Annotated in this window: 46 protein-coding genes and 1 pseudogene; 26 read left to right on the top strand and 21 right to left on the bottom strand. The window is 73.1% G+C overall.

Annotated features, from left to right (window positions below):
- On the bottom strand, positions 1 to 196 hold a 196-nt coding region (locus AB0G01_RS34425; RefSeq protein ID WP_360954824.1), incomplete at its 3' end, for a hypothetical protein.
- A gap of 114 nt (positions 197 to 310) precedes the next feature.
- On the opposite strand from AB0G01_RS34425, the gene AB0G01_RS34420 reads away from it, so the two are divergent.
- On the top strand, positions 311 to 1,060 hold the full coding sequence (locus AB0G01_RS34420; RefSeq protein ID WP_360954821.1) for a methyltransferase: 750 nt from the start codon (positions 311 to 313) through the stop codon (positions 1,058 to 1,060).
- Positions 1,061 to 1,111: 51 nt separating this feature from the next.
- Entirely contained in the window at positions 1,112 to 1,519 is a 408-nt protein-coding gene (locus AB0G01_RS34415; protein WP_360954818.1) for a RidA family protein, read from the top strand.
- Positions 1,520 to 1,624: 105 nt separating this feature from the next.
- On the opposite strand, the gene AB0G01_RS34410 is transcribed toward AB0G01_RS34415, so the two are convergent.
- Entirely contained in the window at positions 1,625 to 3,076 is a 1,452-nt protein-coding gene (locus tag AB0G01_RS34410) for an FAD-dependent oxidoreductase (protein WP_360954815.1), read from the bottom strand.
- A 353-nt stretch (positions 3,077 to 3,429) separates the two neighbouring features.
- Entirely contained in the window at positions 3,430 to 4,032 is a 603-nt protein-coding gene (locus AB0G01_RS34405; protein WP_360954812.1) for an XRE family transcriptional regulator, read from the bottom strand.
- Between the two features lie 92 nt (positions 4,033 to 4,124).
- On the opposite strand from AB0G01_RS34405, the gene AB0G01_RS34400 reads away from it, so the two are divergent.
- Positions 4,125 to 5,069 (top strand): NAD(P)/FAD-dependent oxidoreductase, encoded by a 945-nt coding sequence (locus AB0G01_RS34400; protein ID WP_360954809.1) that lies wholly within the window; start codon positions 4,125 to 4,127, stop codon positions 5,067 to 5,069.
- 107 nt (positions 5,070 to 5,176) lie between these two features.
- On the opposite strand, the gene AB0G01_RS34395 is transcribed toward AB0G01_RS34400, so the two are convergent.
- Positions 5,177 to 5,452 carry a hypothetical protein gene (locus tag AB0G01_RS34395; RefSeq protein WP_360954806.1) on the bottom strand — a complete coding sequence of 92 codons (276 nt, stop codon included), beginning with the start codon at positions 5,450 to 5,452 and terminating at the stop codon, positions 5,177 to 5,179.
- A gap of 357 nt (positions 5,453 to 5,809) precedes the next feature.
- On the opposite strand from AB0G01_RS34395, the gene AB0G01_RS34390 reads away from it, so the two are divergent.
- Entirely contained in the window at positions 5,810 to 6,196 is a 387-nt protein-coding gene (locus AB0G01_RS34390; protein ID WP_360954804.1) for a methyltransferase, read from the top strand.
- A 17-nt stretch (positions 6,197 to 6,213) separates the two neighbouring features.
- Here the strand turns inward: AB0G01_RS34390 and AB0G01_RS34385 are convergent, their stop codons facing one another.
- Positions 6,214 to 8,760 (bottom strand): ABC transporter substrate-binding protein, encoded by a 2,547-nt coding sequence (locus tag AB0G01_RS34385; RefSeq protein ID WP_360954802.1) that lies wholly within the window; start codon positions 8,758 to 8,760, stop codon positions 6,214 to 6,216.
- Between the two features lie 338 nt (positions 8,761 to 9,098).
- On the opposite strand from AB0G01_RS34385, the gene AB0G01_RS34380 reads away from it, so the two are divergent.
- Entirely contained in the window at positions 9,099 to 9,848 is a 750-nt protein-coding gene (locus AB0G01_RS34380; RefSeq protein ID WP_360954799.1) for a class I SAM-dependent methyltransferase, read from the top strand.
- Between the two features lie 277 nt (positions 9,849 to 10,125).
- Positions 10,126 to 10,521, top strand: coding sequence for a hypothetical protein (locus tag AB0G01_RS34375; protein WP_360954796.1), 396 nt, complete (start codon positions 10,126 to 10,128; stop codon positions 10,519 to 10,521).
- A gap of 141 nt (positions 10,522 to 10,662) precedes the next feature.
- Here AB0G01_RS34375 and AB0G01_RS34370 read toward each other — a convergent pair whose 3' ends face one another.
- From AB0G01_RS34370 to AB0G01_RS34350, 5 genes are read right to left on the bottom strand one after another with little or no spacing between them, the layout of a single operon-like run.
- Positions 10,663 to 11,877 (bottom strand): multidrug effflux MFS transporter, encoded by a 1,215-nt coding sequence (locus AB0G01_RS34370; protein WP_360954793.1) that lies wholly within the window; start codon positions 11,875 to 11,877, stop codon positions 10,663 to 10,665.
- Positions 11,874 to 12,857 carry an alpha/beta hydrolase gene (locus AB0G01_RS34365; protein ID WP_360954790.1) on the bottom strand — a complete coding sequence of 328 codons (984 nt, stop codon included), beginning with the start codon at positions 12,855 to 12,857 and terminating at the stop codon, positions 11,874 to 11,876. The genes AB0G01_RS34370 and AB0G01_RS34365 overlap by 4 nt, the downstream gene beginning before the upstream one ends.
- Entirely contained in the window at positions 12,854 to 13,831 is a 978-nt protein-coding gene (locus tag AB0G01_RS34360; RefSeq protein ID WP_360954787.1) for an alpha/beta hydrolase, read from the bottom strand. The genes AB0G01_RS34365 and AB0G01_RS34360 overlap by 4 nt, the downstream gene beginning before the upstream one ends.
- Positions 13,832 to 13,860: 29 nt before the next feature.
- Positions 13,861 to 14,817: an aldo/keto reductase gene (locus AB0G01_RS34355; protein WP_360954784.1), complete on the bottom strand. Its 957-nt coding sequence runs from the start codon at positions 14,815 to 14,817 to the stop codon at positions 13,861 to 13,863.
- A 16-nt stretch (positions 14,818 to 14,833) separates the two neighbouring features.
- Positions 14,834 to 15,943: a zinc-binding dehydrogenase gene (locus AB0G01_RS34350; protein ID WP_360954781.1), complete on the bottom strand. Its 1,110-nt coding sequence runs from the start codon at positions 15,941 to 15,943 to the stop codon at positions 14,834 to 14,836.
- A 101-nt stretch (positions 15,944 to 16,044) separates the two neighbouring features.
- On the opposite strand from AB0G01_RS34350, the gene AB0G01_RS34345 reads away from it, so the two are divergent.
- Positions 16,045 to 17,394: an amidohydrolase family protein gene (locus AB0G01_RS34345; protein ID WP_360954778.1), complete on the top strand. Its 1,350-nt coding sequence runs from the start codon at positions 16,045 to 16,047 to the stop codon at positions 17,392 to 17,394.
- A gap of 62 nt (positions 17,395 to 17,456) precedes the next feature.
- Here the strand turns inward: AB0G01_RS34345 and AB0G01_RS34340 are convergent, their stop codons facing one another.
- Positions 17,457 to 18,179: an SDR family oxidoreductase gene (locus AB0G01_RS34340; RefSeq protein WP_360954775.1), complete on the bottom strand. Its 723-nt coding sequence runs from the start codon at positions 18,177 to 18,179 to the stop codon at positions 17,457 to 17,459.
- A 270-nt stretch (positions 18,180 to 18,449) separates the two neighbouring features.
- On the opposite strand from AB0G01_RS34340, the gene AB0G01_RS34335 reads away from it, so the two are divergent.
- From AB0G01_RS34335 to AB0G01_RS34290, 10 genes are all read left to right on the top strand, one after another.
- Positions 18,450 to 19,427 (top strand): methyltransferase dimerization domain-containing protein, encoded by a 978-nt coding sequence (locus tag AB0G01_RS34335; RefSeq protein ID WP_360954772.1) that lies wholly within the window; start codon positions 18,450 to 18,452, stop codon positions 19,425 to 19,427.
- A 256-nt stretch (positions 19,428 to 19,683) separates the two neighbouring features.
- Positions 19,684 to 21,219 carry an ABC transporter substrate-binding protein gene (locus AB0G01_RS34330; RefSeq protein ID WP_360954769.1) on the top strand — a complete coding sequence of 512 codons (1,536 nt, stop codon included), beginning with the start codon at positions 19,684 to 19,686 and terminating at the stop codon, positions 21,217 to 21,219.
- 64 nt (positions 21,220 to 21,283) lie between these two features.
- Entirely contained in the window at positions 21,284 to 22,225 is a 942-nt protein-coding gene (locus AB0G01_RS34325) for an ABC transporter permease (RefSeq protein ID WP_360954766.1), read from the top strand.
- Positions 22,222 to 24,075 (top strand): dipeptide/oligopeptide/nickel ABC transporter permease/ATP-binding protein, encoded by a 1,854-nt coding sequence (locus tag AB0G01_RS34320; RefSeq protein WP_360954763.1) that lies wholly within the window; start codon positions 22,222 to 22,224, stop codon positions 24,073 to 24,075. The genes AB0G01_RS34325 and AB0G01_RS34320 overlap by 4 nt, the downstream gene beginning before the upstream one ends.
- Positions 24,072 to 24,911, top strand: a complete 840-nt coding sequence (locus AB0G01_RS34315) for an ATP-binding cassette domain-containing protein (RefSeq protein WP_360954760.1) — start codon at positions 24,072 to 24,074, stop codon at positions 24,909 to 24,911. The genes AB0G01_RS34320 and AB0G01_RS34315 overlap by 4 nt, the downstream gene beginning before the upstream one ends.
- Positions 24,912 to 24,935: 24 nt before the next feature.
- Entirely contained in the window at positions 24,936 to 25,526 is a 591-nt protein-coding gene (locus AB0G01_RS34310; protein WP_360954757.1) for a TetR/AcrR family transcriptional regulator, read from the top strand.
- Between the two features lie 41 nt (positions 25,527 to 25,567).
- On the top strand, positions 25,568 to 26,299 hold the full coding sequence (locus AB0G01_RS34305) for an alpha/beta fold hydrolase (protein ID WP_360954754.1): 732 nt from the start codon (positions 25,568 to 25,570) through the stop codon (positions 26,297 to 26,299).
- A gap of 361 nt (positions 26,300 to 26,660) precedes the next feature.
- Positions 26,661 to 27,533 carry an alpha/beta hydrolase gene (locus AB0G01_RS34300; RefSeq protein WP_360954751.1) on the top strand — a complete coding sequence of 291 codons (873 nt, stop codon included), beginning with the start codon at positions 26,661 to 26,663 and terminating at the stop codon, positions 27,531 to 27,533.
- Positions 27,534 to 27,725: 192 nt separating this feature from the next.
- Positions 27,726 to 28,994, top strand: a complete 1,269-nt coding sequence (locus tag AB0G01_RS34295) for a cation:proton antiporter (protein WP_360954748.1) — start codon at positions 27,726 to 27,728, stop codon at positions 28,992 to 28,994.
- 127 nt (positions 28,995 to 29,121) lie between these two features.
- Entirely contained in the window at positions 29,122 to 29,673 is a 552-nt protein-coding gene (locus AB0G01_RS34290; RefSeq protein WP_360954745.1) for a hypothetical protein, read from the top strand.
- A gap of 45 nt (positions 29,674 to 29,718) precedes the next feature.
- Here the strand turns inward: AB0G01_RS34290 and AB0G01_RS34285 are convergent, their stop codons facing one another.
- The 6 genes from AB0G01_RS34285 to AB0G01_RS34260 form a co-directional block, all read right to left on the bottom strand.
- A complete protein-coding gene (locus AB0G01_RS34285) occupies positions 29,719 to 30,750 on the bottom strand; it encodes an alpha/beta fold hydrolase (RefSeq protein ID WP_360954742.1) in 1,032 nt (343 codons plus the stop codon).
- Between the two features lie 120 nt (positions 30,751 to 30,870).
- Complete coding sequence (locus AB0G01_RS34280; RefSeq protein WP_360954740.1) at positions 30,871 to 32,157, bottom strand: ABC transporter permease; 1,287 nt, start codon at positions 32,155 to 32,157, stop codon at positions 30,871 to 30,873.
- Positions 32,154 to 32,828, bottom strand: coding sequence for an ABC transporter ATP-binding protein (locus AB0G01_RS34275; protein ID WP_360954737.1), 675 nt, complete (start codon positions 32,826 to 32,828; stop codon positions 32,154 to 32,156). The genes AB0G01_RS34280 and AB0G01_RS34275 overlap by 4 nt, the downstream gene beginning before the upstream one ends.
- Positions 32,825 to 33,760, bottom strand: a complete 936-nt coding sequence (locus AB0G01_RS34270) for an efflux RND transporter periplasmic adaptor subunit (RefSeq protein WP_360954734.1) — start codon at positions 33,758 to 33,760, stop codon at positions 32,825 to 32,827. The genes AB0G01_RS34275 and AB0G01_RS34270 overlap by 4 nt, the downstream gene beginning before the upstream one ends.
- A 35-nt stretch (positions 33,761 to 33,795) precedes the next feature.
- Positions 33,796 to 35,958: an FtsX-like permease family protein gene (locus AB0G01_RS34265; protein WP_360954731.1), complete on the bottom strand. Its 2,163-nt coding sequence runs from the start codon at positions 35,956 to 35,958 to the stop codon at positions 33,796 to 33,798.
- On the bottom strand, positions 35,955 to 36,629 hold the full coding sequence (locus tag AB0G01_RS34260; protein WP_360954728.1) for an ABC transporter ATP-binding protein: 675 nt from the start codon (positions 36,627 to 36,629) through the stop codon (positions 35,955 to 35,957). The genes AB0G01_RS34265 and AB0G01_RS34260 overlap by 4 nt, the downstream gene beginning before the upstream one ends.
- Positions 36,630 to 36,739: 110 nt before the next feature.
- Here AB0G01_RS34260 and AB0G01_RS34255 point away from each other — a divergent pair, with 110 nt between their 5' ends.
- From AB0G01_RS34255 to AB0G01_RS34240, 4 genes are all read left to right on the top strand, one after another.
- Positions 36,740 to 37,864 carry a sensor histidine kinase gene (locus AB0G01_RS34255; RefSeq protein WP_360954725.1) on the top strand — a complete coding sequence of 375 codons (1,125 nt, stop codon included), beginning with the start codon at positions 36,740 to 36,742 and terminating at the stop codon, positions 37,862 to 37,864.
- Complete coding sequence (locus AB0G01_RS34250; RefSeq protein WP_360954830.1) at positions 37,861 to 38,493, top strand: response regulator transcription factor; 633 nt, start codon at positions 37,861 to 37,863, stop codon at positions 38,491 to 38,493. The genes AB0G01_RS34255 and AB0G01_RS34250 overlap by 4 nt, the downstream gene beginning before the upstream one ends.
- Before the next feature lie 118 nt (positions 38,494 to 38,611).
- Entirely contained in the window at positions 38,612 to 39,139 is a 528-nt protein-coding gene (locus AB0G01_RS34245) for a hypothetical protein (RefSeq protein ID WP_360954722.1), read from the top strand.
- A gap of 87 nt (positions 39,140 to 39,226) precedes the next feature.
- A complete protein-coding gene (locus AB0G01_RS34240; protein WP_360954827.1) occupies positions 39,227 to 40,078 on the top strand; it encodes a hypothetical protein in 852 nt (283 codons plus the stop codon).
- A gap of 34 nt (positions 40,079 to 40,112) precedes the next feature.
- Here AB0G01_RS34240 and AB0G01_RS34235 read toward each other — a convergent pair whose 3' ends face one another.
- The 3 genes from AB0G01_RS34235 to AB0G01_RS34225 are packed head-to-tail and all read right to left on the bottom strand — an operon-like array spanning position 40,113 to position 43,137.
- Positions 40,113 to 40,748 carry a response regulator transcription factor gene (locus tag AB0G01_RS34235; RefSeq protein ID WP_360954719.1) on the bottom strand — a complete coding sequence of 212 codons (636 nt, stop codon included), beginning with the start codon at positions 40,746 to 40,748 and terminating at the stop codon, positions 40,113 to 40,115.
- Entirely contained in the window at positions 40,745 to 41,947 is a 1,203-nt protein-coding gene (locus AB0G01_RS34230; RefSeq protein WP_360954716.1) for a sensor histidine kinase, read from the bottom strand. The genes AB0G01_RS34235 and AB0G01_RS34230 overlap by 4 nt, the downstream gene beginning before the upstream one ends.
- Positions 41,944 to 43,137: a DUF418 domain-containing protein gene (locus AB0G01_RS34225; protein WP_360954713.1), complete on the bottom strand. Its 1,194-nt coding sequence runs from the start codon at positions 43,135 to 43,137 to the stop codon at positions 41,944 to 41,946. The genes AB0G01_RS34230 and AB0G01_RS34225 overlap by 4 nt, the downstream gene beginning before the upstream one ends.
- 157 nt (positions 43,138 to 43,294) lie before the next feature.
- Between AB0G01_RS34225 and AB0G01_RS34220 the strand changes: the two genes are divergently transcribed.
- From AB0G01_RS34220 to AB0G01_RS34210, 3 genes are all read left to right on the top strand, one after another.
- Positions 43,295 to 43,657: a PLD nuclease N-terminal domain-containing protein gene (locus AB0G01_RS34220; protein WP_360954710.1), complete on the top strand. Its 363-nt coding sequence runs from the start codon at positions 43,295 to 43,297 to the stop codon at positions 43,655 to 43,657.
- Positions 43,658 to 43,782: 125 nt separating this feature from the next.
- On the top strand, positions 43,783 to 43,992 hold the full coding sequence (locus AB0G01_RS34215) for a hypothetical protein (protein WP_360954707.1): 210 nt from the start codon (positions 43,783 to 43,785) through the stop codon (positions 43,990 to 43,992).
- A gap of 194 nt (positions 43,993 to 44,186) precedes the next feature.
- Complete coding sequence (locus tag AB0G01_RS34210) at positions 44,187 to 44,720, top strand: hypothetical protein (RefSeq protein WP_360954704.1); 534 nt, start codon at positions 44,187 to 44,189, stop codon at positions 44,718 to 44,720.
- A 46-nt stretch (positions 44,721 to 44,766) separates the two neighbouring features.
- Here the strand turns inward: AB0G01_RS34210 and AB0G01_RS34205 are convergent, their stop codons facing one another.
- Positions 44,767 to 45,663 (bottom strand): XRE family transcriptional regulator, encoded by an 897-nt coding sequence (locus AB0G01_RS34205; RefSeq protein WP_360954701.1) that lies wholly within the window; start codon positions 45,661 to 45,663, stop codon positions 44,767 to 44,769.
- Positions 45,664 to 45,949: 286 nt separating this feature from the next.
- Here AB0G01_RS34205 and AB0G01_RS34200 point away from each other — a divergent pair, with 286 nt between their 5' ends.
- Both AB0G01_RS34200 and AB0G01_RS34195 read left to right on the top strand, forming a co-directional pair.
- A complete protein-coding gene (locus AB0G01_RS34200; RefSeq protein WP_360954697.1) occupies positions 45,950 to 48,892 on the top strand; it encodes a M36 family metallopeptidase in 2,943 nt (980 codons plus the stop codon).
- A 340-nt stretch (positions 48,893 to 49,232) separates the two neighbouring features.
- Positions 49,233 to 49,843, top strand: a pseudogene (locus AB0G01_RS34195) (MFS transporter); the annotation flags it as partial.
- Positions 49,844 to 49,937: the final 94 nt, after the last annotated feature.

Raw genomic sequence — 49,937 nt, 5'->3', positions numbered from 1 at the left:
CCGCGCACAGCGTCGCGAGACCCGCCACCGCCGGCGTCGCGCCGACCACCCGGTTGCCCCCTGGGGCGGTGGTGCGGCGGGCCGCGCTGTCGACCGGCCGATTCCCGTTGCCGTTCCCGGGACGCTCGTTGACGCGGCCCGTGCCCGGTGTGACGATCCGTTGCGGGGTCAAGGGAACGGCCGCCGACGGCAGCACCTTCCGCACCGCCCGTGCGGCTTGGCCCGAAAGTCTGCGTTCCGGTACCGCCGCGGCATGTCGCGGCGCACAAGGACTTGCTCCTCAGGTCCCCACGAGGGAGGAACGGGCCACATGTACAACGAGCTCGGATACGAGCTGGGTAGCTGGACCCTGGCGCGGATCGAAGACCCGGACAGTCCACTCCAGACTTCCTTCTCCCTGTTGGGGATGGACTGGGACCTGCTCCCCGAGGTGTTCCCGCCGTACACGGACCCGGGGCCCGGCCTGTTCGCCTCCTGGGTGCCCTACCGGGCCGGCGAGCGGTTCCTGGAGATGGGGTGCGGCGCGGGCGTCGCCTCCGTGCTCGCCGCGCAGCGCGGCTGCTCGCCGGTGGTGGCGGTGGACATCAACCCGGCCGCCGCCGAGAACGCGGCGCGCAACGCCGCCCGGCACGGGGTGGCGGACCGGGTGCGCGCGTTGACCAGCGACCTGTTCGAAGCCTTGGACGACAACGACTTGTTCGACGTCGTCTTCTGGAACAGCCCGTTCATCGAAGCGCCGGAGGACCGCGCGTACGCCAAGCAGATCGAGCGCGCGGTGATGGACCCGGGCTACGGCCTGCAACGCCGGTTCTTCCAGGACGCGGGCGCGCACCTGGCCGAGGGCGGGCGGATCCACCTCGGCACCAGCGAGGCGATGGGCAACCCCGAGAAAATGCTGAAGGCGGCGGCCGACGCGGGTTTCCAGGGACGCAAGTTCCGCTCGGAAGCAGTCGCCCTGCCCGCCGCGGACTTCGACCAGACCCCCGTCGTCAAGGCGAACACCGACGAGCACGGGATGATGGCCATGGACTTCACGATGTACGAGTTCCTGCGGTCCTGATCCCGGTTCGCCCGGCAGCGGAGCACGGATCTCTTCGAGAGAGGGAAAGCATTGTCTGTCCAGCTTTTCGACCCGGCCGACCTCCCCGAGCCCTACGGCTGGCGGCAGCTCGCGGTCGGCACCGGGACCCGGATGGTGTTCCTCAGCGGCCAGACCGCGCGCACCCCGAGCGGCGACCTGGTGGGCGCGGGGGACCTGGCGGCGCAGACCGAACAGGCGTACCTCAACGTCGGCCGCGCCCTGGCGGCGGTCGGCGGCACGTTCGACGACGTCGTGCGGCTCAACATCTACGCCGTGGACTGGCAGCTCGCCAAGTGGGACGACGTGACCGCGGGCGTCAAGCGCGCGGCCGAGCGGCTGGGCGCGGACCTCGTCCGGCCCGCGACGCTGATCGGCGTGGCCACGCTCGCCGAGCCCGAGTTCCTGATCGAGGTCGAGGCGACCGCCGTCCTGCCCTGACCTGTCCTGCGCTGACCGGTCCTGGCAGGGGTCGGAACGCGGTCCGCCCCCGCTCCGCCGCACGACCGGCGGAGCGGGGGCGGACCTGTTCCGCGGGGAGTCCGGTCACCAGAGCTCGCGGGTCCGCGCGTAGTACTCGCGGAGCAGCTTCAGCAGGTCGGGGTCGAACCGCGAGGTGAACACCAGCTCGGCCGGCGGCGTGATCTCCGGGTCGATCTCGGCGACCCAGCGCTCGATCGCCGGGCGCAGGTCCATGCCGATCCAGTGGTGCCAGTCGACGGGCAGCGTCCAGTCCTGCTCCGGGCCGATCGCGAACTGCTCGATGAACGTGTTGTCGATGATCTGCTCGCGGGTCATCGTCTGGATCGGCTTGCGGATCGGGTTGAACAGCTCGAAGTCCTCCGCGCCGGGCTCCCCGAGGATGCGCGCGGCCATCTCCTGGGCCACCAGGGGCGACAGGTGCAGGCCGTCGCGGTAGGTGCCGGTCATGATCCACAGCCCGTCGACGCCGCCCGCGCCGAGCATCGGGAAGCCGTCGACCGACACCGGCCGGTTGCCGACCTGGATCTTCTGGATCGGGCTGCCCCACAGGCCCATCCGGATCTGGCGGTGCGCGCACTGGAGCAGGAAGACGAGGTCGCGCATGTCGGCGGCGTCCCTCGGCTGGACCGAGATGACGTTGGTCGCGCCGACGTAGACCTGGCCCTCGCCGCGCGGGACGAGGTGCAGGCCGCAGGCGAACGACCGGTTCGGGGTGCGGATCACGCTGCGCGGCGCGGTGCCGTCGAAGGTCTTCATCAGCACCGACACGCCGTACCCGCTGACCAGCGGGGGCATCCGGTCGCCGCCGGGCAGCTCGTTGAGCAGCCCCTGGGTGCGGGAGCCGGCGGCGAGCGCCACCTGGCCCGCGGTCAGCCGGTCGCCGCTGGTCAGCGTCACGCCGGTGACCTGGTCCCCGGTGTGGTCGACGCGGATCGCCTCGCCGGGCACGGCCGTGCCGCCGGCGGCGACGAACGCGTCGTGCAGCCGGACCAGCAGGGCCGCGGAGTTCACCGCGTGCTCGCCGGGGATGTGGAACGCCCGCAGCGGCCGGGAGATCGGCTCCGCGTCGACCCACTCCAGGTCCAGCGGGTCCACGTCCTCGAACGGCTGGTCGTACCGGGTGAGCTCCTCGCGGATGGCGCGGAAGTTGGTGTCGTCGATCTCGGCCATGCCGATGGTGTTCAGGATGACGGTGGTCCCGTCGGCGGTGAGCAGCTCGTCGGCCGCGCCGTCGCCGAGGCCCGCGAGCCACTCCGGCCACATCCCGGTTGCCTTGATGCCGAGTTCCAGCTTGGTCCGGCCGGCGTCGCTGGCCACCAGCGTGGTCGTGATCTCGCCGAAGCAGCCGAGCATCGCGCCGGACGCGGTCGAGCCGGCGTAGGGGCGGTGCGGCTCGCCGACCACGGCCACGGCCTGCCCTCGGCGGGCCAGCACCAGCCCGAGCGAAAGGCCGAGCACACCGTTGCCGACGATGATCACGTCGAAACTTCCGTTGGGCGCGTCAGTGGCACTCATGCAGGTTTCCGTCCTGTTCGAAGGAAACCGCACGGAGAAATTCGGAATGTCCCACAACAGGGTGCGCTTGCTTTCCGTGCGGCCCTTCGGATACTGGCACCGAACGGCTTTCCGGACAATAATCGTCCCGGAAACGGCAACGCTCCACCGCTGTTCCCGGCACAATGGCCAGGTGGTTCGCCGACCTCTGCGGCCAGGGGGTTGACGGCACTCGGCCGGTGCTGCGCACCAGCACTTCGGCGTTGTTCGCGGTGTCGCCCGCGATCCGTACCGCCGCGCTTCGGAATCACGCAGATCCCGTTTGCCGCCGACCGCCGGCGGTCTCCCCGCCGGGTATCTTCCGGCGGCCGTCGTCACTCGATCGCGTCGGTATTGCCCGCGTCCGGTTTCACCCGCATGTGGATGCGCTCGCCCTGCGGTCCGAGGATGTTGAGCACCTCCACCGGACCCGTTCCGGTGCTGCCGAACCAGTGCGGGAACCGGGTGTCGAACTCGGCCGCCTCGCCCGCTTCCAGCACCAGGTCCTGATCGGCCAGCACGAGTCTTAACCGCCCGGACACGACGTAGAGCCACTCGTAGCCCTCGTGCGTGCAGAGCGTCGGCGTGCTCCGGTCCGGCGGGATGATCGTCTTGAAGGTGTGCAGCGGCCCCGGTTGCCGGCTCAGCGCGAGCACCACGCTGCCGTCCACCCGGCGCGGTGTCGGGCGGATGCGGGGGTCGGACACCTCGGGCCCGCCGATCAGCTCGTCCAGCGGTATCCGGTAGGCCCGGACGATCGGCAACAACAGCTCCAGGCTCGGGCGGCGCTGGCCGACCTCCAGCCGCGACAGCGTGCTCTTGGAGATCCCGGTCTGCTCGGAGAGGGTGGCCAGGCTCAGTCCGCGCTGCGTGCGGAGCCGTTTGAGGCGGGGGCCGACGCCGGCCAGGGCCGACGCGATGTCGTCGAACGGTGCCATGCGGTCATGACACCAGTACGTCCCGAAAACGGCAACTAAGGTTGCTCACCCTGCATCACGCGGGCCAGCATGACGACGGAGGTGATCCCTGAATGACTACGAACGGTGCCAGGGGAATCGAGTACGACGCCGTGGTGATCGGTGCCGGGGCGGCCGGACTCAACGCGGCCCTGCTGCTGGCACGGGCGCGGCGGCGGGTCGCCGTGGTCGACAACGGGCAGCCGCGCAACGCGCCGGCCGCGCACATGCACGGCTTCCTCTCCCGGGACGGGATGCCGCCGGCGGCCTTCCTGGAGGCGGGGCGCGCGGAGGCGGTCGGGTACGGGGCCGTGATGGTCGACGCGGCGGTGGAGACCTCGTTGCCCGCCGACGGCGGCGGGTTCACCGCGCTGCTGGACAACGGCGGGACCCTGCACGCCAGGAGCCTCGTCGTGGCAACGGGTCTGCGCGACGAGCTGCCGGAGATCCCCGGGGTGCACGACCGCTGGGGCCGCGACGTCGTGCACTGCCCCTACTGCCACGGCTACGAGTTCCGCGACCAGGCGATCGGCGTGCTGGGCACCAGTCCCGGCGCGGTGTTCCACGCCCAGATGCTGCGCCAGTGGTCCCCGGACGTCGTGCTGTTCGCGCACACCCTGGACCTGTCGGCCGAGGATCGCGAGCGCTTGGACGCCCGGGGGATCGTGGTCGTCGAGGGGTCGGTCGCGGCCGTGGCGGTGCAGGACGACGCCGTGCGCGGGGTCGAACTGGCCGACGGCAGCAGCGTGCCGCGCTCGGGCGTGTTCGTGGTGCCGCGCATGGTGCCGCGGGACGCCCTGCTGCGCGGACTCGGTTGTGCGGTGGGGGAAGACGGCTGGGTGAGCGTCGACCGCCACGGCCAGACCAGCGTTCCCGGCGTCTGGGCGGCGGGTAACGTGATCGACCCCCGGGCGCAGGTCGTCACCTCGGCCGGGATGGGGTCGGCGGCGGGTTTCGCGCTCAACATCGACTTGGTGCAGCGGGACATCGCCGCCGCGCTGCCCGTGCGCGCCGGGTAGTGGCGGTTCTCCCGGGCCGGGGTGCTCGCACCCCGGCCCGGGAGAACCGCAGGACGGACGTGCTTCTGCCGAGGGCCGGCTGTCCGGGCTGGACTCCCGGCTCGGGGCTAAGCGGCGAAGATCCCCCAGCGGTAGTACCACCCCGCCTGCGGGCTGTTCGTTTCCGGGTTCCGGTCGTGGTGGGTGCACCGGGTCACGGTGAACATCTGGCCCATGCCGGTTTCCTGGTCGATGAACCCCTGACGGGCGACCTGGCACTCCGCGTCCGAGCTGTACGCGCCGTCCCAGTGGTAGATCCAATACGCTTGGGCGGGAGCGTTCGACAAGGTCAGCAGGGTTCCGGTGAATGCCACGGTGATCAGGGCGGCGGGTATTCTCCGCATCGGGTGCCTCCACGTGGGCGGACCATTCCGGAATCAGCGTAGCGGCGCGCACCGGGCAGTCGATCGCCTTTCCGGTCGCTCTCCGATCGCACATCCGCCAATCCTGCGGGCAGTGGGACCCGCCGGGTTGGTGCGGTCGGGTGCGTGCTCTGGTGATCACCGTAGGAGATGGATAACTGCCTGGCGTGACTGTCGACGGTCCGTCCGGGCAGCCGGCAGACGTCCTCCGGTTCCTGCTGCTGAACCACGCCCCGCACTTCCTCTTCCCGGCCGCGCTGCGGGCCGTCGCGGTGCTGGGCGTGGCGGACCACCCGACCCGGGAACCCCGACCGGTCGGGGAGCCGGCCGAGGCGGTGGGTGCCGGGTCGGGTGGTTCGCACCGGGTGTTGCGGCTGGTGGCCACGCGCGGGGTCGTCACCGAGGTCGACACCGGGAGGTTCGCCTCGACCCCGCTGGGCGACCTGCTGCGCACCGACGCCCCGCCCGGCGACCTCTGCCTGGTCAAGCGAATCCTGCCCGACTGGGACGACGAGCGTCCTGGTGGTCGAGGCGGTGATCCCGCCCGGCGACGACCCCCACTACGGCAAGCTCACCGACCTGCTGATGATGAGCTCCCTGCCGGGCCGCGAGCGCACCCGCGCCGAGTTCGAGGACCTGCTCGCACGGGCGGGTTTCCGCCTCACCCGCGTCCTCCCGACCGCTTCCCGGCTGTCGATCGTCGAAGGCGTCCCCGCCGACCGGTGAGGCGCGCCCCGCCGGGCTCAGGCGAACGCGACGAGGTAGCCCAGGACGACCACCAGCAGGTAGGCGGGGTAGGAGATGCGCGCGAACGACGCCAGTCTCTCCTCCGCCCGATCGCGCCCCCGGGTCGCGAAGCGCTTGCGCAGCATGGCGACCAGCACGCACATCGCGGCCAGCAGGATGAACGCGTAGTAGCCCCACTCCAGGGCCACGGTGTAGCTGACCGACGGGAGCTGCGACGTCACGTTGTTCAGCAGCACGGCGGTGCTCAGGATCGCGGTGACGCCCATGGACACCGGTGCCGAACCCTCGCTCGCCCGGAAGAACAGCGACAGGTAGGTGACGCAGATCAGCAGCACCAGCGGCAGGAGGTTCTTCACCAGGAACGGCAGCACGTCGCGGGCGATCTCGATGTCCGCCGTGTACTGGCTGTAGTAGATGCCCGACACCGGGCCCGAGGCGTCCCTCCCGCCCAGCGCGTCGCTGCTGCCCACCGTGCGCTGCGCGAACGTCACGGAGGACGCGATCCAGTTGGGCAGGCTGTCGATGCCCGCGTCGGCGTCGGTGCCGCTGCTCAGGTACGCCTCCGCCGGCTGGTTGAGGATCTCCTTGTCGGTCACGTAGGTCACCTCGTCCGCCGTGCGCGTGCGGTTCTGCAACCGCACGTCCAACACCTGCCGGTCGAACGGGTAGCTGCGGAACTCCAAACCGTGCTTGAACCGGTCGGCCACCCGGTAGAGCCGGTAGGTGCGGCCGTTCTCGGTGACGTCGCGCAGCGGCTGGCCCAGCTTCAAATCCGGTTTGACCGCGTTCACGAAGAGCACGTCCGACGCGGCGTGGTCGCCGTCGTACTTGAGCCACAGGAAGAAGTCCACGAAGTACGTGCCGTCGCGGGTGTCCAGGTCGCGGACCTCGTTGAGGTTTACGCCGGTCGCCACGACCTGCCGCCGGGTCAGGTGCCGGTCGCCGATCGCGATGACCTCGCCGGACGCCAGGCCCTCGCGCAGCGCCCGGTCCGACAGCGGCTCGTGGTCGGTGAGCTGCACCGGGGCGGACACCAGCCGGGTGCCGTCGCTGACCACGAAGGACACCGGCATCCGCGCGGAGCCCGTCGCCGTGAAGTACAGCGGTCCGAGCAGGGCCGGGAACGCGTTCTTGCGGTCCTTCAACGAGGCCAGCGCGTCGCGCAGGCGGCGGCGGTCGTCGGCCCGCCGCGACCCGGTCAGGTCGAGCCCGCCGGTCCGCACCGCGTGCAGCCCGACGTCGAGCGCCTGGCGGGCGGTCGCGGCCGGCCACAGCGGACGTTCGCCGAACCGCTCCTCGTAGTCCTGCGACCAGGACAGCGCGGGGCCGGACAGCGAGTCCGGTGCCAGCGCGGTGGCCAGCAGGAGGTTCGAGGTGAACAGGCCGGGCCGGCCCCGGTCCTGCTCGTCGCGCACGAGGGACCGGTGCAACGACTGCGTGCCCATCGACGCGGTGCCCAGGACCTGCCCGGTGAAACCGGCTTCCCGCAGGCGTTCCACGGCCCGCAGGCCGCGCTTCTCGGACATCGCCAGCACGACCGGCACGTCCGGTGGCGACTCGCCGAGCCGCCGCACGGCGTCGTCCACCCCCTGGCCCGACACCGGGACCCCTCGGACGTCCGCGCCGAGCACGCCGAGCGCGCTCGCGATGTTCTCGTGCAGCGACTGCCCGTACTCGTCGTCGTCGAACACGACCGTCGCCGCACGAGCGCCGAGCACCTTGACCAGGTAGGCGGCGAGGAAGTTGCCCTGCGTGTGGTTGCCGAACGTGCTGCGGAAGTACCAGTCGCTGTCGTCGGTCAGGCGCGGGGAACCGGCGGTCGGGGTGATCGCCGCGATCCCGGCCCGCTGGTAGACCGGTGCGGCGGCCAGCGCGGTGCCGCTGGTCGCGTGGCCCACCACGAACAGCGCCCGGCCGTCCCGCACGACCTCCTCGGCGATGGCCCGCGCCCGGTCCGGCTGCCCGCCGTCGTCGTGCACGTCCAGCTCGACCCGGTGCCCGGCGACGCCGCCGTCCGCGTTCACCTCGTCCACGCCCATCCGCAGGCTGTGCTCGACGTGCGCCGACTGCTCGGCCGTCTCCCCGGTGAGGTCGGTGACCAGGGCGATGTGCAGGGTCTCGCGCTGGTCACCGCCGGCGGTCGCCCACACCGCGCTCGCCGCCAGCAGCGCCGCGACGGCGCTGACGACCACCCACCTCCGCGAACCGGCTACCCACGACCGCCGGGCCGGCGGCGGGCCCACCGGACGCGGTGGCGAGACCAGGTCGGCGACCTCGGCCGGGGCCCGGCCCGGTCCCCGGCCCAGGGCGGCCCGCGCCCGCAGCGTGTCCGGCTCGGCGAGCAGCTTCGCGGCCTTGTCGAGGCAGAACCGGCGCTCGGCGGGGTCGTCGACGAGTTCGGCGAGCCACCGCCACGCCGGTTCGTAGTCGAGGTCCTCGGCCAGCGCCCGGCCCAGCAGCTCCCGCGCCCGCGCCGGGTCGGAGTCACGGGCGCGCAGCGCCTCGTGGGTGAGCGCGGACGGGGTGGCGGGCAGGTCGGACACGGGCACAGCCTCCGGGGACCGCTCGCGCGGCGCAGGTGTCGATCGGCGGGTGCGGTGGGGCGCAGCGGGTCCGCCCGAGGTTACGCAGCACCGCGTGCGCCGATCGACGACGGCGGTGATCGACCCGGAGTGAGGAAACCCGGTGCCGGGCACGCACTCCGCATCTCGATCGGGTGAGCGGATGAGCGCCCGCGGTCGACCGGTCGGAACCGGCCGAACAGCCAGTGACCAGGCTGCCGCCGGTCGGGGGCGACGTCCGGACGCCCGGCCGGACCACGGCACCCGCGCCGGCGGAAAACCGGGAGCGCGCCGGGAGCGGTGCGCGCTACGGTCCGGCGGTGACCGATGAGGACGGGTACTTCGGCGAGCGGGTCGCGGCCGGTTACGACGAGTCGTCGGCGGAGATGTTCGAACCGGGCGTGGTGGGCCCGGCGGTCGACTTCCTGGCGGGGTTGGCCGGCCCCGGCCGGGCGCTGGAGCTGGGCATCGGCACGGGCCGGATCGCGCTGCCGCTGGCCGCGCGCGGCGTGCCCGTGCACGGCGTCGACCTGTCCCGGGCGATGGTCGCCAGGCTGCGCGCCAAGCCGGGCGGCGAGGAGATCCCGGTGACCATCGGCGATTTCGCGACCGCGTCGGTGGGCTCGACGTTCTCCGTCGCGTACCTGGTGTTCAACACGATCATGAACCTGACCACCCAGGACGCGCAGGTCGAGTGCTTCCGCACGGTCGCGGCGCACCTGGAGCCCGGCGGCTTCTTCGTGGTCGAGGTCGCGGTGCCCGACCTGCGCGCGCTGCCGGCCGGTCAGCGGGCCGTGCCGTTCCACGTCGGCCCGACGCGCTGGGCGTTCGACCTCTACGACCCGGCCACCCAGGAGATGAGCTCGAACTACGTCGAAGTCGTCGACGGCCGGGGTGCGTACCGGTCGATCCCGTTCCGGTACGCGTGGCCGGCCGAGCTCGACCTGATGGCGCGGATCGCCGGGCTCCGGCCGCACGAGCGGTGGGAGGGGTGGGGGCGGGAGCCGTTCACCGGGGAGAGCCGCCGGCACGTGTCGGTCTGGCGGAAGCCCCCCGAGGTCGTGGCCTGAGCGCCCGTGGCCTGCCGCGACCCGGTGTCCGCGCGGGAACCGGGTCGGCGAGCCCGTCCACCGGCCCGCCCGGGGTGCGGTCCAACGCCCTGATCACCGCGTTCCCGCCCGGGTCGGGCCGATCCCGGAGTCCCGCCGGCGAGGCCGCGCACGGCGGCGACCGGTCTCTGTGGACGACCGGGATCGACTCCACGCGGTGGATGACGACCGTGCTGACGGATTTCGGACCCGGTACGTACTACGGTGGGGCAGCGGCCGGACGCGGGAGGCGACGACGGTGACCACCTGGGTCAATGTGATCAACTATGTGCGCAGTCGGTACGAGGTGCTGGAGGAGACCGACACGTGGCTGCGGTTCCGGCTCGACACGGAGGGCGGGCGCACCCAGCAGGTCGCGGTGCACCACGTCAGTGACGCGGACGGCACGGCGTGGCTGGAGATCTCCTCGGCCGTCGGCCGGGCGGACGCGATCGACCACGCGCGGCTGCTGGAGCTGGCCGGCACGGCGCTGGTCGGCGGCGCGGCCGTGGTGGACGGTGTCGCGCTGCTCAAGCACACCGTGCTGCTGGAGGAGCTGGGCGGCGTCCGCGAGGAGTTCGAACGCCCGCTGACGTTGCTGGTGGCCAGTGCGGACGCGTTCGAGCACGAGCTGACGGCGGCCGACCACTTCTGACACCGGTCCACGCGCGACCCCCCGACGCCGAGCGCGGCGGGGGTGTCGCGGGCCACCCGGCGCACCCCGCCGGGGCGGGCCGTCCTCGGCGCGGGCGGGTGTTCGCCCGGCCGACGCCCCACGAGTCGGCCGGACGAACGGTCACAGCGGGCCCGGCGGGACCACGTCGACCTGGTCGGGGCGGACTTGTAGACGACGCAGGCGGGGGAGCACCGCCACCCACACGAGCACCGCCGCGCCGACGTACGCCACGGTCATGGTGAGGCTCATCGAGAGCGGGCTGGTGCCGCTCAGGGACACCAGCGGCGCGACCAGCGGCCCCAGGGCGAACGACGACGTGCCCAGCAGCGCCGCGGCCGTCCCCGCCCGCTCCCGGTGGCCGGCCAGGGCCAGCGCCGACCCGTTGGACTGCGAGCCGCCGCTGGCCAGCATCATCAGCGCCAACGACACCAGCAGCGGGATCAACCCGAGTCCGAACAGCACCGAGACCAGCGCCGACGCGGCGGCCACCGCGCCGAGGGTCGTGCCGATCGCGTACATCCGCGCCGTGCCGGCACGGCGCACCACGACCCGGTTGATCTGCGCGCCCACCACGGCCATGACCGCGTTGCCCGCGAAGCACAGGCTGAACACCTGCGGGCTCAGGGCGTAGCTGTCCTGGAGCACGAAGCTGATCGACGCCAGGTAGGTGAAGAACGCGACGCCGCCGAGCGCGGCCACCACCAGGAACCGGAGGAACATCCGGTCTTGGAGCACCGCGCCGAACTGCCGCCCGCCGCCCTTCGTGAACCGGGCTCCGGGTGGCAGGCTCTCCGGTAGCGACGTCAGCGCCAGCAGGAACAGCGCGACACCGATCCCGGCCAGCACGCCGAAGATGCCGCGCCACCCCATGTACGGCGCGAGCTGCCCGCCGACGACCGGGGCCACGATGGGGGCCAGCGCTCCCACCGTGGTCAGCATCGCCAACAGCCGCACCAGTTCCACGCCGTCGGTCAGGTCGCGGGCGACCGCCAGGGCGATCACGATCCCCGCGGAACCGCACAGCCCCTGGAAGAACCGGGCGGCCAGCAGCAGCTCGATGGACGGTGTCAGGGCGCACGCCAGGGACAGCAGCGCGAACAGCCCGACACCGAACAGCAACGGCCGCCGCCGGCCGAACCGGTCGCTGAGCGGGCCCACGACCAGTTGGCCGAGGGCCAGCCCCAGCATGCACGCCGACATCGTCGCCTGCGCGAGGCTCTCGCTCGTGCCGAGGTCGGCGGCGAGCTCGGGCAGCGCGGGCATGTAGAGGTCCATCGAGATGGGGCCGAAGGTCTCCAGCAAGCCCAGTACGACGGCGACGCGGCGCAGGCTCACGGGACCCGCAGGGTCCGGCGCAGCCAGGACAGCCGGACGGCCTCCGCCGCGCGGGACACCACGGCGTCGGGGGAGAACCCCGCGAACGCGTGGTACCCGCCCGACCAGACGTGCAGCTCGGCCTGCCCTCCGGTGGCCCAGATGCGCGTCGCGTACTCCGTCGCCTCGTCGCGGAAGATCTCCGCGGCACCGACGTCGACGTACGCCGGCGGCAGCCCGGACAGGTCCGCCATCCGCGCCGGCACCTGGTACGGCGACGCCTCGTCGGTGCCGCGCAGCGGACCGAGGATGGCGTTCCAGGCGGTGTCGTTGTTGTTGCGGTCCCACGCGCCCCGGCCGTCGTACTGCCGGCTGGACACGGATTCGTTGCGGTCGTCCAGCATCGGGCACATCAGCATCTGCCCGGCGAGCGCCGGACCGCCGCGATCCCTGGCCAGCAGCGAGACCCCGGCGGACAGGCCGCCGCCCGCGCTGGCCCCGGTGACCACGATCCGGTCGCGGTCGACGCCGAGCTCCTCGGCGTGCTCGGACAGCCACACCAGGCCCGCGTAGCAGTCCTCGACCGCGGCGGGCGCGGGGTGCTCCGGGGCCAGCCGGTACTCGACCGACACCGCCACCGCGTTGAACCGCAGCACGTCGGCGATCAGGCCGTCGATGCCGAAGTACCGGTTGCCCAGGACCATCCCGCCGCCGTGGATGCCGTAGAGCGCGGGTGCGTCCACGACACCGCCGCGCGGCCGGATGATCGTCAGCTCGACGTCCGGCGCGCCCGGCGGACCGGGCACCGTGCGCTCCTCCACCTCGACCGGCCGGTCGCCGACGATCTGCCCGACCGGCGGGACGATGGTGTCGAAGTGCGCCCGGTTGGCCAGGATCGTGTCGGCCCGCAGCGGAATCCGCTCGACCATGTCGAGGAACGCCGCCAGCCCCGCTTCCAGCTCGGGGTCGTACGGGACGGGCGGGTACCGGTCGGCGCTCATCCGGCGGCCAGCCCGAGGACCCGGCGCAGCCACGACGTCCGCGTCTCGATCGCGATCTTGCTGACGTGCCACTCGGGCACGTACATGTCGAACCCGTGGAACGCGCCGCTCCACACGTGCAGCTCGGCCTGGCCGCCGGTCTCCCAGATCCGCAGCGCGTACTGGGTGTCCTCGTCGCGGAACGTCTCCGCGCTGCCGACCTCGATGAACGCGGGCGGCAGGCCGGACAGGTCGGTGGCGCGGGTGGGCGCGGCGTACGGCGACACCGCGTCGGTGCCGTAGTCGTCGCCGAGCAGCGACTGCCACCCCGCGAGGTTCGTCTCGCGGGTCCACGTGCCCAGGTTGCTGTACTGGTGGCTGGCGACGGTGGTGTTGGTGTCGTCGATCATCGGGCACAGCAGGAGCTGCCCGGCGAGCGCGGGGCCGCCCCGGTCGCGGGCCAGCAGCGCGACGCCGGCGGACAGGCCGCCGCCCGCGCTGCCGCCCATGACCACGACCCGCGCCGGGTCGATGCCGAGCTCGGCCGCGTGCTCGACCGTCCACACCAGACCGGCGTAGCAGTCCTCCACCGGCGCGGGGTGCGGGTGCTCGGGCGCGAGCCGGTACTCCACGTTGACCGCGACGACGCCCAGCTCCACCACGAGGGCGAGCAGCCGGCCGACGTCCATGTTGCGGTGGCCGACCATCATGCCGCCGCCGTGGATGTTGTACAGGCAGGGCACGGGACCCTCGACGTCGCGCGGCGCGAGGACCGTGATCTCCAGGTCCGGTGCCCCTTCGGGGCCGGGGACCTTCCACTCGGTGACGAGCACCGGTGCGTCGCCGACCTGCTCGGCGGCGGGCGGGAACATCGCGGCCATCGCGGCGCGCATGCCGGGGATCGTCTCCGGCGTGAACGGCGGCGCGTCCGGCGACACGATCTCCGCCAGCGCGGCCTCGATCTCGGGGTCGAAGGGGACCGGGGGGTGGGTCACGACAGGCTCCTGGGAAGTGGGTTGGGAAGTCACGGGCCCTCCGGGTCGACCACGCCGCGGTCCGCCCAGAACGGCTCGACCAGGGAGCGCAGCTCGTCCGCGCCGACCTGGTCGACGAGGTCGACGGCCGCGAGGTTGTCCTCCAGCTGGGCCAGCTTGCTCGCGCCGAACAGCGTGGTGACGTTGGCCGGGTGGGTGAGGGTGAAGGCGACCGCGAGCCGCGCGGCGCTCGTGCCGAGCTTGTCCGCGACCTCCGCGATGCCCGCGGCGTGCTGCTTGAGCGCTTCCCGGATGCCACCGGGGTCGCGGCCGATCTCGCGGGTCTGGCCGTCGCTGCCGGCCAGAATGCCGCCTTCGAGCACGTCCGAGGCCTGCATGGTGAAGCCGCCGGCGAACAGCTCGCCGAAGGGCTCACCGTCCGGGATGGACCGTCGGCCGATGCTGTACTTCAACTGCGCGATCTGCGGTCCGTCGACCCCGCGCGCGGCGGCGATCTCCTGGAGGCGGCGGATGTTGCCCGCCGACCAGTTGTTCACGCCCCACGCCCGGATCAGGCCGTCGCGGGCCAGCCCGGACAGGTCGTCGACCAGGTCCTCCAGGGCGACGTCGTCACGCCGGAGGTCGCCGAGGATCACCAGGTCGGCGACCTCGAAACCGCCGCGCAGGAAGGCGTTCTCCAACTGCGGGCGGAACCCGGCGTCGTCGAAGCCCTCGATCCACAGCTTCGCGGACACCAGGTACTCGTCGCGCGGGATGCCGGAGGCGCGCATGATCGCGCTCCAGATGACGTCGGTGAACACCGGCGGCATGCCGGGGAACCCGTACACGCCGACGTCGAACAGGTTGATCCCGGCGTCCACGGCCGCGCGGATCATCGCGACGGAATCGCGGAAGTCCATCCGGTCGTAGGTGTGCCAGGAGCCGAGGGACAGCAGCGAAACGTCCACATCGGACGTTCCCACGCGGCGGCGGGGCAAGGTGGGCACAGCGCCTCCTACAGGATCAGGGGAGTCGGGGGTCGATGACGGCCTTGACCTCGTCGAGCCGGTGCATGGCCTCGATCCGGTCGGAGGCGGCGGACAGGCCGACCGGGGTGCCGAACAGGTCGTTCCACGGCATCCGGTCGCCGAAGGCACCGAAGAACTCGATCGCGCGGTGGTAGTCGGCGATGTCGCCGTTGAGCGAGCCGACGACGGTCAGCTCCTTGCCCATCACCGTGCCCAGCGGCAGCGGTGCGGAGTCGGGGCCGGTGGTGCCGACGATGACCACGCGCCCGCGCTGGGCGGCCATGGCCACGGCCTCCCGGCCGACCGAGGGCGCACCGGCGAAGTCCAGCACCAGGTCCGCGCCGTGGCCGCCGGTCAGCTCGCGGACGCGCTCGACGATCCCGTCCGAGCCGAGCGAGATGTCGACGGTGGCGTCCGCGCCGAACTCGCCGGCCAGGGTGAGCCGGGACTCGGGCGCGCCGACCGTGATCACCTTGCCGGCACCGGAGATGTGGGCGACGGCGGTGGCGAACAGGCCGAGCGCGCCGGAGCCCTGGACCACGACCCGCGACCCCGGCGTGACACCGCCGACGCCGTGGAACGCGCGGAGCACGGTCTTGGCCGCGCAGCCGGCCATGGCCGCCCAGGTGTCGGGCAGCTCCGCGGGCAGCAGCAGCTTGGCCGCGCCGGGCACGACGTAGGCGTACTCGCTCAGCCCGGCGGTGGCGAACGGGTGCACGTCGGACCGTTGCAGGAACCCGTAACCGCGACGGGAGCACGCGACGGGCTCGCGCAGGACGGTGCAGCCGTAGCACTCGCCGCACGTCGACTCGGACCAGCCGATGCGCGCGCCGACCGGGACGTCCCGGCCGAGCGCGTCCCGGGTGCCGGGACCGACGGCGACGACCTCGCCGACCATCTCGTGCCCCAGCACCATCGGCAGCATGCCGGGGAAGCTCATCTTGCCGGACCAGATCTCGACGTCCGTCCCGCAGAGCGTGGCGCACGAGACGCGCACCAGGGCCGCGCCGGGTTCCACCTCGGCGGGCAGCGGGAGTTCGGTCAGGTGCAGCGGTTTGCCGTGATCGATCAGCACCGCCGCGCGGGTGGAGGTCGGGACGGACATCGGGCTCCTTCCGGTGGCGGGAGGCGCGAACGGGCCACCCGGTGGGTTAGTCTACGGATGTCGACTAAAATGTCGAGACCCCGGACACAACAGGAGTGCCAGTGGGGACATCAGTTGCGGACCTGGTCCTGCGCGGCGGACCGGTCCACACCATGGCCGGCTCCGCCCCCGCGACCGCGCTGGCCGTCCGGGACGGGCGCGTGCTGCGCACCGGCTCCGACGAGGACGTCGCCGACCTGATCGGCCCGGGGACCGACGTCGTTGAACTCGGCGGTCGCGCGGTCCTGCCCGGCATCAACGACGCCCACCTGCACGCCACCTGGCTGGGCGCGCTGTGGCCGCACACCCTGTTCGGCGACACCGGCGCGCCGGGCATGGCCCCGGAACGCCCGCTGACCACGCCCGCCGAACGCCGGGCGGCCATCCTCCGGGCGGGGGACCTGTTGGCGGCGCTGGGGATCACCAGCTACACCGAACCGGGCCTCGGCCCGGGTGAGGACGCCGGGAGCACGGGCGCGTTCGGCACGTCCGTCGTCGAGCAGTACCGCGACCTGGCCGCCGAAGGGCTGCTGCGGGCGCGGGTCACCGCGCTGTGGCTCTACGGCGAGCTGGACGGCCCGAGCACGCTGGCCGACTTCCAGGCCGGTCTGGCCACTGTGGATGGTGCCGGGCCCGACCCCGAACGGCTGAACTTCGCCGGGGTGAAGATCTTCGCCGACGGCATCCCGCCGATGCGCTCGGCCTACACGCACCACTGCTACGCCGACGGCTCGCGCGCGGAGCTGCTCGTCGCGGGCGGCGACGACGCCGAGCGCGAGGCGAACCTGACCCGGATGGTCCTGGACGCCCACCGGGCGGGCCTCCAGGTGGGCCTGCACGCCACCGGCGACCGCTCGATCGACCTGCTGCTGGACGCGGTGGCCCGCGCCCGCGCGGACCACGACGTCGACCTGGGCCACTACGTCATCCACGGCGACCTGGTGAGCGCCGCCCAGCTCGACCGGATGGCCCGCCTCGGGGTCGGCCTGTCCGCCCAGGCGGGGATCGCCGTGCGCACGGTCGGCGTGGTCGACGCGGCCATGGGGGAGGGGCGGGCGGCGAGCGCGTGGCCGTTCCAGGCGGCCCTGGACGCCGGCGTGCCGCTGTGCCTGACCTCCGACTCCCCGGTCCTCCCGCCCGACTGGCGGCGCGAGATCGCCGCCGCCGACCGCTGGATGGGTCCGGCGGCGGACCGGCGGCAGCGGCTGGAGACGCTGCTGCGCTGCTACACGGTGCACCCCGCGCGCCAGGACGGTGCCGCCGCCTGGAAGGGCACCCTCGCCGAGGGCATGGTGGCCGACCTGTGCGTGCTGGCCGCCGACCCGCTGGAGCTCACCGCGGCCGAGCTGCCCGACGTGGACGTCGACCTCACGGTCCTGGGCGGCCGGGTGGTCTTCGAACGCACCCGCTGAGCGCGTTCTGAACGCGAAAGAGGGCCGGACCTGCGAGGTCCGGCTTTCTTTCACGGTCAAGCTCAGGTCAGCAGCTGGCCGCCGTCGACCGGCAGGCTGGTGCCGGTGATGTGCGCGGCCGAGTCGCCGGCCAGGAACACCACCGCCGCCGCCACCTGCTCGACCGCCGCGAGCTGCCGCAGCGGGATGCGGCTCTCCCAGGCCTGGCGGGCGGGCGAGCCCTCCGGCAGGCCGGCGGCCAGCATCGGGGTGAGCACCGGGCCGGGGGCCACGGCGTTGACCCGGATGCCGTTCTCGGCGAGCTCGATGGCCGCCCAGCGGGTCAGCGCGTCGACCGCCGCCTTGCTGCTCTCGTAGCCGCCCATGCCCGGGGTCGGCTGGCGTCCGCCGATGGACGACAGGTTGACCACCACGCCGCGCACCCCGGCCTCGACCATCCGGCGGGCGACCTGCTGGGTCATCAGGAACGTGCCGTGGACGTTGGTCTGGAGGATGCGGAGCATGTCGGCGGCGGGCAGGTCGAGCAGCCGGCCGTGCACGCTCAGGATGCCCGCGTTGTTGACCAGCACGTCCACCGGGCCGACCTCGTCGAGCGCGCGGGCGATCGAGCCCTCGTCGGTGATGTCCACGGTCACCCCGCGCACACCGAGCGTGGCGGACGCTTCCTCGACGCCCTGCACGTCGGCGAGGACAACGTTGTCACCGAGAGCCCCGAACGCGGCGGCGATCGCGCGGCCGATGCCGCCGGCTCCTCCGGTTACCAGCACGGTGCGGGCAGAGGTCATCGTCGGTTCCTCTCGCGGGACCGGGAGTCCGGTCGGGCTTACAGTATACAAGCGTAGAAAATAAACCCCTTGGACCACAAGCGGAACCGGGTGGTCGGGTGCGCCGCGTCCACTCGGGCGGGTCCGGTCGGCGGGGGGTCGCGGCCCGATCGGGTGGACCGCCGGCCGATCCCGGCGAAGGGGGTGGCACTTTTAATCGACGTGCGTAGACTAACGCTCTCTCGTCCCGGGCGGTCCGAGGCCGCCCGCATCCCGCTAGAGGAGCCAGCCATGACCGGACCCGCACCGGACCGCATCGTCGACATCGCCATCGGTTACATGGGTGCCAAGCAGTTGTTCGCCGCGTCCCGGATCGGGCTGTTCCGCGCTCTCGCCGACGGTGACCGCTCGGTCACCGAGCTGGCCTCGGCCACCGGCGTGAGCGAGCAGATCGTCCGCATCCTGGCCGACGCGATGAACGCCCAGGGCCTGCTCGACCGCCGCGACGGCCGCTACTCGCTCGCCGCGGACGCCGCGGAGTACCTCGCCGGCACGGGCGCGACCGACCTCGCGCCGTTCCTCGGCTTCCTGAACGAGATCAGCTACGGCCACTGGCTCCAGTTCGACACCACCGTGGACACCACCAAGCCGGGCGACCTCCAGATGGACGACGCCCGCTGGGGCACGTTCATGTCCGGCGTGATGACCTACAACTCGCTGCACGCGGCGATGCTGGCCCGCGGCTTCGACTTCACGTCCTACCGCTCCATGCTGGACCTGGGCGGGCTGTCCCCGGACTTCGCCATCGGCGCGCTGCGGGCCAACCCGGACCTGACCGTGAAGTTCGTGTTCGCGCCGATGTCGACGCAGGGCATCAACGACGCCCTCGCCGCCGCCGGGTACGCCGACCGGGCGACCGTCGAGCCCGCCGAGACCGAGACGGCCGCGCCCGGCGGCGAGCACGACATCGTCATGGTCAACCACGTCATCCACCGGTTCAACGCCGAGCAGAACCAGGCGATCCTGACCAACGCCCGCGCGGCGGCCAAGCCGGGCGCGACGCTCCTGCTGCTGGACTTCTTCCTGGACGACGACGAGCGCCAGCGCCCGATCGACGCCCTGCACGCGGGGGAGTACTTCGTCATCGACGGCACGATCGTCTACCCCGAGTCCGAGGTGCGCTCGTGGCTGGAGGGCACGGGCTGGCGCGCGCGCGAGGTCCTGGCGCTGCCGGGCAGCCCCCGGGTGCTCGTCGCGGAAGCCGTCTGAGGCGTTCCGACGCGGTCTGCGGTCGTCGGTATCCCGCATACGATCTTCTCGCGGCCAAAACGTTGACAGTCCGTTACTTCCGCGACGAATTGTAGTCGGTTAACCGTTGATTTTTTTGCCGACAGTCGTAGACTAACCCGCATCACGGTGAGCCAGGTCTCACCTCTTGATCTAAGAATGCACCAGGCGCGGACCCCCACCCGCCCCAGCGGAGCGCGGCCCACGCCGGCGGTCCATCACCCGAGAGAAGGACTCCATGACGAGGAACCGGACAGCGGCACTGGTCGCGGCAGTCGCCGCAGCGGCCACCGCGCTCGCCGGATGTACCAGCTCAGGCGGCGGTGGCGGCGGCAACGCCCCCGCTGCGGCGGGGGACGAGCTCAAGGCCGGGGTGTTCCTCGACGTGACCTCCTGGGACCCGGCCAACGCCGACATCGGCTTCGACGGCCCGTACCTGTCCGCGGTCTACGACCCGCTCGTGGCCCTGGACAAGGACGGCAAGCCGGTGCCGGCGCTGGCCTCCTCCTGGGAGTGGTCCGCCGACCGCCTGACGTTGACCGCGAAGCTGCGCACCGGCGTGACCTTCGAGGACGGCCAGAAGTTCGACGCCACCGCGGCCGTCGCCAACATCCAGCACCTGAAGGCCGGCGTCCGCTCCGGCCAGGCGTACCTCAACGTCGCCGACGCCGCCGCCAAGGACCCGGAGACGCTGGAGATCCGTCTGTCCAAACGGGACGACGCGCTGCTCTACCAGATGGGCCTCGGCCGTAGCTGGATGGCCTCGCCCGCCGCGATCACGGCCGGCTCGCTGGCCACCGACCCGGTGGGTTCCGGCCCGTACAAGTACGACAAGGGTGCCTCCGCGCCGCAGTCGCAGTACGTCTTCAGCAAGAAGACCGACCACTGGGACGCCGGCACCTACCCGTTCCCGTCGGTGAAGCTGTTCCCGATCACCGACCAGACGGCCAGCTTCAACGCCATGCTGTCCGGCCAGCTCAACCTCCAGTTCGCCAACGCGGCCAACCTCGCGAAGGCCAAGGAGAGCGGCTGGAACATCTCCCAGAAGGCGGCCTCGTGGGTCGGCGTGCAGTTCGCCGACCGGACCGGTGCCCAGGTCAAGGCGCTCGGTGACCAGCGCGTCCGGCAGGCGATCAGCTACGCCTTCGACTCGGCGGGCATCCTCAAGGCGGTCGGCAACGACTCGGGCACCGTGACCAACCAGGTCTTCTCGGTGGACGGCCAGGTCTACGACAAGTCGATGAACGACAAGTACAAGACCGACATGGCCAAGGCCAAGCAGTTGCTCAGCGACGCCGGCTACCCCGACGGCTTCAGCGTCAAGATGCCGATGTCGCCGATCTTCGCGGCCTGGCAGCCCGCCGCCAACCAGACGTTCGGCGAGCTGGGCATCAAGGTCGAGTGGCAGGACATGGCCATGCCCGACTACCAGAAGAACGCCCCCACGTACCCGATGTTCCTCGCGGTGATCGCGCTGGCGGGCAACGACATGGCGACCCTCACCGACCAGGTCACCACCGCCCAGTGGTACAACCCGAACCCGGCCGTCGACGCCTTCCCCGAGATCAAGGCGCTGGTCGACCAGGTCGAGAAGGCCGAGCCGGGTCAGCCGCAGACGGACCTGCTCAAGCAGCTCAACACCAAGCTGGTCGACCAGGCCTGGTGGGCTCCCTGGTACCAGGCCAACAACACCTACTTCAGCGTCAAGGGGATCACGGTGACGCCGGTCACCGGCATGATGTTCCCGACGCTGCGGTTCATCCAGCGCGGCTGACGCGCCCGTGCTCCGGCAGGTCCGTCCACAGCGGACGGACCTGCCGGTGAGGAGCCGACTGACTATGCTGTCCTTCATCGCGAAACGCCTGTTGTCCGGAATCCTGCTGCTCCTGGTCGTCACCAGCGGCACGTTCTTCCTGGCACACCTGGCCGTCGGGGACCCCACCCCCGGCCTGCTCGGCAACAGCGCCACCGCCGCCCAGCAGGACGCCCTGCGCGCCAAGATCGGCTACGACCGGCCGCTGCTGGTCCAGTTCTGGGACTGGCTCACGCACGCCGCCGCCGCCGACTTCGGCACCTCGTGGCGCAGCTTCCAACCGGTCAACGACCAGTTGGTGCAGCGCGTCCCGGTCACGCTGTCGGTCGTGGTCTTCGCGACCCTGCTCTCCGCGGTCATCGGCGTGGCCGTGGGCATCGTCTGCGGGCTGCGGCCCGGCGGGATGCTCGACCGGACCCTGAAGCTCGCCTCCGTGGTGCTGTTCGCACTGCCCGGCTTCTGGATCAGCCTCGTGCTGGTCACCTGGTTCGCCATCAACCTGAAGTGGTTCCCGGCGATCGGGTACGTGTCGCCGGACCAGTCCGTGAGCGGGTGGCTGAGCTCGATCACCCTGCCCTCGGTGTCGCTGGCGCTCGGCGCGATCGTCATGGTCGCCGAACAGCTCCGCAACGGCTTCCTCCAGGTGACCAACCAGGACTTCGTGCGCACGCTGCGGGCTCGCGGCCTCTCCGGCCGCCGCGTCACCACGCACGTGCTGCGCAACGCGTCGCCGGCGGCGCTGACCGTGCTCGCGCTGATGTTCGTCGGACTGCTCGGCGGGGCCATCGTCGTCGAGATCGTGTTCAACCTGCCCGGCATCGGCAGCCTGACCCAGTCGGCCTCCCAGATCGGGGACATCCCGGTCCTGCTCGGGCTGACCGCCGTCACCGTGGTGTTCGTCGTCATCGTCAACTTCCTGCTCGACCTGTTGCTCGGGTGGGTCAACCCGAAGGTGCGCGACCGATGACCGCTGCCCCTTTCCCCACCCCACTGGCCCCCGTCAAACGGATCTCGCTGCTGCGGCGCTACCTGCGCCGCCCGCTCGGCGTGATCGCCCTCGCCGTCATGCTGGTCATCGTCGCCGCCGCGCTGCTCGCTCCGTGGCTGGCTCCGTTCGACCCGAACTTCGTGCAGTTCACGCTGACCCACGCCGAACCGGGCAACGGGCACGTGCTCGGCGGCGACTCGGCCGGCCGCGACATCCTCAGCCGCCTGCTCTACGGCGCGCAGACCACCCTGTTCGGCGCGGTGATCACCTGCGGCGCGGGGCTGCTGCTCGGCGTGCCGGCGGGCGTGCTGGCCGGGTACGCCGGCGGCACCACCGACCGGTTGCTCTCCTGGATCAGCGACGCCCTCCAGTCGGTCCCCGGCATGATCGTGCTGCTGGTGGTCGCGGCGGGCACCGGCCAGGACTTCGCGGTCCTCATGGTCGCGCTGGGCATCTTCCTGGCCCCCGGCTACTACCGGATCACCCGGGCGCGGGCGCTGGCCGTGCGCAAGGAGCCCTACATCGACGCCGCGCGCGTCGCCGGCGTGACCAACGTCCGGATCGTGCGCACCCACATGATGCGCGCGGTCTACGCGCCGATCCTGGTGCAGACGGCGCTGACCGCCGGCATCGCGATCGGCATGCAGGCGGGCCTCCAGTTCCTCGGCATCGGCTCGGCGTCCACGCCGAGCTGGGGCCAGATGATGAACGACGGCTTCCAGAACATGCTCACCTACCCGCTGATCCTGCTGTGGCCGTCGATCGCCCTGGGCGTCACGATCGCGGCGCTCGCGTTCATCGGGTCGACGCTGGCCGACCTGGTCAGCGTGCGCTCCGAGCAGCCCTCCCGGCGGGCCAGGGTGCGGGTGCGCGAAGCGCTCGCCGCGCCCGCGCCCACCGAGCTGTCCGACCGGGCCACCAGCGGCACGCACGAGCACCGGGCCGAGGACAGCGTCCTGCGGGTGGAGAACCTGCGGGTCGGCTACGCGACCCAGAACGGGGTCAAGGAGGTCGTGCGCGGGGTGTCCCTGGACGCCGCGCCCGGCGAGGTGCTCGGCATCGTCGGGGAGTCCGGTTCGGGCAAGACGCAGACCATCTTCACGGTGCTCGACCTGCTGCCCACCGGCGGCACCGCCGTCGCGGACGGCATCTGGGTCGGTGGCAAGGAGGTCGGCAAGCTGCCGCCGCGCGAGCGCGCGGCGCTGCTGGGCCGGTCGATCGGCTACGTGCCCCAGGAGCCGATGAGCAACCTCGACCCGTGCTACACCGTCGAGCGCCAGTTGGTCGAGCCCCTGCGGCACGTGCACGGCCTGTCGAAGACGGCGGCCCGCGCCCGTGCGCGGGAGGTCCTGGTCCGGGTGGGCATCACCGACCCGGACCGCGTGCTGCGGTCCTACCCGCACCAGATCTCCGGCGGCATGGCGCAGCGCGTCCTGATCGCCGGCGCGGTGTCCGGGCGGCCGTCGCTGCTGGTCGCCGACGAGCCGACGACCGCGCTCGACGTGACCGTGCAGGCGGAGGTGCTGGAGCTGCTGCGGGAGTTGCAGCAGGAGTACGGCATGACGCTGGTGATCGTCACCCACAACTTCGGCGTCGTCGCGGACATCTGCGACCGGGTCGTGGTGATGAAGGACGGCCGCATCGTCGAAACCGGTCCGGTGGACCGGATCTTCAACAACGCCGAGCAGCCGTACACGGCCGAGCTCATCAGCGCGTCCCTGGACGACGTCGAGGACCGGCGGCAACTGGACGCGGCCTGGGCCCAGGGGGTTCCGATCACCCTGGACCGCCGTGCCGCGCACGTGGGTGGAGAGGACGACGCACGATGATCGCGCCCGAGGACGCCGCACCGCTGCTCGCGGTGGAGGACCTGGTGGTCGACTACCGCTTGCACCGCAAGCTCAAGCTGCGCGCGCTCAAGGGCGTGTCGATCTCCGTGGGGCCCGGCGAGTGCGTCGGGCTGGTCGGGGAGAGCGGGTCGGGCAAGTCGACGCTCGGCAAGGCCGTGCTGGGCCTGGCCGCCGTCGCGGCCGGTCGGATCACCTTCGACGGCAAGGACATCACGCACGCGCGCGGTGCCGAGCGGCGGCGGCTGGCCAACGACATCCAGGTCGTCTTCCAGGACCCGTACGGTTCTCTCGACCCCACCATGACGGTCGGCGAGGTGCTCACCGAGCCGCTCCAGGTGGGCGGGACGACGAAGGCGCAGGCGCGCACCGTGGTCGCGGAGATGCTGGACCACGTGCGGCTGCCGGTGGACTCGGTGCACCGGTACCCGAGCGAGTTCTCCGGCGGGCAGCGGCAGCGCATCGCGATCGCGCGGGCGCTGGTCCGCAAGCCGCGCCTGATCGTCTGCGACGAGCCGGTGAGCGCGCTCGACCTCACCACGCAGGCGACGATCCTGGACCTGTTCATCGACATCCAGCGGGACACCGGCGTGTCCTACCTGTTCGTGTCGCACGACCTCGGCGTCGTGCGGCGGATCTGCCACCGCGTCTCGGTGATGTACCAGGGCGAGATCGTGGAGTCCGGGCACACCGGCACGGTCACGCAGGACCCGGAACACCCCTACACGCGGCGGCTGCTGCTCGCCGCGCCCGTCGCCGACCCGGCCCGCCAGGCCGAACGCCGTGCCGCCTGGCTCGGTCTTCGGGACTCGGCGTGACCGGCGTCGACTAGGGTCGAGGCCATGCCGAAGGTCATCGACCATGATCAGCGGCGGCGCGAGGTCGTCGAGGTCGCCAAGAAGCTCATCGCCGAGGGCGGCTTCGAGGCGGCCACGATGCGCAGCATCGTCGCCGCGGCCGGTTTCGCCAACGGCGCGCTCAAGCACTACTTCGCCAGCAAGGACGAGATCATCGCGGCGACGTTCGAGAGCGTCCTGGACGCGACCGCGCAGCGGATGTCCGAGCTGGGTCCGTACGACAGCCCCGCGGAGTCGCTGCGGGGCTTCGTCACGGCCGCGATGCCCCTGCAACCGCACCAGATCACGTCGGCGCGCGTGCTGCTGGTGCTGTGGGAGCACTCGGTCGCGAACCCCGACCTGGCCCGCCAGTACCGCGACATGCTCGTCACGTGGCGGGCCGAGCTGTGCGTGCGGGTCGCGGCGGCCTCGGGCGGCGGGGTGTCCCCGGACACCCCGGCCGTCGGCGTGCTCGCGGACGAGATCGTGTCGGTCACGATCGGGGCGAACGTGGCCTGCCTGATGCACCCGGTCGGCGAGCTGGTGGGCCGGTACACCGCGTACATCGACGGGTTGATGGGGCGGATCGCGGGCTGACCTCCCTGGACCCGCGGAGTTTTTTTGTCTACACTCGTAGAATGATCAGTGTCGTCGCGCTGCCGGTCACCCGCACCCGGCCCACCTCCGAGGTCACCGGCCCGCCCGTCGTGCTCATCCACGGGTTCGCCGCCAACGGCACGTCCGACTGGCCGGCCGAGCGCTGGGCCGCTCCGCTGGCCGCCGCCGGTCGCGAGGTCGTCGTGGTGCACCTGCCCGGTCACGTCGGCGGCCCGGCCGTCGGCACGCCGGACGAGGTGACCACCGCGCACCTGCTCCGGCGCATCGCGGAGGGCGTCGGTGCCACCGAGGTCGACGTGGTCGGCTACTCGCTGGGCGCGCGCCTGGCGTGGGACCTGGCGGCCTCCGGCGCGGTCCGGGTGCGCAGGCTGGTGCTCGGCGGCCTGAGCCCGATGGAGCCGTTCGGCGCGGTCGACCTCGCCGCCGCCCGCGCGGCCGTCCAGGGTGGACCGCCGCCGGCGGACCCGCTGACCGGGATGATCACCGGCATGGTGTCCGGCGAGGGGCAGGACGCCGGATCGCTGCTGAACCTGGTGGAGGGCCTGGCCCGGGAGCCGTTCGACCCGGCGGGCAGCGCCCCCGAGGTGCCGACGCTCTTCGTCGCCGGGGAGCAGGACCCGATGGTGCGGGGCATCGACCAGATCGTGGCGCGGGTCGCGGGCGCGCGCCTCCAGCACGTGCCGGGCGACCACTTCGGCGCACTGGCCGGCGACGAGTTCCGCGCGGCCGTGTTCCAGTTCCTCGAAATCTGATCCGCCGACGGGCGTCGCCGCCCGTCGCGCGGCCTCACCGGGTCGAGCGGTGCTCCGGCACCGCTCGACCTCTTGCTGTCCTAAGTGGACGGACGCGGGCGGGGTGTCCGCCGTTTCGCGGAGACCGCCTCCCGGTCGTCCCAGGTGTTCACGGAGTGCGTTGAACCGGGAGGGTGATTCCCCTCGGCAGTCGGGTGAGCGCGGTTCCCCCGTCGTGGGAGGCCCGTCCACGATGGGGGAACGGCACCGCCGACCCGGCGGTGCCGTCGTCACGACGATCGCGAGACCCGGGGCGCGCCACGGTCCACAGTGGACGCTCGTGGTCGGGATCGTCCACCCGGCAAGGAGAGGAACCCGATTCATGCCCGATGAACCCGGTGACTACGCGCCCACCAACGGCATCCGACTGTGGTACCGCGACGAGGGCCGGCCCGGAGGCGAACCGCTGCTGCTCATCATGGGCCTGAACTCGCAGTTGGTCCTGTGGCCCGACGAGGTGGTCCAGGGGCTCGGCGAGCTCGGCTACCGGGTGATCCGCTTCGACAACCGCGACTGCGGCCGGTCGGACAAGATCGCCGGCACCGTCCCGCCCGGCGGCGGGCCCGCGTACCACCTGGTCGACCTGGCCGCCGACACCGTCGGCCTGCTCGACCACCTCGACATCCCCCGGGCGCACCTCGTCGGCGCGTCCATGGGCGGCATGATCGCCCAGTTGATCGCCATCCACCACCCGGAGCGCGCCGCCACCCTGTGCTCGATCATGAGCACCACCGGCAACCCCCTGGTCGGCCTCCCGACCCGCGAGGCGGTCGAGGCGGTGACGAAGCCGACGCCCACCGAGCGCGAGGCGGCCATCGACCACATCGCCGAGGTCTACCGGGTGATCGGCTCGCGCACCCACGCCGACGCCGAGCGCGAGCGCCGCCGGCGCTTCGCCACCGAGTCCTACGACCGGGGCTTCCACCCCCGGGGTGCCGAGCGCCAGTTCGCCGCGATCCTCAACGCCGTGGACCGCACCCCGCGACTCCGGCAGCTCGACCTGCCCACCACCGTGGTGCACGGCGTCGAGGACAGCCTGATCGACGTCAGCGGCGGGCGGGCCACCCGCGACGCCATCCCGCGCTCCACCTACCTGGAGTTCCCCGACATGGGGCACGACCTGCCCCGGGTCCGGCTGCCGGAACTGGTCGAGGCGATCGACGCGAACGCCCGCTCGCGCAGCACCGTCGGCTGAGCCCGTCGGGCCCCGGGCCCGACCCGCGCCCCCGGTCCGCCGCCCGTGGGTGCGGCGGACCGGTGAGTACACAATGGAGTGAACGGCGGCGCGGCTTCCCCCGCCGTGTGGTCGACGTTCGTCCACAAGGGACACCGCCGGGCGATTCCCGGGTGCCGGGCGGTTCCGCCGGGACGTGGGAAGCTGTCCGCGATGACCACGATCCTCGGGCTGACCGCCATCGTCCTCTGGTCGCTGACCGCGCACCGGCTGTCCCGGTGGCACATCGGCGCGCCGGTGGTGATGGTGGTCGCCGGGGTCGTGCTCGGCTTCCTCGTCGGCGACGAGGTCGCGGCGGCGCTCAACACGCTCACCGCCGAGTTCGTCGCGGAGATCATCCTCGCGGTCCTGCTGTTCGTGGACGCCACCGAGGTGCGCGGCGGACGCCTGTTCGGCAACCACCCCGGCACCGCCGCCCGCCTGCTGCTGGTCGCGCTGCCGCTGAGCCTCGCACTGGCGGTGGGGCTGGGGGCCGTGCTGCTGCCGGACGTGCCGTGGCCGGTGCTGCTGGTGCTCGCCTGCGTGGTCGTGCCCATCGACTTCGCGCCGGCCGAGCAGGTCGTGCGCGATCGCGGGCTGTCCGCGCGGGTGCGCACCGTGCTGAACATCGAGGGCGGCTACAACGACGGCATCGTGACCCCGGTCTTCCTGTTCGCGATGACCCTGGCGGGCGACCGGCACCAGGAGCGCACCCCGCTGGAAGCGCTGGCCACCGTGCTCCCGTCGGCGGTCAAGGCGCTCGTCGTGGGGCTGCTGGTCGGTGCGGCGACCGGTTGGCTGATGGACCGGTGCGCGAGTGCCGGCTGGATGACCGGGCGGTCCCGGCGAATCCTGGTGCTCGTCGTGCCGCTGCTGACCTTCTTCACCACCGTGGCCGTCGGCGGCAACGGTTTCGTGGCGTCGTTCGTCAGCGGCATCGCCTTCCGCTTCGCGCACCGGGTCTTCATCGCCCGCAACGTCCGCGCCGCCCGGCAGCGCGGGGACACCACCGAAGCGCTCGCCCGCTCCGGCCGCGACCTGAACCTCCTCGAAGACGTCAGCGCCCAGCTCGGCATGACGATGTGGCTGGTGGTCGGCACGTGCGCGGTCCTGGTGATCGGGTGGGGGTTCTCGTGGGCGGCGCTGCTGTTCTGCCTGGCCGCCCTGACGCTGATCCGCGCGGTCCCGGTGCTCCTGGCGCTGACCGGCTCCCCGTTCACCCGCCGCGAGCGCCTCCTCGTCGCCGCCCTCGGCCCGCGCGGGACGACGTCGATCGTGTTCGGGCTGCTGGCCTACAACGGACTGCCCGATGGTGTGGTCGCCGACACAATCCTGGTCGTCACCGTGACGTGCGTGTTGCTCAGCGTCGTCCTGCACGGGCTCGGTGCGCCCCTGGCCCACCGGTTCGCGCGCGGCCGGGCCGAGCCGGCTTCCCGGGGCTGAGCGCACCGAGGACCGGGCGCGCCCGGCGGCGGTGTGTTCCTCGTGACCCTCCACAGTGGGCGAATCGGTCCGGTGACCGGTGGTCGGGCAATATCGTCGGGTCCGAGCACAACGAGAGGTCACGACGATGAGCACCCACGAGCCGGATCGACGCCCGCGTCCTGTGCAACTCGTGCGCGAGCACGCGTCCGAGGCGTTGGGCAGGGGAGTGGCCGGGCGCATCCGGGCGTTCGGCGACCGGACGCTCTACGTCGAGGCGACGTGGGGAGCGGTCATCCTGGCGTGGCTGGTCGACTTCCTCCTGGTGACCGGCCTCGCGATCGGTGCCGGCGTGGCGTACTACACCTCCGCGCCCGCCACGTCCGACCCGGCGGCCGGCGCGGCCGTGACCACCCTGGCGTCCCTGGTGGTGCTGCCCTTCCTGTACGGCTGGTGCTACGGCAACGGGCGCGGCCTCGGCGCGCTGCTGTCGGGCACCCGCCTGGTGCGCGTCAAGGACGGCAGCCGGGTCGGGTTGGCCAAGGCCGGCTGGGCGATGCTCCTGCGGACGCTGGGTTTCGTGATCATCGCGCTCGGTGCGCTCGGCGGCGATTCGACGGACGCGAACCAGGTCCGGGTGAGCATCGACGTCCGGGCCACCGAGCGGTTGCGGGCCGCCGGGTACCACCGGCTCCCGTGATCCCGGGCGCGTCGTCCGCTCCCGCCCGGCGGCCCGCCCGACCGGTCAGCCCAGGCCGCCGGGACGGTCCAGCAGTTCGCGCAGCGCGGTGTCGATGAAGCGGGTGTCGGCGGGATTGCTGCCGTACCCGGCGAAGTGGCCCCAGATCCCCGGGATGACGCGGAGTTCGGCGTCGGGGATGTGGTTCACCGCCCACGCCTCGTCCTCCGGCGGGAAGTACAGGTCCTTCTCGGCGGGCAGCACGATCGCCGCCGCGCGGATCGAGCGCAGCGCCGCGACCGTGTCGCCGGCGAACCCGGGGGTCCGGCCGACGTCGCCGGTCTGCCACGTCCGGAACATGGTGAGCAGGTTGTTCGGGTCCCGGCCGTCGAGGAAGAAGCCCTCCCAGAACTCGACCAGGAAGTCCTCCAGCGAGGTGTAGCCGAGCTTCTCGTACTCCTCCTCCCAGTAGAACGCCTGGCTGAACCCCCACCCGGCGTAGACGCGGGCGGCGGCGCGCAGGCCCACCGCGGGCAGGTCGTCGCCGTACCAGCCGCCGGCGAACGCGGAGTCGGCGGTCAGCGCGGCCTTCACGCCCTCCAGGAACACCTGGTTGTGGGTGCTGGTCCGGGACGAGCCGCAGAACGGGGCCATCCGCTCGACCATCTCCGGGTGGCTGACCGCCCACTGGTAGGTCTGGCCCGCGCCCATCGACCAGCCGGTGACCAGCGCGAGGCGCTCGATGCCGAAGTGGCGCGTCACCAGGTGGTGCTGCGCCTCGACCTGGTCGTGGAAGGTGACGTGCGGGAACCTCGGGCCGGCGTAGCCGGGCGAGGCGTTGCTGGGCGAGGTGGACAGGCCGTTGCCGAGCATGTTCGGGATGATCACGAAGTACTCGTCCGGGTCGAGCGCCATGCCCTGGCCGATCAACCACTCGTTGTCCCAGTGCCGACCGGAGTACCAGGTGGGGTAGACGACGGCGTTGGACTTGTCGGCGTTCAACGTTCCGTAGGTGGTGTAGGCCAGGCGCGCGCCGCGCAGGGTCGCGCCGTGCTGCAACGTGAAGTCACCGAGTTCGTGGTACTGGGTTTCGGCCACGGGATGCCCTCCTCCGGGGAACGGAAAGTGAGGTTCGCTCGCAACCTCGCCGGTGTCCAATCTGCCTCATCGCGGCCATCGTCGCCACCCTCGCCACCCTCGCCGGTCGACCCGGGGCGGTCAGGCCCGCATCACCGCCGAGATCGGGATGCGGGCCGCGCGGATCGCCGGGACCAGGCCGCCCAGCACGCCCGCGACCAGGCCCGCCGCGACCCCGGCCACCGCCGCCTGCCACGGGAACCCGACCCCGACCAGCGCGGGGTGGCCGATCAGCGACCCGCTCACCCGCAGGCCGACCACGCCCGTCCCGATCGCCGCGCCCGCGGTGACCAGGCCGGTCAGCAGGGTCTCGGCGAGCACGATCGCGGCCAGCAGGAGCCGAGGCGTGCCGACCGCCCGGCGCAGGGCGAACTCCTCGACCCGCTCGCCGACCGTCGCCAGGCCGACGTTCAGAATCCCGGCCACGCCGATCAGCAGCACCAGCGCCGCCATGCCCAGGAAGATCCACCGCATCAGCGCCAGTTGGTTCTCCATGTTCTCGCGCGCGTCGACCGTGTGCACGCGCACCTGCTCGGCGTCCACGCCCGCCGCGACCAGCCGGGCGCTCAACGTCCGCGCCAACTCGTCGGACCCGGGGGTGAACAGGACCTCGATCGACGAACCGCCGACCGCCGGGTCGACCTCCGGGGACGTCGGCAGCCAGGTGCGCAGTTCGTCCGTCCGCACGTACGCGGTGGGTTCCGCCTCGCCGTCCACGACCACGCCGACCACTCGCGGCGTGAGGTGGGCGGACGCGCCGGCCACCGCCATCTCCGCCGGGACCCGGTACCGGGTCAGGCCCTTCGCGGCCTCCTCGTTCAGCACGACGCCCGGCGCGAGCGACGGCGCGGTGGTGAAGTCCAGCCACCGCCCCGACACGGTCCGGAACGGCCGGAACACCCGGACGTCGCCGGTGACCGCGCGGAGCTCCACCTCGATCGCCCGGCCGTCCGCCCTGCGGTCGTCCGGGCCGCACCCCTCGTCCGGGCACCTGTCCCGGCTGCCGGCGCGCGGCTGGTCGAACGGGGTGCCGCCGTCGTTGACCGGCCGGACGCCGGGCTCACCGATGACCGCGCTGGTGCTGGTGATCGCGACGCCGTCCGCGCGCCCGGCGAGCGTCCGCTCGACGATCTCCGGCGTGGTCCCCCTCTCCGGCACCCGCATCACGTGCGTGCCGTCCCGGCCCCGGGTCAGCTCGACACCGCCGACCAGGGCCCGTTCCGCGATCTCCGCGCCCGCCTGCACGGTCAGCACCGCGAGGACGCCCAGGAACAGGCTGACCGTGGACAGGAACGTGCGCAGCTTGTGGGCCCGGATGCCCTGCACGCCGATGACCAGCGCGGAGCGGAAACCACCGGAGAGCGTCACGTCAGCCGTCCTTCGACCAGTTCCAGCACCGTGTCCATCTTCCGGGCGTGCTCGCGGTCGTGGGTGACCAGGACCAGCCCGCAGCCGCGTCGGGTGGCACCGCGCAGCGCCTCGACGACGAGGTCGCCGGTCTCGGCGTCGAGCGCGCCGGTCGGCTCGTCGGCCAGCAGGACCTCGGGCTCGCGGACCAGCGCGCGGGCGATCGCGACGCGCTGCTGCTCGCCGCCGGACAGGCGGGGCGGCCGGTGCCCGGCGAGGTGGGCCACGCCGACCGCGTCCAGCGCCGCCGCCACCTTCGCCCCGCGCTGCCTCCGGGACAGCCAACCCTGGCCGTTCACCAGCGCCATGGCCACGTTCTGCGCCGCCGTGAGGTGGTTGAGCAGCAGGAAGCGCTGGAAGACGAACCCGAAGCCGGCGCTGCGCAGCGCGGCGGCCCGGCGTTCCGGGATGCGGGTGATGTCGCGGTCCCGCAACAGGTACGTGCCGTCGTCGGGTCGGTCGAACAGGCCCAGCAGGCTGAGCAGGGTGCTCTTGCCCGAGCCGGAGCGGCCGACCACGGCCACGCTCTGCCCGCGGTGGAGGGTCAGGTCGACCCCCGACAGCACGGCGCGCGACTCGCCCTGCCCGGTCAGCGTCTTGCCGATGCCGCTCAGCCGGATCAACCCGGTCACCGGCGTCCCGCCGTCGGCTCGGCCAGGTCCGGGCCCGGCACGGCCAGTTCCTCGTCGCCCCGGAGCCCGGACACGACCTCGACGACCTCGCCGTCGGAGAGCCCGAGCACGACATCCGCCGTGCGCCGCGAGCCGTCCGGCCCGAGCACGTCGACCTTCCCCCGCTCCCGGGTCCCCGCGACCGCCTCCACCGGCACGACCAGGGCGTTCGCCGACCGGCCGGTGACCAGCTCCAGCTTCGCCGCGGCACCGTTGATCAGCGTCACGTCGGCGGGCGCGGTGCACACCACGCGCAGCCCGGTCGGGCCGCTGGTGGGCGCTTCGCGCTCCGGTCGTCGTCCGGCCGTGCCGGTGGGTTCACCCGGCCGCGTGGTGGCGGGCGGCGGGGGAGCGGTGCCCGCCGGCAGCGCGGCGACCGACCCGAGCACCGCGCACGGGAACGGACCGGGGCCGTTGACGATCTGCGCCCGCACGTCGGCGAGCGCGCCCGTCACCTGGTACGCCTGGGAGGCGTCGAGTTCCGCCACGATGCCGTAGCCGTGGTGCTTGGCGGACGCGATCGGCATCCCGGCGGTCACGGTGACCTCGTCGTCCACCAGCCGGCCGGCGAACACCGCGCCGTCCGGCACCTCGACGGGGTGCGCCCGGCCGCCCGCCCACACCGAGGCGACCCGGGTCGCCTCGCCGCTCCGGGGCTCCTCGGCGAACCTGACCCGCCCCTCGACCGGCGCGACCAGGCCGTAGGTCGGGTTCGCCGTCACCTCGCCGGCCAGGCTCACCGCGGTGGCGAGGTCCTGGCGGGTCGGCTTGACCTTGGTCAGCGGGGTGCCGCGCGGCGCGAGGTCGGGGTTCCGGGCGGCCCCGTCGGACTGGCCGCACGCGCCGAGGGCGACGGCCGCCGCGCACAGCGGCACGATGATGGTGAAGCGCATGAGTTTTCCCGTCACTGTCTACAGAGGATTATCGGCTACTCGCCGTGGTGCCCGGTGCTGTCGACCCGCCGCAGCGCCGACCCGCCGGCCGCCGCCCCGACCAGCGCGACGGCGAACCCCGCGACGACCGGCGCGGCGAGCCACGGGGTCGGCAGCGGGTGGCCGCCGGCCGGGAGGCCCGGTGTCGCGGACAGCAGCCCGACGCCCACCGCGACCCCCGCGCCGCAGGCGGCCAGCGTCACCGCGCCCACCGGGAGGAGCACTTCCGCCCACAGCGCGCGGCGCAGCAGCCGGGTCGGCGTGCCGGTGGCGACCAGGGCGGCGAACGTCCGGCCCCGGTCGAGCACCGACCCCACCGCCGACACCGACGCGCCCGCCGCGCCGAGCAGCGCGGCGATCACCAGGCCGATCAGGACCGCCCGCCGCACGTCCCCGAGCAGCGTCGAGCCGATCGAGTCGGTGGCACCGCGATCGGTCAGCGCGACACCGGGCAGGGCTCGGGCCAGCGACGTGCGCAGCACGTCCCGGTTCTCCGGTGTGGTCGCGACCGCGACGGTGTCCGGCCGCGCGGCGGGCGACGGCGCGACCTCCGGGTCGACCACGACCAGCGAGCTCCCGCCGTAGGCGCGGACCGGGACGTCCGGCGCGAGGTCGACGGTCGACCGGTCCCGCCGGTCCGCGACCTGGAGCGCCCCGTCCAGCGGGTACGGCGCGTAGACGGCCGGTCCGGACGCGCAGACCAGGCCGGAGAGCACCGTCGCGACCTCCGCGCACCGGCCGACCACGGCGGTGTGCGAGCGCCCGCCGGACCGCACGAGCACGGTGGTCATCGGCACGACCGCGACCCCGGCCGACTCCCGGACCACGTCGACCCGCTCCACCCCGTGCGCGAGGACGGCCCCCGGCCGCCACGTCCCGTCGTCGAACCGGACCTGCTCCTCCAGCGCCGGCACCGCGGTCAGCGCCAGCGCGCCGGTGAACACCGCGACCAGCACCCCGGCCGAGGCCCGGAACGACGCGACCGGCCGCGTGGCCAGCCGCCGGCCGACGAGCAGCGTCAACGGTCCGCGCCGCGTCCGCAGCACGACCCGCCCGACCAGCCCGGTCACCAGGGGCCCGACGAACACCAGCGCGAGGACCACCCCGCCGACCCCCGCCGACACCGCGACGACCTGGTACCGGGGCCCGAGCACGTCGGTGGCGACCACCGCCGCGCCGAACACCCCCGCCGCCGCGAGCGCGAACACCAGCCGCCGGGCGGTGGCCCGCCGGTCCGCCGGCGGGGCGGGTGGGCGGGAGAGCTCCCGCCGGTGGCCGAGCACGGCCGCGCCCACCAGCAGCACCGCCGCGAGCGCGGCGACCACGCCCGCGACCACCGGGTCCGGGACGAAGTCCGCCGGGAACCACGTCCCGCCGCCCCACGGGACCGCCGCCGCAACCCGGCTCGCGGGCACGGCCAGCAGCGCGCCGAGCACACTGCCCGGGAGCGCGCCGACCGCCGTCTCCACCGCGACCGACCGGAGCGCCTGGCCCGGTGTCGCGCCCGCCACCCGCAGCGCGGCGAGCCGGCGGGCGCGCCGGGCCTCGGTGAGCCGGCCCGCCGACGCCACCAGCACCAGGCAGGGCACCACCAGCACGACCAGCCCCACGCCGGTGAGCAGCGACCGCGTGCCGCCGTCGACGCCGCCCGGCGCGGGCGCGCCGACCAGGTCCCGCCGGGCCGTGCCCTGGACCGCCCCGACCGGGTGGCCGACGATCGCGACCAGCTCGTCCGGGAAGCGCAGCGCCGGACCGCCCAGCTCGCCGACCACCTCGCCGGGGAAGCGGCGGCCGAGCCGCTCGGCGGGCACATTCCGCACCAGGTCGGCCAGCGCCGGCGACAGCAGCACCTCGCCGGGCCGGGGCCGGCGCGGGATGCCGGCGGCCACCGGCACGTCCTCGCTCGACGAGGTGACGTCGAAGCGCTCGACCGACCGCCCGCCGAACTCGTCCCGGGTCGTCGCGACGGTCACCGGACCGCCGCCCTCGCCCCGCACCGCCGAGCGCCAGGCGGCCCGGGACTCCCGCGCGTCGAGCGCGCCGGGCACGGTCAGCAGCCACAGCACCAGCAGGACCCCGCCGGCGGTCGCCACCGCGCCCAGGGCCGCCGCCACCCGGCCCCGGCGGTCGCCGCGCAGCACCGCGAACGTGAGCCTCACACCCGCACCCCCGCCACGACCCGACCGTCCCGGAACTCGACCACCCGGTGGGCGCGGCGCGCGACGGCGTGGTCGTGCGTGACCAGCACCACGGCCGCGTCCGCCGCCCGAGCGGCCCCGACCAGCGCGGTCACCACGTCGTGGCCCGTCCGGCTGTCCAGGGCCGCCGTCGGCTCGTCCGCGAAGATCACGCCCGGCCGGTGGACCAGGGCGCGGGCGATCGCCACCCGCTGCGCCTGGCCGCCCGACAGCGCGTCCGGGCGGCGGGCCTCCAGCCCGGCGAGCCCGAGCACGCCCAGCCACTCCCGGGCCACCCGCAGCGCCTCCCCCCACCGGGTCCCGCCCAGCAGCAGCGGCAGCGCCGCGTTCTCCTCGGCGGTGAGCTCCGCGACGAGCATCCCGGACTGGAACACCAGCCCGAACTCGGTGCGCCGCAACACGCTCCGCTCCGCTTCGCCGAGGCGGCCGATCGACCTCCCGGCCAGCAGGACCTCGCCGCCGTCGGCGGGCAGGACGCCCGAGAGCACCCGCAGCAGGCTGCTCTTGCCGGAGCCGGACGGGCCGATCACGGCGAGCACCTCGCCCCGCCGGACGTCGAGGTCCACCCCGTCCAGGGCGCGCACCTCCCCGTAGCGCTTGACCAACCCGCGAGCGGTCAGAATCGGACTCATGGCGTCGATGTTCGCCGTCGCGAGGGGTCGCGCACCTCGGCCGGACCGCCATTCCGGGTCGGCCGGATGACCGATGCGGGGTCCACGGGGGGGTCAGTACGGTGTCCACCGTGGACGGACTTCGCCGGCAGTGGCCGGTGGCGCTCGCGCTCGGCGCGCTGCTGGTGTTGCAGCTCGTCTGGCTGGTGCCGTTGACCGGCTTGGAGTTCGTCGTGTGGCTGACGACCGCGCCGACGTGCGCGGCGGCGCTCGTGGCGTTCCGCCGGCCCGGGGCCGCGACCGCGCTGGCGGTCGGGTCGGTGGTGCTGACCTCGGTGCTGAGCGCGGTCGAACCGGTGCGCCTGGACACCCTGCTCAGCCCCCTGTCGGTCGTCGAGACCGCCGCCTGCTGCGCCTTGGCCGTCGCCGTCGTGCGGTTCGCGTCGCCCCCGGTGGCGGCGGGGTCCGTGGGGCTGCTCATGGCGGCCGGCGCGCTGGCGTCGGTGACGCGCGACGGCTATGTCTTCAGCGGTACCAACATCACCGGGACGCTGATGTTCGGCGTGCTGGCCGTCGGGGCGGGCTGGTTCCTGCGCACCCGCGACGAGGAGCGGGAGGCGCGGACGGCCTCGGCGGTGGCCGACGCCCAGCGCGAGGAGCGGATGGCGCTGGCGCGCGAGCTGCACGACGTGGTCGCGCACCACCTGACCGGGATGCTGGTGCAGGCGCAGGCCGCGCTGGAGGTGTCCGACGACGACCCGGGCGCGGCGCACCGCCTGCTGCCGGGCATCGTGCACAGCGGCACTGAGGCGCTGGGTGCCATGCGCACGCTCGTCGGCGCGCTGCGGCACGCCGACCCGGAGACCGCGACGACGGACCTGGCGGCGGACGTGCTGGCGGCGGTGGAGCGGGTGCGGCAGACCGGCATCGACGTCCGGCTGCGCTTCGACCTGCCCGTCGACCTGCCGCCGGAACTGGGCCGCTCGCTGCTCAGGCTCGTGCAGGAGGCGCTGACCAACGCCCGCAAGCACGCCGTCGCGGCGAGCGCGGTCGACGTGGAGCTCACCCGCACGCCGGACGCGGTGCGCCTGGTCGTCGCCGACGACGGCGAGGGCGGTCCGACCCGGCGCGCCGGCGGCTACGGGCTGGTGGGCATGCGGGAGCGGGTGGCCCTGCTCGGCGGCCGGTTCGCCGCCGGTCCGGACACCGCCGGGTGGCGCGTGTCCGCCGAGCTGCCGTGGGCGGGCAGCCGGTGATCTCCGTGCTGATCGCCGACGACCAGGAGATGGTCCGGGTCGGCTTCCGGATGATCCTGGAGAAGCAGCCGGACATCACCGTCGTCGCGGACGTGCCCGACGGCATCGCCGCCGTGCGGGTGGCGCGCGAGCTGAGGCCGGACGTGTGCCTGCTCGACATCCGGATGCCGGGCCTGGACGGCCTGGAGGTGACCAAGCGGCTCGCGCCGACGTCGAAGGTCGTCGTGGTGACCACCTTCGACCTGGACGAGTACGTGCACACGGCGCTGGAGAACGGCGCGAGCGGGTTCCTCACCAAGGACGCCGGGCCCGCGCTGCTGGTGGAGTCGGTCCGCGCGGCGGCGCGGGGCGACGCGCTGATCTCGCCCCGGGTGACGGTGCGGCTGCTGGCGCACTTCGCGCGGCGGGGCGCGGGACCCGGGCCGAGCACGCTCACCGCGCGCGAGCGGGACGTGGTGCGCGAGGTCGCGAACGGCCTGACCAACCAGGAGATCGCGGCCCGGCTGCACCTGTCGCTCTCCACGGTCAAGACCCACCTCACGTCGGTCCAGTCCAAGCTCGGCACCCGCAACCGGGTCGAGGTGGCGTCCTGGGCGTGGCGCTCGGGACTGGTCGGCCGCGAGGGCTGAGCCGGCGGCGAGGGCCGAGCCCTCGCGGTGCCGCCGGCCGGGCAAACCTGTGATCGGTAGCGGCGCGCCCCACCGCAGGATGGTTCCACGACACCAGCGGTTCGAGAGGTGGGGCACCGTGTTCAAGAAGCTTCGCGACCAGATCGACAACGCGACCCGGCAGGCGACCGAGCGGGCCGCGCAGGACTTCCAGTGGCACGCGGCGCGGTTCCAGCAGGACGCCGCCCGCCAGGGCCACGACATCCGGCCGCAGATGCCGACGCAGGGCATGGCGGCGCAGGGTTTCCGGATGATGGGGCAGGACCCCGCCGTGGTGGAGTTCATGAACCTGCCCGCCGAGGAGCAGCTCCGCCAGCAGGGCGAGGCCAACGCCTACGGGCAGCACCTGCGCCGGCTGCACGAGTTCGGCGAACCGGCCACCGCGATCGTCCGCACGCTGGACCCGACCGGCGTCACGGTCGCCGCCCAGCCGCAGTACACGTCGGTGCTCGACGTCACCCGCGCCGACGGCGCCACCTACCGGACCACGATCGCGCACCTCGTGCCGACCATGACCTACGCCCAGTACGCACCCGGCACCCGCCACCGGGTCCGGATCGACCGGACCGACCCGGGCAACGTCGGGATCTTCGAACTCCTGCCCTGACCCGCCCGGGGTTCGCCGCCCAAAGAATCCCGCCCGGGGAATCCCGCCCGGGAACCCCGCGACCGCCGGAGGTGGACGTTGAACACGGTGGACCCGGCCCAGGCCCGGAGTGACCGCCTCGACCGCCGGCGGGGCGACCCGGTGGTGCTCGCCGGGGTGGTGGCGGCCTCGACGGTCGCGGTGGTCCTGGCGTTCGTGGCCGGGCTCGGCTTCGGCGAGCTGGTCGAGGTGCTGCGGACGTCGGTGATCGACAGCATCTTCGACGACCGGGGCGACGAGACGTCGCCGTTCCTGCTGATGTCCGGCACGTTCGGCCTCGTCGGAGCGGCCTTCACCGGCACCCTGGCCGCCAACGCCGCGCGCGGGTACCTGGGGAGCTCGGAACGGCCGGCGTTCCCGGTCGTCCTCGGGCTCGCCGCGCACACCGCGGGCACCTGGGTGTCGTCGCGGGACTGGCTGCCGCCGCTCGCGGTGGGCACCGAGGTCGACCCGGTCTTCCACCACGACGAGGAGTGGGGGCCCTGGTCGTGGCTGATGTACTACGCGGACCGGTGGGTACCGGCCGGCATGCTGCTGGTGACCGCGACCTCGGTGCTCCTCGTGGTGCGGCACACCCGGCGGCAGGCCGAGGTGGTGGCCGAGCGCGACCGGCTGCTGGCGCACGGGTGCCGGGTACGGGCCGACGTGGTCGAGGTCGAGGTGCGCATCGCCACCAGCGAGTCGGGCAGCCACGCGGCCGGGTCGACGGTCACGGTGGCCTTCGTGGACTTCGCCGGCGTCCGGCACTGGGCGACCCGGAGCACGTCCGACGTGGGCGTGCCGACCGGACCCGGCCTGGCGCAGGTGTTGTTCGACCCGGAGCGCCCGACCGTGGACCGGTCTATCTTCGTGGCGGTCCGCCGCCACCCCGCGCTCGGCGACTGGCTACCCGGCCGCTGACCCCTTGATCCCCTGATCCCCGCCGCCGCCGGCATCAGCTCAGGATGCCGCGCTGGAAGGCTGCGGCCACCGCGGACGCCCGGTCCGGCACCTCCAGCTTGGCGTAGATGTGCAGGAGGTGCGTCTTGACGGTGGCCTCGCTGATGTGCAGCTCGGCCGCCGCCTCCCGGTTGGTCCGGCCCCGCGCGATCAGCGCCAGCACCTCCCGCTCCCGCGCGCTCAACCGCGCCTCGCCCAGCGGTCGCTGCGGGCGGATGCGGCTGAGCAGCAGGGTCGCCACGGACGGCGACAGCACCGTCTCGCCGCGCGCGGCGGCGCGCACGGCCCGGAACAGCTCCTCGCGCGGCGCGTCCTTGAGCAGGTAGCCGATCGCGCCCGCCTCGACCGCCGGCAGCACGTCGGAATCGGTGTCGTGCGTGGTGAGCACCAGCACGCGGACGGTGGGCACGCGCTCCCGGAGCAACCGGATCAGCGTGCCACCGCTCGGGTCCGGCATCCGCAGGTCGGTCAGCACCACGTCCGGCCGGACGGCGGCCACCACGGTCAGCGCCTCGGTGCCGCTCGCCGCCTCGCCGACGATCTCGAAGTCCGGCTGGGTGCCGAGCATCCCGCGCAAGCCGTCGCGCACCACCGGGTGGTCGTCCACGACCACCAGCCGCAGGGGCGTCACCGCTCCACCTCGATCACCGGCACGCTGACGCTGACCGCCGTGCCCGCGCCGGGCGCGGACTCGATGTCGACCGACCCGGCCAGCGCCCGCACCCGTTGCCGCAGCGCGGTGAGCCCGAACCCGCCGGGCGACCGCGTGCCGGTACCCGCGCCGTCGTCCCGCACGTCCAGGATGATCACATCCTCCATATAGGACAGTGTGACGTCGACCCGCCCCGCGTGCGCGTGCCTGCCGACGTTCGACAGGGTCTCCTGCGCCGCGCGCAACAGGGTCACCTCCACCTCCGAGTGCACCGGCAGCGGCGTCCCGGTCACGGTGAAGCTCACCGGGATGTCGTACTGCTCCCGCCACGTCGTCACCGCCTGGCGCACGGCGTCGCCCAGCCGGGCGTCCTGCAACGGGCCGGGGCGCAGCGCCTCGATCGACCGGCGCACCTCGACCAGGCTGGTGCGCGCCAGGGTGCGGGCGGTGGCGAGCCGGCCGCGCACCGGGCCGTCGGGCGGGGCCAGGTCGTCCACCGCTTCGAGCTGGGTGACGATCCCGGTCAACCCCTGCGCGACGGTGTCGTGGATCTCCCGGGCCATCCGGGCGCGTTCCTCGGCGATCCCGGTCTCCCGCGCCTGCGCCACGAGCAGCGCGTGCAGCCGGGAGTTCTCCGCCGCCATGGCGACCAGTTCGCTGTTGATCTCCCGGCGGCGGATCGCCTCCCGCTCGACGGCCCGGATCATCCCGCCGATCAGCGCGGCGAGCGGTGTCCCCACCGCCAGGTTGAACAGCGTCGCGCGGAGGTCGGTGTCCGGCACCGCCAACCACGGGATGTTCGCGGCCACCACGCCGGGGTAGGCGGCCCAGCCGGGCAGCGTGACGAACGCGAGCACGTAGCACGCGGGGATGAAGAGCTGGAACGTCTCGTCGCGCGACACCAGGGCCGAGGTGAGGGCGAGCAGGCCGACGAAGTACAGCACCATGGTCCCGGTGTTGCGCCCGCACCACTGCGGGTGCGCCACGACGAACCACCAGTGCCACACCGCGAGCCCGAGCGCGATGCCGACCGTGGCCAGGTGGTGCGGCCACCCGGCCCGGCCGAACACCACCACCAGCCCGCACGCCAGGAGCAGCAGGCCGAACGGGGCGAGCCCCCAGGCCAGGTCCCACCGCCGCTCGCGTTGCAGGCCGAGCTGTTCCTCCACCGACGTCACCGGGCCATCTTCCCCGCTCGCCGGTAGGTGAGCCGGCGCAGCAGCGCTTCGGCCGGTCCGCGCCGCCCGCCGCGCCGGAGCAGGTCGGCGACCAGCACCGAGACCACCCACGTGCCCAGGGCGACCAGCGCGACCTCGGCGGTGCCGAGCTTCGCGCCCAACCCCAGGGTGTAGGGCACCAGCAGCGCCACGAACACCACCGACTGGAACAGGTAGCAACTGAGCGAGCGCTCCCCGCACGCGGTGATCGCGAGCACCACCGGCCCGCGCCGCGCACCGATCCGGACCGCCAGCAACCCGATCAGCGCCGCGTAGCCCAGACCGCCCGCGATCCCGGTCACCGCGTGCACGGCGGACGTGGTCCACAGCCCCAGTACCGACGTCGGCTCCCAGAAGTGGCCGACCGCGAGCCCCATCGGCAGCCCGCCCGCGAGGGCGGCGATCAGCCCGACGACCGCCGTGCGGACCAGCAGCGGGCGGTGCGCGGCCGGGTCGGTGAGCACACCGCGCCGGGCCGCCCACGTGCCGACCAGGACCGCACTGCCGACACCGATCACGCCGACCGGGGTGATCAGCCACTCGATCGGCCGCAGCACCATCGCCTCGACCGGGTCGGCGGTCTCGAACGACCAGAAGAACGACCGGGTGCCGTCCGACGGCACCATGTAGGCCGCGCCCTGCACCAGCGCGACGACGACCAGCCACGCGGTGGCGGCGACGAGCAGCGCGCGGTCCGAAACCCGGGTCAACCCCACCAGCAGGAAGCCCAGGACGCCGTACAGGCCGAGGATGTCACCGGGGAACAACACCAGCACGTGCACGAACCCGAACACGAGCAGCCAGCGGCTGCGCCGCCGCAGCAGGCTCTTGGCATCCTTCTCCGCGACGCCGGCGGCGCGTTGGCGCTGGATCACCTGGACCACGCCGTACCCGAACAGGGCGGCGAACATCGGGTACGCGCGGGCGTCGACCAGCGCCACGGCGAGCACGCTGACGACCCGGTCGACCAGGCCGTCCTCGACGATGTGCTGCCGTGCGCCGTAGGGGCGGCCGTAGAGGTAGACGACCGAGTTGGCCAGCGCGATCAGCGCGAGCATCAGGCCGCGGGCGAGATCCGGTGCGAGCGACCGTTCCCGCGCGGCGACCGGGCCCGCGAGCGTGGGGATGGGCGACGGGGGAGTGAGCGTCATGGGACGAGCGTCGCGGTTCGCGGGGGCGCGGCGCATCGGCGCATCGACCGAGCGCGGTCTCCACCCCGATCCACCGCGCATCAACCGATCGACCGATGCGCGCCCGGCCGGCGCGGGCCTGCGCTAGGGTGCCGTGTCGACCTCGGGGGGTTGGGAAATGTTCTACTTCGGTGGTTTCTTCGGCGTGCTCATGCTGGGCCTCTGGTTGTTCTGCCTGGTCGACGTCATCACCACCGCCGTCGGCGGGCACCGGAACCTGCCGAAGACCGCCTGGCTGCTGATCGTGCTGTTCTTCCCGCTGGTCGGTTCGATCGCGTGGCTCGTCGCGGGTCGTCCGGTGCGCGCGAGCGGCCGGGCGGGCGCGTACGAACGCCCCGCCCCTGGGTTCCCCGAGTACGACCGGCCCGGCCGCTTCGCCGCCGGGGATTCCGAGTCGGACGCCGACTTCCTGCGCCGCTGCCGGGAACGTGCCGAGGAACAGCGCCGCAAGGCCCGCGAGAGCAGGGGCGAGGACCAGTAGCACCGGGCGACCTCCGGCGCGCTGACCCGGGTCTGACCGGGACCCCGCTCGGTAGTGCCAGGACTACCCCGATCCGGTTGTGCGGGGGATCGTGGCGAGCGCCGCGCGTTCGTAGATTTCCGGTCATGAGCAATCACAACCAGATCGAACAGGTTCGCGCCCGTGGCATCGTCGTGCAGGTCGTGCTGTGGTTGACCCTCGCGGCGAGCGGTGCGGTCAACTCGGTGGGTTCCTTCATGGGCTGGGACAGCATCTACCGACTCGGGGCCGGAGGGGTGGGGGTGCTGTGCATCGTGTTGCTGATCGCGTTCTACCTCAAGCGGCGTTCGCGGTGAACCCCCGGCGGGAGCGGCCCCGGAGCCGCTCCCGACTTCCACGGGGCTGTGGGTGGGACGACCGGGACGGGCCCGTGGCGAGGAGTCCTCGGGTTCGCTGCCCGGTCTTGGCTACTGTTGCCGGCGTGGCGTGAGCCGTTCGCGCCGTCCGCTTCAGGTGTGCCACCGCTGGACGTCCCCGGAGACGAGTGCCGATGCTGACCGAGTTCCTGCGCGACCAGTGCTTCACCACGGCGTGGTTCGGGCTGATGGCCTTCGTGTGGTTCGGCTGGTCCCAGGAGGACCCACCGCGCAGTCGGCGGGTCTGGCTGGGGGTCGGGTCGGGCCTGGGGGTCGCGTTCGCCGCCGCGTTCGGCGTCCTGACCGCGTTGAACTGGGACCAGCCGACGGCGTTGCAGGGCAGGTACGTCTGGTTCGGGGTGCTGGTCGCGGCCGAGGTCGTGGCGGCGGGTCTGGGCTGCCTGCTGCTGGCCCGGCGCGGGCGGTCGCGGTGGATGGCGTGGTGGGTCGCGGTCGTCGTGGCGGTGCACTTCCTGCCGCTGGCGCTGTTCCTGCACGACGTCGGCGTGGCCGTGGTGGGCGTGGTCCAACTGGCCGCGCTCGGCTGGGCCGTGCCCCGGGTGCGCGCGACGACGACCACCAGCAGCCGGGTCGCCGGGCCGGTCATGGGTGCGAGCCTGCTGCTGAGCGCCGCGATCGGCGCGGCGCTGACCCTGCCGGGCCTGTGACCTCGGGCCTCCCCACGACACGCGAACGGCCCCGGTAAGGCAGGGATCACCACTCCCAGCGAATCCCGAACACGCCGGCACCCAGGTCGAGCCCCAGGGCGTGCACGGTGTGGGAGTCGTCCCGGACCAGCGGGCGGACCAGGTGCCGGCCACCGATCTCGGAGAACTGCTCGCACCGCGCCGGCAACGCCGCCGGGTCGAACGTCACCTCGATCAGCAGCTCCCGGGTGGGCATCCGCGCGCGCCGCTCGTGCACGGTCGCGGGTGTCCGGCCCACCTGCTCGACCTCGTACTCGACGATGATCGTCTCGTGCCGCGCCAGCGGCCGGGGAAAGCGCAGTTCCGCCGCCGCGAGCCCGGAATCCCGGTCGCGGTTCAGCGTGACCACGGAGAGGTTCCTGGTCGGTACCAGCAGCGGCGGCGGCTGGTCGCGGTCGGCCCAGAACAGCAGCACCATCCTGCTGACGCCGTCCTCCTCGGCCCGCAGGATGTGCCGGGTCCACTGGTGGCGCTCGGTGCGGTCCGGGCCGATCGCCAACCGCGACGCGATGCTCAGCCTGGTCAGCCGGGCCTCGTCGAGCGGCCCCATCCCGTCCAGCGCGCGCAGCCGGGACCGGGCGTCCGGCCACATCTTCGACCACGGCTCGGCCGTCGGCGTGCGGTGCGCCGACCGGCCGCGCGGCCGGGGCGCGTCGAGCAGCCCGGCCAGCTCGCCACCGCGCAGCCCGAGGTACCGCTCCACGTTGCGCAGCGCCGCCAGCGAAACGGCCCGCTCGGGCTGGCTGCGCCCGGACTGCCAGTAGCTCAGGGTGGCGAGGCTGACCGGCGTCCCCCTGCCCCGCAGGTGCTCGGCCAGCCGTTCCAGGGTCGCGCCGCGCCGCTGGATCGCCCGCCGCAGCGACTCGGCGAACGGGCTCAGGCGGACCTCGGCCGGCTCGGGCACCTGCCGGACAGTAGTCCGCTCGGCCCAGGGATTCCAGGAATTCCCGGGTTTCCCAAGTTCCCGGGTTCCGGGTTCCGGCACGCTCCCGGCCGGCGGGGTGATCGCCCCCGGGAACGGGAACGGGGACGGCGTCGGGGAGGGCACCGGCGCTCGGCGGGACGGCCGAGGTCGAGCCGTGCGAACGGACCTATCTTTCCCGTGCGCCCTACCGGAAAGCTCGGAACGTCACGGTTCGTCCGACTCGCTCCCGGAAACCTCCGGCGAGCTTGCAGAGAGGCGTCCACAGATGCCGAGACAGGCTCTCCGGAGGATCACCGCGCTCGCCGCGACCGGCGTGCTGGTGATCAGTCCGCTGACGGTGGGCACGGCGACGGGCGATCCGGGCCCCGCGCCCGGGATCGGGTCGGTGACGGCTGCCGGGTCGGCGTCCGCCGTTCAAGGGGACACCCACGGTGACGGCGATGTCGACAACCGCCCCGCGACGGCCCAGCCGAGCGAACGGCAGTTGACCGTGGCGGGTGATCGCGGCACGACCGTGCGGTGGAACCGCTACGGCACGCCCGCCACGCTCGTCCCGCGCGCCGACGTCCGACAGCGGGGTGCGGGGCAGGACCCGGTGGGCGTGGCCCGCGCCTACCTGGGCGACAACCGGGACCTGTTCGGCCTGGCCCCGGAGACCGTCGACGCGATGGACGTCGTGGTCAGCCGCCCGATGGGGCAGGGCTCGTACGTCATGCTGCGCCAGAAGTTCGGTACGACGCCGTCGTTGCTGGACGGCCTGGTGACGTTCGGGATCAGGGACGGCGCGGTGGTGTTCCTCAGCTCGACGCTGAGCCCCACCCGGGCCGACCCGGAGCCGGCGACCCTCTCGCCGGACGAGGCGCTGGCCGCCGCGACCGCCGAGGCAGGCCTGGTCGACACCGCCACGTCCCGCGTCCGGCTGGGCGCGGTGCCGATGCCGGACGGGCCGCCGCGCACGGCCTACCAGGTCGTCCTCGTCGGCGGCGACGAGGCGCACCCCACCGGGTACACCAGCTACGTCGACGCCCGGACCGGCGCGCTGCTGGTCCGCGAAGACCTCGTGGACCACGACTCGGACAACCCCGAGTGGGACGTCTTCCCGGCCAACCCGCCGGCGGACTACTCCTCCCGCGACAACCGCGCGCGGTGGTGCCTGGTCAAGGTCCGGGGCTGTGAGCGGTCCGTCGCCACGGCCGACCGGGGTACCGCCTGGGACGCCGACGCGACCGGGCCGTCCACGACCTCCGCCGGCAACTCCGCCCGTGCCACGGAGAAGTGGGACGACCTGGCCGGCGGCACCGTCGGCACGCGCACCGCGACGGCGAGCCCGACCCGCGAGTACACCTACCCGTGGACCAACCAGTGGTACGAGAAGCGGTGCGACCCCGCCGTGTTCGACACCGCGCAGCAGAACGACATCGACGCGGCGCTGGCGAACCTGTTCGCGATGCACAACCGGATGCACGACTGGTCCTACCACCTCGGGTTCACCGAGGAGACCTGGAACATGCAGGCGGACAACGGCGACAACGGCGGCCTGGGCGGTGACGCGGAGCGCGGCAACGCGCAGGCCGGCGGTCGGGTCGGCGGCGCGCCGCCCGGCTTCCCCGCCCGCAACAACGCCAACCAGATCACCCCGCCCGACGGCGTCCCGCCCACCACCAACATGTACTTGTGGCAGGCGACGCCCGGCGCGTTCTACGGCCCGTGCGTGGACGGCGACTACGACATGTCGGTCATCGGGCACGAGTACGGCCACGCGATCAGCGGGCGGCTCGTCGCCGGTCCCGACAGCGGGTGGTCGGGTGCGCAGGCGGGCGCGATGAACGAGTCGCACTCGGACCTGCTCGCGGTGGAGTACCTGTACGAGTACGGGTTCGTCCCGCGCGGCGACACCCGCTACGTCGTCGGCGGGTACGTGACCGGCGACGCGGGGTCGGGCATCCGCAACTTCGACATGAGCCGGAGCCCGCTCAACTACAGCAACGTGGCCTACGACCTGGTGGGCCAGCAGGTGCACGCGGACGGTGAGATCTGGAGCGCCACGAGCTTCGACGTGCGCAAGGCCATGATCGAGCGGTACGGCAGCGGAACGCCCGCGCGGCAACGGGAGTGCGCCGACGGCAAGGTGGCGGTGGAGAAGTGCCCCGGCAACCGGCGCTGGATCCAGCAGGTGTTCGACTCGTTGCTGCTCACCGCTTCCGGCGCGGTGAGCTACGTAGACATGCGTGACGCCACCCTCGCCGCGAACGAGGTCCGCTTCGGCGGCGCGGACGTTCCGCTGCTGTGGAACGCCTTCGCGCGACGCGGCCTGGGCGAGGGCGCGGCCAGCAACGGTCCGAACGACCAGGACCCGACACCGGGCTTCGCCTCGCCGCACGCGCGCAACGCGACCTTGCGGCTGGCCGCGAACGACGCGAAGACCCCGGTCCGGCTGTACGTGGGCAACTACGAGGCCCGGTCGACCCCGGTGGCCGACACCGACCCGGCCACACCGCTGCCCGACACCGTGCGGATCGCGCCCGGTGACTACAACTTCGTGGTCGCCGCAGACGGCTACGGCAGCACCCGCCTCCGGCGTTCGCTGGACCCCGGAGAGCGCGACACGATCCGACCGCAGTCCTCGCGCAACCTCGCGTCGAAGAGCCTCGGCGCGACGGCGGCGGGCGACGGCGTGAACCTGGACAAGCTGATCGACGACACGGAGGCGTCCGGCTGGGCGGCGTCCGGCGGACCGGTCGCGGGCCGAGGCGTCCGGGTGGACCTCCCCGGCACCGAACCCCAGCGGGTGGGGCGCGTGCAGGTGAGCGCGTTGCTGCGCCCGGCGATCGACCCCGATCCGGACCCCGGCACGCAGAGCCGGTTCACCGCCGTGCGCCAGTTCGAAGTCCTGGCGTGCAACAGCGCGTCCGGAGCGAAGTGCGACAGCGAGGCGGGCTACCGGAAGGTGTTCACCAGCCCGGCCAACGCCTTCCCGGCGGGCGGACCGCGTCCGACGGTCGCGGACCTGTCCCTGCGGTCGTTCCACATCCCGCCGACCAAGGCCACCCACCTGATGATCCGCGTGCTGACCAACCAGTGCACGGGCACGCCGGAGTACGCCGGCTCGCAGCACGACGATCCGCGCTCGACCAGTGATTGCGTCACCGGCAACCCGGCGGCGGCAGAGGCCGTTCGAATCGCGGAGTTCCAAGCGTTCCGGAGCTGATGGGTGTGCTTTCGCCGGTCCGTGTGCCCTGGGCGCACGGACCGGCGTGCGAAGAACGCGGCCTCGTCCCCCGGGCGGCCCGATGGTTTAACACCGGGCCGCCGGTATCAAGGGCGCTTCGCGCCGCTGCGCGATGGCCTTCGGCCACCCTTGACACCGACGACCCGGTGTTAACTGCGGCCTGGGCGGGGGGCGGGAGGGGAAAAGCCCGCGAAGTGTGTGGGTCGCGGGAGTGCGGGCGTGTGGGAGGGGGGAGGGGGTGATTGGGCGGGTGTTTTGACGGTGTGTAGTTGGTCGTTCTACGTTCGGTGGCGTTGGATCGTCGAGCTCCGGAGGCGTGATGCCCACCGAGAACCCGTCGCGGCGTGGATTCGCCCGGATCGTCGCGGCGAGCGTGGCGGGCACGACGATCGAGTTCTACGACTTCTTGCTGTACGGCACGGCCGCCGCTCTCGTGTTCGACAAGGTCTTCTTCCCCGGCAGCGAACCGTTGACCGGCGTGCTGCTCGCCCTCGTCACCTACGCGGTGGGCTTCTTGGCCCGGCCGTTGGGTGGCGTGCTGTTCGGTCACCTCGGGGACCGGTTCGGTCGACGGCGGACGTTGTCGTTGAGCCTGATCGTCATGGGCACGGCCACGGTCGCGATCGGGCTGGTTCCCTCCTACGCGTCGATCGGTGTCGCCGCGCCGATCCTGTTGACCGCACTGCGTCTCGTCCAGGGGCCGGCGCTGGGCGGCGAGTGGGGCGGCGCGGTGCTCCTGGTTGCGGAGCACGGTTCGGCTGCGCGGCGCGGGTTCTGGAGCAGTTGGCCGCAGACCGGGGACCGCTGGGCAACATGATCGCGACCGGCGTGCTGGCCTTGCTGAGGCTCGGGGTGACCGACGGGCAATTCCTGGACTGGGGTTGGCGCATCCCGTTCCTGCTGTCGGCGGTGCTGGTGGTGATCGGGATCTAGCGCGTGTTTCATATGTGGCGTAGCCAGATGTTGATGGCGGCGATGTCGATGGTGGCCTGGTAGCGGACGGCGAGTTTGTCGTAGCGGGTGG

Origin of the sequence: Actinosynnema sp. NPDC023587 (genome assembly GCF_040640215.1) — a bacterium.
Classification (GTDB): domain Bacteria; phylum Actinomycetota; class Actinomycetes; order Mycobacteriales; family Pseudonocardiaceae; genus Actinosynnema.
The sequence above is the reverse complement of the archived record's forward strand: the minus strand, read 5'-3'. Positions and strand labels throughout refer to the sequence as shown.

Bases quoted from the DNA above. Each gene is read 5' to 3' on its own strand.
- AB0G01_RS34320 (WP_360954763.1), top strand. From the start codon at position 22,222: ATGACCGCTGCCCCTTTCCCCACCCCACTGGCCCCCGTCAAACGGATC.
- AB0G01_RS34330 (WP_360954769.1), top strand. From the start codon at position 19,684: ATGACGAGGAACCGGACAGCGGCACTGGTCGCGGCAGTCGCCGCAGCG.
- AB0G01_RS34210 (WP_360954704.1), top strand. From the start codon at position 44,187: ATGCTGACCGAGTTCCTGCGCGACCAGTGCTTCACCACGGCGTGGTTC.
- AB0G01_RS34395 (WP_360954806.1), bottom strand. From the start codon at position 5,452: ATGCGGAGAATACCCGCCGCCCTGATCACCGTGGCATTCACCGGAACC.
- AB0G01_RS34290 (WP_360954745.1), top strand. From the start codon at position 29,122: ATGAGCACCCACGAGCCGGATCGACGCCCGCGTCCTGTGCAACTCGTG.
- AB0G01_RS34405 (WP_360954812.1), bottom strand. From the start codon at position 4,032: ATGGCACCGTTCGACGACATCGCGTCGGCCCTGGCCGGCGTCGGCCCC.
- AB0G01_RS34350 (WP_360954781.1), bottom strand. From the start codon at position 15,943: ATGTCCGTCCCGACCTCCACCCGCGCGGCGGTGCTGATCGATCACGGC.
- AB0G01_RS34310 (WP_360954757.1), top strand. From the start codon at position 24,936: ATGCCGAAGGTCATCGACCATGATCAGCGGCGGCGCGAGGTCGTCGAG.
- AB0G01_RS34270 (WP_360954734.1), bottom strand. From the start codon at position 33,760: ATGCGCTTCACCATCATCGTGCCGCTGTGCGCGGCGGCCGTCGCCCTC.
- AB0G01_RS34295 (WP_360954748.1), top strand. From the start codon at position 27,726: ATGACCACGATCCTCGGGCTGACCGCCATCGTCCTCTGGTCGCTGACC.
- AB0G01_RS34410 (WP_360954815.1), bottom strand. From the start codon at position 3,076: ATGAGTGCCACTGACGCGCCCAACGGAAGTTTCGACGTGATCATCGTC.
- AB0G01_RS34260 (WP_360954728.1), bottom strand. From the start codon at position 36,629: ATGAGTCCGATTCTGACCGCTCGCGGGTTGGTCAAGCGCTACGGGGAG.
- AB0G01_RS34315 (WP_360954760.1), top strand. From the start codon at position 24,072: ATGATCGCGCCCGAGGACGCCGCACCGCTGCTCGCGGTGGAGGACCTG.
- AB0G01_RS34220 (WP_360954710.1), top strand. From the start codon at position 43,295: ATGTTCTACTTCGGTGGTTTCTTCGGCGTGCTCATGCTGGGCCTCTGG.
- AB0G01_RS34420 (WP_360954821.1), top strand. From the start codon at position 311: ATGTACAACGAGCTCGGATACGAGCTGGGTAGCTGGACCCTGGCGCGG.
- AB0G01_RS34325 (WP_360954766.1), top strand. From the start codon at position 21,284: ATGCTGTCCTTCATCGCGAAACGCCTGTTGTCCGGAATCCTGCTGCTC.
- AB0G01_RS34300 (WP_360954751.1), top strand. From the start codon at position 26,661: ATGCCCGATGAACCCGGTGACTACGCGCCCACCAACGGCATCCGACTG.
- AB0G01_RS34305 (WP_360954754.1), top strand. From the start codon at position 25,568: ATGATCAGTGTCGTCGCGCTGCCGGTCACCCGCACCCGGCCCACCTCC.
- AB0G01_RS34400 (WP_360954809.1), top strand. From the start codon at position 4,125: ATGACTACGAACGGTGCCAGGGGAATCGAGTACGACGCCGTGGTGATC.
- AB0G01_RS34215 (WP_360954707.1), top strand. From the start codon at position 43,783: ATGAGCAATCACAACCAGATCGAACAGGTTCGCGCCCGTGGCATCGTC.
- AB0G01_RS34200 (WP_360954697.1), top strand. From the start codon at position 45,950: ATGCCGAGACAGGCTCTCCGGAGGATCACCGCGCTCGCCGCGACCGGC.
- AB0G01_RS34225 (WP_360954713.1), bottom strand. From the start codon at position 43,137: ATGACGCTCACTCCCCCGTCGCCCATCCCCACGCTCGCGGGCCCGGTC.
- AB0G01_RS34335 (WP_360954772.1), top strand. From the start codon at position 18,450: ATGACCGGACCCGCACCGGACCGCATCGTCGACATCGCCATCGGTTAC.
- AB0G01_RS34340 (WP_360954775.1), bottom strand. From the start codon at position 18,179: ATGACCTCTGCCCGCACCGTGCTGGTAACCGGAGGAGCCGGCGGCATC.
- AB0G01_RS34365 (WP_360954790.1), bottom strand. From the start codon at position 12,857: ATGAGCGCCGACCGGTACCCGCCCGTCCCGTACGACCCCGAGCTGGAA.